The sequence below is a fragment of the Vibrio sp. 1CM7H genome (assembly GCF_023161645.1).
Taxonomy (GTDB): Bacteria; Pseudomonadota; Gammaproteobacteria; order Enterobacterales; family Vibrionaceae; genus Vibrio; species Vibrio diabolicus.
On the sequence record NZ_JALNTV010000004.1, the window covers coordinates 230687 to 285427 of the forward strand.

General features: G+C 46.0%; 66 protein-coding genes and 1 riboswitch (2 of these 67 only partly in view). Of the genes, 47 read left to right on the forward strand and 19 right to left on the reverse strand.

Features of this window, described 5'->3' with window-relative positions; all coding sequences use genetic code 11:
* The 3 genes from ftsN to priA form a co-directional block, all read right to left on the reverse strand.
* A protein-coding gene (ftsN, locus tag MSG33_RS16735; protein ID WP_047009018.1) for a cell division protein FtsN crosses the window boundary here: on the reverse strand, positions 1-106 show its 5' portion. It extends 443 nt beyond the left edge of the window; 106 of the gene's 549 nt are visible here — the first part of the coding sequence; the start codon lies at positions 104-106; the stop codon falls past the left edge of the window.
* 215 nt (positions 107-321) lie between these two features.
* Positions 322-1350, reverse strand: coding sequence for a DNA-binding transcriptional regulator CytR (cytR, locus tag MSG33_RS16740; protein WP_254901949.1), 1029 nt, complete (start codon positions 1348-1350; stop codon positions 322-324).
* Positions 1351-1654: 304 nt separating this feature from the next.
* A complete protein-coding gene (priA, locus tag MSG33_RS16745) occupies positions 1655-3856 on the reverse strand; it encodes a primosomal protein N' (RefSeq protein ID WP_152812848.1) in 2202 nt (733 codons plus the stop codon).
* 295 nt (positions 3857-4151) lie between these two features.
* Here priA and rpmE point away from each other — a divergent pair, with 295 nt between their 5' ends.
* The 29 genes from rpmE (at position 4152) to rplQ (ending at position 18488) form a co-directional block, all read left to right on the forward strand.
* Entirely contained in the window at positions 4152-4373 is a 222-nt protein-coding gene (gene rpmE, locus MSG33_RS16750; RefSeq protein WP_005379546.1) for a 50S ribosomal protein L31, read from the forward strand.
* A gap of 455 nt (positions 4374-4828) precedes the next feature.
* Positions 4829-5140 carry a 30S ribosomal protein S10 gene (gene rpsJ, locus MSG33_RS16755; RefSeq protein WP_004410492.1) on the forward strand — a complete coding sequence of 104 codons (312 nt, stop codon included), beginning with the start codon at positions 4829-4831 and terminating at the stop codon, positions 5138-5140.
* Positions 5141-5154: 14 nt separating this feature from the next.
* Positions 5155-5784 carry a 50S ribosomal protein L3 gene (gene rplC, locus MSG33_RS16760; protein ID WP_005379555.1) on the forward strand — a complete coding sequence of 210 codons (630 nt, stop codon included), beginning with the start codon at positions 5155-5157 and terminating at the stop codon, positions 5782-5784.
* Positions 5785-5801: 17 nt separating this feature from the next.
* The gene (rplD, locus tag MSG33_RS16765; protein WP_005379556.1) at positions 5802-6404 is read left to right on the forward strand and encodes a 50S ribosomal protein L4; all 603 of its coding nucleotides are present in this window, start codon (positions 5802-5804) and stop codon (positions 6402-6404) included.
* Positions 6401-6703 (forward strand): 50S ribosomal protein L23, encoded by a 303-nt coding sequence (rplW, locus tag MSG33_RS16770; protein WP_004398471.1) that lies wholly within the window; start codon positions 6401-6403, stop codon positions 6701-6703. The genes rplD and rplW overlap by 4 nt, the downstream gene beginning before the upstream one ends.
* 15 nt (positions 6704-6718) lie before the next feature.
* On the forward strand, positions 6719-7543 hold the full coding sequence (gene rplB, locus MSG33_RS16775) for a 50S ribosomal protein L2 (RefSeq protein ID WP_005383168.1): 825 nt from the start codon (positions 6719-6721) through the stop codon (positions 7541-7543).
* Positions 7544-7564: 21 nt separating this feature from the next.
* Positions 7565-7843, forward strand: a complete 279-nt coding sequence (gene rpsS / locus MSG33_RS16780) for a 30S ribosomal protein S19 (protein WP_004394525.1) — start codon at positions 7565-7567, stop codon at positions 7841-7843.
* 10 nt (positions 7844-7853) lie between these two features.
* On the forward strand, positions 7854-8186 hold the full coding sequence (gene rplV, locus MSG33_RS16785) for a 50S ribosomal protein L22 (RefSeq protein ID WP_005383164.1): 333 nt from the start codon (positions 7854-7856) through the stop codon (positions 8184-8186).
* 18 nt (positions 8187-8204) lie between these two features.
* Positions 8205-8903 carry a 30S ribosomal protein S3 gene (gene rpsC / locus MSG33_RS16790; RefSeq protein WP_005383161.1) on the forward strand — a complete coding sequence of 233 codons (699 nt, stop codon included), beginning with the start codon at positions 8205-8207 and terminating at the stop codon, positions 8901-8903.
* Between the two features lie 11 nt (positions 8904-8914).
* Complete coding sequence (rplP, locus tag MSG33_RS16795) at positions 8915-9325, forward strand: 50S ribosomal protein L16 (RefSeq protein WP_005379577.1); 411 nt, start codon at positions 8915-8917, stop codon at positions 9323-9325.
* Positions 9325-9516: a 50S ribosomal protein L29 gene (gene rpmC / locus MSG33_RS16800; protein ID WP_005379576.1), complete on the forward strand. Its 192-nt coding sequence runs from the start codon at positions 9325-9327 to the stop codon at positions 9514-9516. The genes rplP and rpmC overlap by 1 nt, the downstream gene beginning before the upstream one ends.
* Complete coding sequence (rpsQ, locus tag MSG33_RS16805; RefSeq protein WP_005379575.1) at positions 9516-9770, forward strand: 30S ribosomal protein S17; 255 nt, start codon at positions 9516-9518, stop codon at positions 9768-9770. The genes rpmC and rpsQ overlap by 1 nt, the downstream gene beginning before the upstream one ends.
* Positions 9771-9932: 162 nt before the next feature.
* Positions 9933-10304 (forward strand): 50S ribosomal protein L14, encoded by a 372-nt coding sequence (gene rplN, locus MSG33_RS16810; protein ID WP_004410450.1) that lies wholly within the window; start codon positions 9933-9935, stop codon positions 10302-10304.
* 13 nt (positions 10305-10317) lie between these two features.
* Positions 10318-10635 carry a 50S ribosomal protein L24 gene (gene rplX / locus MSG33_RS16815; RefSeq protein WP_005379574.1) on the forward strand — a complete coding sequence of 106 codons (318 nt, stop codon included), beginning with the start codon at positions 10318-10320 and terminating at the stop codon, positions 10633-10635.
* 23 nt (positions 10636-10658) lie between these two features.
* Positions 10659-11198, forward strand: a complete 540-nt coding sequence (gene rplE, locus MSG33_RS16820) for a 50S ribosomal protein L5 (protein WP_005379573.1) — start codon at positions 10659-10661, stop codon at positions 11196-11198.
* A gap of 17 nt (positions 11199-11215) precedes the next feature.
* Positions 11216-11521, forward strand: a complete 306-nt coding sequence (rpsN, locus tag MSG33_RS16825) for a 30S ribosomal protein S14 (protein WP_012841173.1) — start codon at positions 11216-11218, stop codon at positions 11519-11521.
* Between the two features lie 29 nt (positions 11522-11550).
* The gene (rpsH, locus tag MSG33_RS16830) at positions 11551-11943 is read left to right on the forward strand and encodes a 30S ribosomal protein S8 (protein WP_005379572.1); all 393 of its coding nucleotides are present in this window, start codon (positions 11551-11553) and stop codon (positions 11941-11943) included.
* Positions 11944-11956: 13 nt separating this feature from the next.
* Positions 11957-12490 carry a 50S ribosomal protein L6 gene (gene rplF / locus MSG33_RS16835; protein ID WP_005392377.1) on the forward strand — a complete coding sequence of 178 codons (534 nt, stop codon included), beginning with the start codon at positions 11957-11959 and terminating at the stop codon, positions 12488-12490.
* A gap of 9 nt (positions 12491-12499) precedes the next feature.
* Entirely contained in the window at positions 12500-12853 is a 354-nt protein-coding gene (gene rplR / locus MSG33_RS16840) for a 50S ribosomal protein L18 (RefSeq protein ID WP_005379568.1), read from the forward strand.
* Between the two features lie 14 nt (positions 12854-12867).
* On the forward strand, positions 12868-13371 hold the full coding sequence (gene rpsE, locus MSG33_RS16845) for a 30S ribosomal protein S5 (protein ID WP_004745894.1): 504 nt from the start codon (positions 12868-12870) through the stop codon (positions 13369-13371).
* 7 nt (positions 13372-13378) lie between these two features.
* Positions 13379-13555: a 50S ribosomal protein L30 gene (gene rpmD, locus MSG33_RS16850; protein WP_005379565.1), complete on the forward strand. Its 177-nt coding sequence runs from the start codon at positions 13379-13381 to the stop codon at positions 13553-13555.
* A gap of 5 nt (positions 13556-13560) precedes the next feature.
* Positions 13561-13995: a 50S ribosomal protein L15 gene (gene rplO, locus MSG33_RS16855; protein WP_005383155.1), complete on the forward strand. Its 435-nt coding sequence runs from the start codon at positions 13561-13563 to the stop codon at positions 13993-13995.
* Positions 13996-14015: 20 nt separating this feature from the next.
* Positions 14016-15350: a preprotein translocase subunit SecY gene (gene secY, locus MSG33_RS16860; protein WP_005379562.1), complete on the forward strand. Its 1335-nt coding sequence runs from the start codon at positions 14016-14018 to the stop codon at positions 15348-15350.
* A gap of 38 nt (positions 15351-15388) precedes the next feature.
* Positions 15389-15502 (forward strand): 50S ribosomal protein L36, encoded by a 114-nt coding sequence (rpmJ, locus tag MSG33_RS16865; RefSeq protein ID WP_000868186.1) that lies wholly within the window; start codon positions 15389-15391, stop codon positions 15500-15502.
* 149 nt (positions 15503-15651) lie between these two features.
* Entirely contained in the window at positions 15652-16008 is a 357-nt protein-coding gene (gene rpsM, locus MSG33_RS16870) for a 30S ribosomal protein S13 (protein ID WP_005383154.1), read from the forward strand.
* A gap of 18 nt (positions 16009-16026) precedes the next feature.
* Positions 16027-16416 (forward strand): 30S ribosomal protein S11, encoded by a 390-nt coding sequence (rpsK, locus tag MSG33_RS16875; protein ID WP_001118870.1) that lies wholly within the window; start codon positions 16027-16029, stop codon positions 16414-16416.
* 27 nt (positions 16417-16443) lie between these two features.
* Positions 16444-17064 carry a 30S ribosomal protein S4 gene (gene rpsD, locus MSG33_RS16880; protein ID WP_005383146.1) on the forward strand — a complete coding sequence of 207 codons (621 nt, stop codon included), beginning with the start codon at positions 16444-16446 and terminating at the stop codon, positions 17062-17064.
* Between the two features lie 24 nt (positions 17065-17088).
* Positions 17089-18081, forward strand: coding sequence for a DNA-directed RNA polymerase subunit alpha (gene rpoA / locus MSG33_RS16885; RefSeq protein ID WP_005383143.1), 993 nt, complete (start codon positions 17089-17091; stop codon positions 18079-18081).
* Positions 18082-18107: 26 nt separating this feature from the next.
* On the forward strand, positions 18108-18488 hold the full coding sequence (rplQ, locus tag MSG33_RS16890; protein WP_005383141.1) for a 50S ribosomal protein L17: 381 nt from the start codon (positions 18108-18110) through the stop codon (positions 18486-18488).
* Between the two features lie 135 nt (positions 18489-18623).
* Here rplQ and MSG33_RS16895 read toward each other — a convergent pair whose 3' ends face one another.
* Together MSG33_RS16895 and MSG33_RS16900 are read right to left on the reverse strand one after the other, a co-directional pair.
* The gene (locus tag MSG33_RS16895) at positions 18624-19103 is read right to left on the reverse strand and encodes a DUF2780 domain-containing protein (protein ID WP_012841172.1); all 480 of its coding nucleotides are present in this window, start codon (positions 19101-19103) and stop codon (positions 18624-18626) included.
* 154 nt (positions 19104-19257) lie between these two features.
* A complete protein-coding gene (locus MSG33_RS16900) occupies positions 19258-19878 on the reverse strand; it encodes an FKBP-type peptidyl-prolyl cis-trans isomerase (RefSeq protein WP_005392370.1) in 621 nt (206 codons plus the stop codon).
* A 232-nt stretch (positions 19879-20110) separates the two neighbouring features.
* Here MSG33_RS16900 and MSG33_RS16905 point away from each other — a divergent pair, with 232 nt between their 5' ends.
* Positions 20111-20707: a LysM-like peptidoglycan-binding domain-containing protein gene (locus tag MSG33_RS16905; protein WP_248381507.1), complete on the forward strand. Its 597-nt coding sequence runs from the start codon at positions 20111-20113 to the stop codon at positions 20705-20707.
* A gap of 81 nt (positions 20708-20788) precedes the next feature.
* Here the strand turns inward: MSG33_RS16905 and MSG33_RS16910 are convergent, their stop codons facing one another.
* Entirely contained in the window at positions 20789-21250 is a 462-nt protein-coding gene (locus tag MSG33_RS16910) for a GNAT family N-acetyltransferase (RefSeq protein WP_248381584.1), read from the reverse strand.
* A 142-nt stretch (positions 21251-21392) separates the two neighbouring features.
* Here MSG33_RS16910 and dbpA point away from each other — a divergent pair, with 142 nt between their 5' ends.
* Positions 21393-22772 (forward strand): ATP-dependent RNA helicase DbpA, encoded by a 1380-nt coding sequence (dbpA, locus tag MSG33_RS16915; RefSeq protein WP_226421507.1) that lies wholly within the window; start codon positions 21393-21395, stop codon positions 22770-22772.
* Positions 22773-22826: 54 nt separating this feature from the next.
* Here dbpA and MSG33_RS16920 read toward each other — a convergent pair whose 3' ends face one another.
* Both MSG33_RS16920 and cpdB read right to left on the reverse strand, forming a co-directional pair.
* Positions 22827-23405, reverse strand: a complete 579-nt coding sequence (locus MSG33_RS16920) for a Crp/Fnr family transcriptional regulator (RefSeq protein WP_248381509.1) — start codon at positions 23403-23405, stop codon at positions 22827-22829.
* 97 nt (positions 23406-23502) lie between these two features.
* Positions 23503-25464, reverse strand: a complete 1962-nt coding sequence (gene cpdB, locus MSG33_RS16925) for a 2',3'-cyclic-nucleotide 2'-phosphodiesterase (RefSeq protein WP_248381511.1) — start codon at positions 25462-25464, stop codon at positions 23503-23505.
* A 275-nt stretch (positions 25465-25739) separates the two neighbouring features.
* On the opposite strand from cpdB, the gene cobA reads away from it, so the two are divergent.
* From cobA to cysC, 5 genes are all read left to right on the forward strand, one after another.
* Positions 25740-26615, forward strand: a complete 876-nt coding sequence (gene cobA, locus MSG33_RS16930; protein WP_031780800.1) for a uroporphyrinogen-III C-methyltransferase — start codon at positions 25740-25742, stop codon at positions 26613-26615.
* Between the two features lie 59 nt (positions 26616-26674).
* The gene (gene cysD, locus MSG33_RS16935) at positions 26675-27583 is read left to right on the forward strand and encodes a sulfate adenylyltransferase subunit CysD (protein ID WP_005379592.1); all 909 of its coding nucleotides are present in this window, start codon (positions 26675-26677) and stop codon (positions 27581-27583) included.
* An 18-nt stretch (positions 27584-27601) separates the two neighbouring features.
* Positions 27602-29032 (forward strand): sulfate adenylyltransferase subunit CysN, encoded by a 1431-nt coding sequence (gene cysN, locus MSG33_RS16940; protein WP_046874053.1) that lies wholly within the window; start codon positions 27602-27604, stop codon positions 29030-29032.
* A gap of 252 nt (positions 29033-29284) precedes the next feature.
* Positions 29285-31009 (forward strand): SLC13 family permease, encoded by a 1725-nt coding sequence (locus MSG33_RS16945; protein WP_005392351.1) that lies wholly within the window; start codon positions 29285-29287, stop codon positions 31007-31009.
* A 24-nt stretch (positions 31010-31033) separates the two neighbouring features.
* Positions 31034-31651, forward strand: coding sequence for an adenylyl-sulfate kinase (gene cysC, locus MSG33_RS16950; RefSeq protein WP_248381513.1), 618 nt, complete (start codon positions 31034-31036; stop codon positions 31649-31651).
* An 89-nt stretch (positions 31652-31740) separates the two neighbouring features.
* Here cysC and MSG33_RS16955 read toward each other — a convergent pair whose 3' ends face one another.
* From MSG33_RS16955 to MSG33_RS16985, 7 genes are all read right to left on the reverse strand, one after another.
* Positions 31741-32646 carry a TIGR03899 family protein gene (locus MSG33_RS16955; protein ID WP_114323091.1) on the reverse strand — a complete coding sequence of 302 codons (906 nt, stop codon included), beginning with the start codon at positions 32644-32646 and terminating at the stop codon, positions 31741-31743.
* Between the two features lie 322 nt (positions 32647-32968).
* Complete coding sequence (locus tag MSG33_RS16960) at positions 32969-33463, reverse strand: DUF3299 domain-containing protein (RefSeq protein WP_012841166.1); 495 nt, start codon at positions 33461-33463, stop codon at positions 32969-32971.
* A gap of 4 nt (positions 33464-33467) precedes the next feature.
* Positions 33468-34727 carry an ABC transporter permease gene (locus MSG33_RS16965; protein ID WP_047009029.1) on the reverse strand — a complete coding sequence of 420 codons (1260 nt, stop codon included), beginning with the start codon at positions 34725-34727 and terminating at the stop codon, positions 33468-33470.
* Positions 34724-35452, reverse strand: a complete 729-nt coding sequence (locus MSG33_RS16970; RefSeq protein WP_114323093.1) for an ABC transporter ATP-binding protein — start codon at positions 35450-35452, stop codon at positions 34724-34726. The genes MSG33_RS16965 and MSG33_RS16970 overlap by 4 nt, the downstream gene beginning before the upstream one ends.
* A gap of 52 nt (positions 35453-35504) precedes the next feature.
* Positions 35505-36170, reverse strand: a complete 666-nt coding sequence (locus MSG33_RS16975; RefSeq protein WP_248381515.1) for a DUF2796 domain-containing protein — start codon at positions 36168-36170, stop codon at positions 35505-35507.
* A 134-nt stretch (positions 36171-36304) separates the two neighbouring features.
* Positions 36305-36604, reverse strand: coding sequence for a DUF2607 family protein (locus MSG33_RS16980; RefSeq protein ID WP_005392338.1), 300 nt, complete (start codon positions 36602-36604; stop codon positions 36305-36307).
* Positions 36605-36840: 236 nt separating this feature from the next.
* Entirely contained in the window at positions 36841-37392 is a 552-nt protein-coding gene (locus tag MSG33_RS16985) for a YtfJ family protein (protein ID WP_248381517.1), read from the reverse strand.
* A 214-nt stretch (positions 37393-37606) separates the two neighbouring features.
* Between MSG33_RS16985 and MSG33_RS16990 the strand changes: the two genes are divergently transcribed.
* Positions 37607-37807 (forward strand): DUF1107 domain-containing protein, encoded by a 201-nt coding sequence (locus MSG33_RS16990; RefSeq protein WP_012841164.1) that lies wholly within the window; start codon positions 37607-37609, stop codon positions 37805-37807.
* An 86-nt stretch (positions 37808-37893) separates the two neighbouring features.
* Here MSG33_RS16990 and msrA read toward each other — a convergent pair whose 3' ends face one another.
* Positions 37894-38532 (reverse strand): peptide-methionine (S)-S-oxide reductase MsrA, encoded by a 639-nt coding sequence (msrA, locus tag MSG33_RS16995; RefSeq protein ID WP_248381519.1) that lies wholly within the window; start codon positions 38530-38532, stop codon positions 37894-37896.
* A 167-nt stretch (positions 38533-38699) separates the two neighbouring features.
* Here msrA and MSG33_RS17000 point away from each other — a divergent pair, with 167 nt between their 5' ends.
* Genes MSG33_RS17000 through MSG33_RS17015 form a run of 4 tightly spaced genes read left to right on the forward strand, consistent with a single transcriptional unit; the run spans position 38700 to position 44978 of the window.
* Positions 38700-40412, forward strand: coding sequence for an autotransporter assembly complex family protein (locus tag MSG33_RS17000; protein ID WP_046874047.1), 1713 nt, complete (start codon positions 38700-38702; stop codon positions 40410-40412).
* Complete coding sequence (locus tag MSG33_RS17005) at positions 40409-44173, forward strand: translocation/assembly module TamB domain-containing protein (protein WP_248381521.1); 3765 nt, start codon at positions 40409-40411, stop codon at positions 44171-44173. The genes MSG33_RS17000 and MSG33_RS17005 overlap by 4 nt, the downstream gene beginning before the upstream one ends.
* A 45-nt stretch (positions 44174-44218) precedes the next feature.
* Positions 44219-44566 (forward strand): gamma-glutamylcyclotransferase, encoded by a 348-nt coding sequence (locus MSG33_RS17010; RefSeq protein WP_012841162.1) that lies wholly within the window; start codon positions 44219-44221, stop codon positions 44564-44566.
* A gap of 49 nt (positions 44567-44615) precedes the next feature.
* The gene (locus MSG33_RS17015; protein WP_248381523.1) at positions 44616-44978 is read left to right on the forward strand and encodes a DUF2799 domain-containing protein; all 363 of its coding nucleotides are present in this window, start codon (positions 44616-44618) and stop codon (positions 44976-44978) included.
* 77 nt (positions 44979-45055) lie between these two features.
* Here MSG33_RS17015 and ppa read toward each other — a convergent pair whose 3' ends face one another.
* Both ppa and fbp read right to left on the reverse strand, forming a co-directional pair.
* Complete coding sequence (gene ppa / locus MSG33_RS17020) at positions 45056-45586, reverse strand: inorganic diphosphatase (RefSeq protein ID WP_012841160.1); 531 nt, start codon at positions 45584-45586, stop codon at positions 45056-45058.
* A gap of 127 nt (positions 45587-45713) precedes the next feature.
* On the reverse strand, positions 45714-46730 hold the full coding sequence (gene fbp, locus MSG33_RS17025; RefSeq protein ID WP_005392321.1) for a class 1 fructose-bisphosphatase: 1017 nt from the start codon (positions 46728-46730) through the stop codon (positions 45714-45716).
* A gap of 312 nt (positions 46731-47042) precedes the next feature.
* Here fbp and mpl point away from each other — a divergent pair, with 312 nt between their 5' ends.
* The 5 genes from mpl (at position 47043) to thiQ (ending at position 52611) form a co-directional block, all read left to right on the forward strand.
* Positions 47043-48401: a UDP-N-acetylmuramate:L-alanyl-gamma-D-glutamyl-meso-diaminopimelate ligase gene (mpl, locus tag MSG33_RS17030; RefSeq protein WP_248381525.1), complete on the forward strand. Its 1359-nt coding sequence runs from the start codon at positions 47043-47045 to the stop codon at positions 48399-48401.
* A gap of 4 nt (positions 48402-48405) precedes the next feature.
* Positions 48406-49041, forward strand: coding sequence for a flavin prenyltransferase UbiX (locus MSG33_RS17035; protein WP_248381526.1), 636 nt, complete (start codon positions 48406-48408; stop codon positions 49039-49041).
* Between the two features lie 37 nt (positions 49042-49078).
* A riboswitch (TPP riboswitch) is annotated at positions 49079-49215 on the forward strand.
* A gap of 71 nt (positions 49216-49286) precedes the next feature.
* Positions 49287-50279, forward strand: a complete 993-nt coding sequence (thiB, locus tag MSG33_RS17040) for a thiamine ABC transporter substrate binding subunit (protein WP_006742963.1) — start codon at positions 49287-49289, stop codon at positions 50277-50279.
* A gap of 41 nt (positions 50280-50320) precedes the next feature.
* A complete protein-coding gene (gene thiP, locus MSG33_RS17045) occupies positions 50321-51907 on the forward strand; it encodes a thiamine/thiamine pyrophosphate ABC transporter permease ThiP (protein WP_282451126.1) in 1587 nt (528 codons plus the stop codon).
* The gene (thiQ, locus tag MSG33_RS17050; protein WP_109168747.1) at positions 51907-52611 is read left to right on the forward strand and encodes a thiamine ABC transporter ATP-binding protein; all 705 of its coding nucleotides are present in this window, start codon (positions 51907-51909) and stop codon (positions 52609-52611) included. Before thiP ends, thiQ begins: the two co-directional genes overlap by 1 nt.
* 18 nt (positions 52612-52629) lie before the next feature.
* On the opposite strand, the gene MSG33_RS17055 is transcribed toward thiQ, so the two are convergent.
* Positions 52630-53577: a LysR family transcriptional regulator gene (locus MSG33_RS17055; protein WP_248381528.1), complete on the reverse strand. Its 948-nt coding sequence runs from the start codon at positions 53575-53577 to the stop codon at positions 52630-52632.
* A 92-nt stretch (positions 53578-53669) separates the two neighbouring features.
* On the opposite strand from MSG33_RS17055, the gene MSG33_RS17060 reads away from it, so the two are divergent.
* Positions 53670-54741 carry the 5' portion of an alkene reductase gene (locus MSG33_RS17060; protein ID WP_248381530.1) on the forward strand. 5 nt of this gene lie beyond the right edge of the window, so only the first 1072 of its 1077 coding nucleotides appear in the window; the start codon lies at positions 53670-53672; its stop codon lies off the right edge, out of view.

Here is a 54741-nt window from a genome sequence, read left to right on the forward strand (position 1 = left end):
CAGCGAGCAGGCCACTACGCCAAGGCTTTTTTCTTCTCGGCGGCTGTTTTTTTGTCGACTTTTTTGGGGCACCTCGCCCCCGTCTTACATAATCTCTATTTGCCACGGTTATTTCTGGTCATCAAGGATTCTTGCAAATATGTTAATCCAGAACGAGTTGAGAAAACACCCTATTGATAGAATCTTGATAGCTAAAGCGCGACAACGTCGGAGTGTGTTTCCGTTCGCGCTTATATTTGTGCGGGATAAACAAAAAGCAGATGGGGTAAATAAAAAGCGGCGCCTTAGCACCGCTTTGGGTATGGATACTTAATTTTTAGGTTAAGGGCGTTGTGGTGGCGCTGCACTTCCGCGAATGACGAGGTTAGTTTCAAGTAGGCGCGAGCCTGAATGCACGTCGTGTCCTTTTAACATCTCAAGCATCATTAGCATCGCTTGTCGACCAATCTCATAGCGAGGCTGAGAGATGGTGGTCAACGGTGGATCGCAGTACTGAGCGAAGTTAATGTCATCAAAGCCCACAACGGAGAGATCTTGCGGTACTCGTAAGCCAAGCTTTTTCGCTTCTTGAATTGCGCCGATGGCCATTGTGTCACAGTGACAGAAAATAGCTGTTGGTGGCTCAGGTAATTCGAGCAGTTTACGAACGGCTTTTGCTCCGCCATCAAAAGAGAACTCAGTAATGACACTATATTGAGGGTCTTTATTGATGCCTGCACGGCGCAAGGCTTGTTGATAACCTTGCTGGCGGAACTGACACAATATTGCCGTATCTGGACCCGAGATTTGCGCGATGCGTTTATGACCTAGCTGGGTTAGGTAATTCACCGCTTCAAATGCTGAGGTCAGGTTATCAATGTGTACTGTTGGAAGTTCTAACTCTGGCGCAAATTCACACGCCATCACCATCGGAGGTAAGTTCTTTTGTTCTGGCTTACTGACATCGAACGGTAGATCTGTGCCAAGCAGTAGCATTCCATCCGCCTGCTTAGTAAATACGAGGTTAACGAAAGAACTTTCGCGTTTCTTCTGTTGTCCGCTATCGCCCAGCAGGACTAGATAGCCATGTTCCATGGCAGCATCTTCAATACCGCGAATAATTTCAGAAAAATAAGGATCACAGATGTCGGGAACGATAGTAACAATGGTTTTTGATTCGTTTCTACGTAAGTTACGCGCTAATGAGTTTGGAGAATAACCCGCTTCAAGTACGGCATCTTCTACTCTTTTTCTCGTTGAAGAAGATACTTTTTCTGGGTTCATTAATGCTCGAGATACCGTAGCCGTAGACACTCCCGCAAGCTGGGCAACATCCTTCATTGTCGCCATAGTTTTTAACCTCTCGTTTATTTTTTTGCCAAGGTGACGTTATTCCGGTTTGAAATCATAGTAATCACGCTGAGTTAGAGCAGCGTTTGCTCTTCGCTCAGTTCGTGTTAACAAGTGGAAAAATGGATTCTTCACTGCGACATCAATTTGTGGGAATAGTCATTGTTTTAATCTAAGCCTGTGCGAACAAGTCACTTTAGACTTTTCTAATTTGGATAGTCTATTCATTTCTAAAGTGAAAGTTACGGTCTGTTTAACAAAAATTGCAATCCCGTCGTGATGCTCGTCACATTAAATGGTAATTCATTACATAGTTAAACGTTTGCTAGCTGAGATCTTGTGGTTCTATGTCTAAATTCCAGCGAACTTTCTTGGCATTTGGCAACAACTCAATAGCAGGTTTGGCACTGGTTAATAACTTTTGCATCAATGAACGATGCTGGGTTTGAAGTAACAGCTGCCAGCGGTATTTACCAGCCCGCTTGGCCAGAGGTGAAGGAGTGGGGCCTAACACCATGCAGGAATCATCGAACAGAGGGTGTGATTCTAACGTAAAGCGAACCTGACGCAGGAAGTCTTCAACTACCTCACTTTGGTTTGCTTCTGCTTTAAACAGAGTCAAGAAACTATAAGGCGGAAGCTGAGCCAGTTTGCGTTCTTCCAGAGCTGTCATAGCAAAGTGACGATAGTCTTTTTGAAGTAGGGCTTGCAGCAAGCTGTGCTCAGGATGGTGAGTTTGCAGGATCACTTCGCCAGGTTTACTTGCTCGGCCAGCACGACCTGCGACCTGAATAAACAGCTGAGCTAATCGCTCCGAAGCGCGAAAGTCACTACTATACAAAGAGCCATCAACATCCAAAAGAGCTACGAGCGTTACATTTGGAAAGTGGTGCCCCTTAGCCAGCATTTGAGTGCCTATCAGTATTTGGTATTCACCTTTACGAATCGACTCAAGGGCATCTTCCAAGCTACCTTTGCGACGTGTGCTATCTCTGTCGATGCGAATGGCTTTGTATTCTGGAAACAACTGAGCCAATTGTTGTTCGAGCTGTTCCGTTCCTACGCCGACGGTAACCAGTTGAGTTGAACCACACCCCTGACACTGATGAATGACAGGTTGTTGTGAACCACAGTGATGGCAGCGTATTTCGTTGCTGTAATGGTGGAACGTATAGTACGCATCACAGCGTTTACATTCTGCAATCCAACCACATTCATGGCACATCAAAGCGGGCGAGAAACCTCGGCGGTTAAGAAACAACATAACCTGATTGCCCATTTTTAAGTGTTTGCGCATTTCGGCAATCAGTTGGGCGGATAAGCCACTTTCTAAATACTGACCTTTTACATCTAACACTTTATTGGTGGTTGGCACGGCAGAGCCAGCTCGTTGGGTGAGTGTTAAATGGTGATATTTACCAGACAGTGCATTATGTAGGGTTTCTAACGCTGGCGTCGCTGAGCCAAGGACAATCGGCACTTGCTCTTTATGGGCGCGCATGACAGCAACATCACGAGCGTGGTAACGCAAGCTGTCTTGTTGCTTATAAGAGGAGTCATGCTCTTCATCAACGATAATAATCCCCAAATCAGCAAAAGGTGTCAGTAGGGCTGAGCGCGTACCAATGATGATCCCCGCGGCTTTATCGCGAGCCGATAACCAGGCGTTCAAACGCTCTGTTTCATTCAAACCGGAATGAATCACATCTACCGGGACATTAAATCGATGTTTAAAGCGGTTGATGGTTTGGGGCGTTAGACCGATCTCAGGTACTAAAACTAATGCCTGTTTCCCTTGCTCTAGGACGGGCTTGATAAGGTTTAAGTAAACTTCTGTTTTACCAGAGCCAGTTACCCCCTCTAATAAATAGCAAGCAAAGCCTGTTTGGCTATTTACGCTGGCAATAGCGAGTGCTTGTTCATGGTTAAGCTTTGGTTTCTCTACCGTGCACTCTACATTTTGACTCCATTTCGTAATAACCGGCTTTTTCTCGATACGCTCGACCCAACCTTTTTCTTCGAGATTTTTTAAGATGGTCGAGTTTACTTCTTGATCCAAGAGTTCTTGATGCGAGATTGGGCCGTTGACCATCATTTGGAGTGCACGCTGTTGTTTTACGGCACGCCCAAGCCCTTGCATGAGCTTATTTCTTCCTGCTTCTGTCAGTTGCCATTCTTGTAGCGTTGCAAAGTCGGCCGGTTTGCCTTTCCTCAGCGCGGCAGGCATTGCATTGTGTAGAGTGTCACCTAGAGGGTACTGATAGAACTGGCTGCACCAATTTAGCAGAGAATAAAGCGTCTCTGGCCATATCGGTTGGGAGTCTAATACCGCTTTGATTGGCTTAAGCTGCTCTTTAGGAAAGTCGGAGTGGTTCACCATTGCGGTGACGATGCCGACTAAGGTTTGGCGTCCAAAAGGTACGGAAACGCGTCCACCAATGATCGGAAACAGGTGCCCCGGAATGGCGTAATCAAATTGTTTGTCGAGCGGAACGGGTAATGCCACTCTAGCAATGGTTGGACGCATAAATTCTTAGCTATTAAAAAGAGGGAAAGGAAATGAGAGTCTATTAAAATCGGTATGGAAATTCGAGTAAAGCTATGTGATTCAGCGTGAATCGTGCCTCTATGATTAGTCTGGCTAAAAAAGTGGCGAAAAAGTTGCCAAATATGTTGATCCGAGCAATGTGATTCTTTACTATATCGCGCCTTGAGATATGGCTTCGGCAATTAGTTGATGCGGTATCCCATTTTATTATTAATTGCGTGTGGTGTGCGGCTTAGATTCGTATAGCGACACGGCCTACTATTGAGGTTATCCCATGAAAGCTGGTATCCACCCAGAATACAAAGCAGTAAAAGCGACTTGTTCTTGCGGCAACTCTTTTGAGTTCAACTCTACTCTAGGTAAAGAGTCTATCCACCTAGACGTATGTGACAAGTGTCACCCATTCTACACTGGTAAGCAACGTATCGTTGATACAGGCGGCCGTGTTGATCGCTTCAACAAGCGTTTCGGTGCACTATCAAGCGGTAAGAAATAATAGCAGCCGCTATTACGATTACAGTTTAGAAAAGGACGCTTCGGCGTCCTTTTTGTTTAATGGCTACCAAGCGAAGAGGAATGTATGGGGTTTGGAATATTCCCGATTATTTTTCACTCAGCGCTTGCAACCTAAAGTGTGATCTGTATAATGCAGCGCACTGGTTAAGCCAGTTGTGAACCAATGAGCAGTGAGGAGCGAGCAAATCTAAGGATTTGTGAGGTAATGTATACTCAGCTTATGTTCGCGGTTAATACAATTAGCTATCTTTTCTTCGGAAAAACTATCCTCAAAGGTGACTTTGGCATATAGGGATAGTTAATCGAAAATTAACTGACAATGCGTCCTAATCTTGGATGCTACGGTTTCACATAAATCAATCGGCATTCTCTCGTCTTGACGAGTTTGAGTGGCGATATTGTTTGTGTAATTTATTAAATTTGGAGCTCTGTCTCATGCAGAACCAACGTATCCGTATCCGCCTAAAAGCTTTCGATTACAAACTAATCGATGCTTCTACAGCGGAAATCGTTGAAACAGCTAAGCGCACTGGCGCACAGGTTCGTGGTCCAATCCCACTGCCAACTCGTAAAGAGCGTTTCACAGTTCTTATCTCTCCACACGTTAACAAGAAAGCACGTGACCAGTACGAAATCCGTACTCACAAGCGTCTAATCGACATCGTTGAGCCAACAGACAAGACTGTTGATGCTCTAATGCGTCTAGACCTTGCTGCGGGCGTTGACGTTCAAATTAGCCTAGGTTAAGGGAGATTAGAAGTATGATTGGTCTAATCGGTCGTAAAGTGGGCATGACCCGCGTATTTACTGAAGAAGGCGTTTCTATCCCAGTAACTGTTGTTGAGGTTGAAGCTAACCGTGTTTCTCAAGTGAAAACTCTTGAAACTGACGGCTACGCAGCAATCCAGGTTACAGCTGGTTCTAAGAAAGCTAACCGCGTAAACAAAGCTGAAGCAGGTCACTTTGCTAAAGCTGGCGTTGAAGCTGGTCGCGGTCTTTGGGAATTCCGTTTAGAAAACGGCGAAGAGTTCGAAGTTGGTTCAGAACTAACTGTTGAACTATTCAACGAAACTAAGAAAGTAGACGTTACTGGTACATCTAAGGGTAAAGGTTTCCAAGGCGCTGTTAAGCGTTGGAACTTCCGTACTCAAGATATGACTCACGGTAACTCATTGTCTCACCGTGCTCCTGGTTCTATCGGTCAATGTCAGACTCCAGGTCGCGTATTTAAAGGCAAGAAAATGGCAGGTCACATGGGTGCTGAGCGTGTAACGACTCAAAACCTAGAGATCGTACGTGTTGACGCTGAGCGCAACCTGCTTCTTATTAAAGGTGCAGTCCCAGGCGCAACTGGCGGCAACGTGATCGTTAAACCAGCTGTTAAAGCATAACGTCTCAGGAGTAAGTAATGGAACTAATGGTTAAAGGTGCCGATGCACTAACTGTTTCCGAAACTACTTTCGGACGTGAGTTTAACGAAGCTCTTGTACACCAAGTAGTTGTTGCGTACGCAGCAGGTGCTCGTCAAGGTACTCGTGCTCAAAAAACACGTTCAGAAGTTTCTGGCGGTGGCGCTAAGCCATGGCGTCAAAAAGGTACTGGCCGTGCGCGTGCTGGTACAATCCGTAGCCCAATCTGGCGTACAGGTGGTGTTACTTTTGCTGCGAAACCACAAGATCACAGCCAAAAAGTAAACAAAAAAATGTACCGTGGTGCTATGAAGAGCATTCTTTCTGAGCTTGTTCGTCAAGAGCGTCTAATCGTTGTTGATAACTTCTCAGTTGAAGCACCAAAGACTAAAGAGCTAGTTGCTAAGCTTAAAGAGCTTGAGCTAACTGACGCTCTAATCGTGACTAGCGAAGTAGATGAGAATCTATTCCTAGCTGCTCGTAACCTATACAAAGTTGACGCACGTGATGTTGCTGGTATCGATCCAGTATCTCTAATCGCGTTTGACAAAGTTGTAATGACTGCAGAAGCAGTTAAGCAAGTAGAGGAAATGCTAGCATGATCACTGAAGAGCGTATCCTAAAAGTTCTACGTGCACCGCACATCTCTGAAAAAGCAACTATGGCAGCTGAGAAAGCGAACACTATCGTTTTCAAAGTAGCTAAAGATGCGACTAAAAAAGAGATCAAAGCAGCTGTAGAAAAGCTATTTGAAGTTGAAGTTAAGTCTGTAAATACTCTTATCACTAAGGGTAAGACCAAACGTCAAGGTCTACGCCAAGGTCGCCGCAGCGACGTTAAGAAAGCGTACGTTACTTTGAAAGAAGGTCAAGATCTTGACTTCGTTGGCGGCGCGGAATAACAGGAGTAGTTAAAAATGGCTATTGTTAAATGTAAGCCGACTTCCCCTGGTCGTCGTCACGTTGTTAAAGTTGTTAACGCTGACCTACACAAGGGCAAGCCATACGCACCTCTTCTAGAGAAAAACTCTAAGAACGGTGGTCGTAACAACAAGGGTCGTATCACAGTACGTCACATCGGCGGTGGTCACAAGCACCACTACCGTGTAGTTGACTTCAAACGTACTAAAGATGGTATTCCAGCGACAGTTGAGCGTCTTGAATACGATCCAAACCGTAGCGCAAACATTGCTCTAGTTCTTTACAAAGACGGTGAGCGTCGCTACATCCTAGCACCTAAAGGTGTTGTAGCTGGTGATGTTATTCAGTCTGGTGTTGATGCACCAATCAAAGCTGGTAACACTCTACCAATGCGTAATATCCCAGTAGGTTCAACAGTACATAACGTTGAACTTAAGCCTGGTAAAGGTGGTCAGCTAGCTCGTTCGGCTGGTGCTTACGCTCAAATCGTTGCTCGCGACGGTGCGTACGTAACTATCCGTCTACGTTCTGGCGAGATGCGCAAAGTTCTTTCTGAAGGCCGTGCAACAATCGGTGAAGTTGGTAACTCTGAGCACATGCTACGTGAACTTGGTAAAGCAGGTGCATCACGTCATCGCGGTATCCGTCCAACGGTTCGTGGTGTTGTAATGAACCCGATTGACCACCCACACGGTGGTGGTGAAGGCCGTACTTCTGGTGGTCGTCACCCAGTATCTCCTTGGGGTATGCCTACTAAAGGCTTCAAGACTCGTAAGAACAAACGCACTGACAAGTACATCGTACGTCGTCGTAACAAGTAATCTATATAAAGAGGAATCGCCATGCCACGTTCTCTCAAGAAAGGTCCTTTTATTGACCTACACTTGCTGAAGAAGGTAGAGAAAGCGGTGGAAAGCGGAGACAAAAAGCCTATTAAGACTTGGTCCCGTCGTTCAATGATCATCCCTACGATGATCGGTTTGACCATCGCTGTCCATAATGGTCGTCAGCACGTACCAGTATTTGTAACTGATGAAATGATCGGTCACAAACTGGGTGAATTCGCACCAACACGTACTTACCGCGGTCACGCTGCGGATAAGAAAGCTAAGAAGCGCTAAGGAGTAAATAATGGAAGCAATTGCTAAACATAACTTTGCTCGCATTTCGCCTCAGAAAGCTCGCTTAGTTGCGGATCTAATCCGTGGTAAATCTGTTGACCAAGCTCTAGAAATCCTAACGTTCAGCAACAAAAAAGCTGCTGCACTAGTTAAGAAAGTTCTAGAGTCTGCTATCGCTAACGCGGAGCACAACGAAGGTGCAGATATTGACGATCTGAATGTCGCAAAAATCTTTGTAGATGAAGGCCCAACCATGAAGCGTATTATGCCTCGTGCTAAAGGTCGTGCGGATCGTATCTTGAAGCGTTCAAGCCACATCACTGTTGTTGTAGCAGATCGCTAGAGACTAGGAGAGTAAGCAATGGGTCAAAAAGTACATCCAAATGGTATTCGTCTAGGCATCGTTAAGCCTTGGAATGCTACATGGTTTGCTAACACCAAAGATTTCGCTGACAACCTAGACGGCGACTTCAAGGTACGTCAGTTCCTTACAAGTGAACTGAAAAAAGCGTCTCTATCACGTATCGTTATCGAGCGTCCTGCTAAGAGCATCCGTGTGACTATTCACACTGCTCGTCCAGGCGTTGTTATCGGTAAGAAAGGTGAAGACGTTGAGAAGCTACGCGCAGCTGTAGCTAAAATTGCAGGTGTACCAGCGCAAATTAACATCGCTGAAGTACGTAAGCCTGAACTAGATGCGCAACTTGTTGGTGACAGCATCGCGTCTCAGCTAGAGCGTCGTGTTATGTTCCGTCGTGCTATGAAGCGCGCAGTACAAAACGCTATGCGCCTAGGCGCTAAAGGTATCAAAGTGGAAGTAAGCGGTCGTCTAGGCGGCGCTGAAATCGCACGTTCAGAGTGGTACCGTGAAGGCCGTGTGCCTCTACACACTCTACGTGCTGACATTGATTACGCAACTTCTTCGGCTCACACTCAATACGGTGTGATCGGCATTAAAACTTGGATCTTCAAAGGTGAAATCCTAGGTGGTATGCCAGCAGCTAACGCTGTAGAGCCTAAAGGCGACAAGCCTAAGAAGCAGCGTAAAGGCCGTAAGTAAGGAGTCGACAGATGCTACAACCTAAACGTACTAAGTTCCGTAAGGTTCAGACTGGTCGTAACCGTGGTCTAGCTAAAGGTACTGATGTAAGCTTCGGCGAATTCGGTCTTAAAGCTGTTGGCCGTGGTCGTCTAACTGCTCGTCAAATCGAAGCGGCACGTCGTGCAATGACACGTCACGTTAAGCGTCAAGGTAAAATCTGGATCCGTGTGTTCCCAGACAAACCAATCACAGAAAAACCACTTGAAGTTCGTCAAGGTAAGGGTAAAGGTAACGTTGAGTACTGGGTAGCCCAAATCCAACCTGGTAAGGTTATGTACGAAATGGGTGGTGTACCTGAAGAATTGGCACGTGAAGCGTTCCGTCTTGCGGCACGTAAACTGCCTTTCAAAACTACATTTGTAACTAAGCAGGTGATGTGATGAAAGCACAAGATCTACGCGAGAAAAGCGTTGAAGAGCTTAACGCTGAGCTAATGAATTTGCTACGTGAACAGTTCAACTTGCGCATGCAAGCTGCGACTGGTCAACTACAGCAAACTCATACTCTGAAAGCTGTACGCCGTGATATCGCACGTGTGAAAACTGTTTTGACTGAGAAGGCAGGCGCATAATGAGCGAAGTAAAACGTACTCAACAAGGTCGTGTTGTTAGCGATAAGATGGACAAGTCTATCACTGTTGCTATCGAACGTTTCGTAAAACACCCAATCTACGGTAAATACGTAAAACGTACGACTAAAGTACACGCACATGACGAGAACAACGAGTGTGGCCTAGGCGACACAGTTGAAATCGCAGAGTGTCGTCCACTGTCTAAGACTAAGTCTTGGACTTTGGTAAAAGTTCTAGAAAAGGCGAAGATTTAATCTCGTTAATTCTATGAAACTAAAGCGGCTCCAAAATATTTTTGGAGCCGTTTATTTTTTGACTACCCAATCACAAAAAAGGGTGGTACAATTCGCGTCCCTTTTAAAGAGGCAGCCCGACCCGTGATGGGTCTAGTTATTAATATTTAGCGGAGCACTAACATGATCCAAATGCAAAGTATGCTGGACGCAGCTGATAACTCAGGCGCACGCAGCGTAATGTGTATTAAGGTTCTGGGTGGCTCTCACCGCCGTTATGCACATATCGGTGACGTCATCAAAGTTACTGTGAAGGAAGCAATCCCTCGCGGTAAAGTTAAAAAAGGTGATGTTCTGAAGGCGGTGGTAGTGCGCACCCGTAAAGGCGTACGTCGTCCTGACGGTTCTGTCATTCGCTTCGACCGAAATGCTTGCGTATTGCTAAACGACAATACTGAGCAACCAATCGGTACACGTATCTTTGGTCCTGTGACACGCGAACTTCGTGGCGATAAGTTCATGAAGATCGTTTCACTGGCTCCAGAAGTTCTGTAAGGAGCACGTAGAAATGGCAGCTAAAATCCGTCGTAATGACGAAGTAATCGTTCTTGCTGGTAAAGACAAAGGCAAGAAAGGTAAAGTAACTAAGGTTCTAGCAACTGGTAAAGTTATCGTTGAAGGTATCAACCTAGTTAAGAAGCATCAGAAACCTGTTCCAGCTATGGGTATCCAAGGCGGTATCGTAGAGCAAGAAGCAGCAATCGACGTTTCTAACGTGGCGATTTTCAACGCAGCTACTGGTAAAGCTGACCGTATCGGTTTCCGTTTTGAAGACGGCAAAAAAGTTCGTTTCTTCAAGTCTAACGGCGAAACCGTTTCTAACTAATAGAAGTAATTTGGAGTTCTACTATGGCGAAACTGCATGATTACTACAAGTCGTCTGTAGTCGCTGAACTGACCAAACAGTTCGGTTACACAAGCGTCATGCAAGTCCCTAGAATCGAGAAAATCACCCTAAACATGGGTGTTGGTGAAGCAATCAACGATAAGAAACTGCTAGAAAATGCAGCGTCTGATATGGCAACGATCTCTGGTCAAAAGCCACTTATCACAAAAGCGCGCAAATCTGTTGCAGGTTTCAAAATCCGTGAAGGCTACCCTATCGGTTGTAAAGTAACCTTGCGTGGCGAACGTATGTGGGATTTTCTTGAGCGTTTAATTAACATCGCTCTTCCACGTGTACGTGACTTCCGTGGTGTTAGCGCTAAGTCTTTTGACGGTCGCGGTAACTACAGCATGGGCGTTCGCGAGCAAATCATCTTCCCGGAAATCGACTTTGATAAAGTTGATCGTGTACGCGGTTTAGACATCACTATTACGACGTCTGCTGGTACTGATGAGGAAGGCCGTGCTCTGCTGGCTGCCTTTAACTTCCCATTCCGTAAGTAAGGTGAAGGGTTACTGTTATGGCTAAACAATCAATGAAAGCACGTGAAGCTAAACGTGCACAGCTAGTAGCTAAGTTCGCTGAAAAGCGTGCAGCGCTAAAAGCTATCATCAGCGATGTAAACGCATCTGAAGAAGATCGTTGGAACGCGGTTCTTACACTGCAATCTCTTCCACGTGATTCAAGTGCATCACGTCAGCGCAACCGTTGCAACCAAACTGGTCGTCCACACGGTTACCTACGTAAGTTCGGTCTAAGCCGTATTAAGGTTCGTGAAGCTTGCATGAAAGGCGAGATTCCGGGTCTTCGTAAGGCTAGCTGGTAATTGCCACTTAATCATTTGGAGTAAATCATATGAGCATGCAAGATCCGATTTCGGATATGCTGACCCGCGTTCGTAACGGTCAGGCAGCAAACAAAGTTGCTGTAAAAATGCCTTCTTCAAAGCTTAAAGTTGCAATTGCTGCACTACTAAAAGCTGAAGGTTACATCGTTGACTTCGCTGTTGAAGGCGAAGCAAAACCTGAGCTAGAAGTTACACTTAAGTACTTCCAAGCTAAACCAGTAATCGAGCAACTTAAACGTGTTTCTCGTCCAGGTCTACGTGTTTACAAGAAGAAAGATGAACTTCCTTCTGTAATGGGTGGTCTTGGTATTGCTATCGTTTCAACTTCCAAGGGTCTTATGTCAGACCGCGCTGCACGTAAAGCAGGTCTTGGTGGTGAAATCATCGCTTACGTAGCTTAATAAGGAGTAGACTATGTCTCGTGTTGCAAAAGCACCTGTCGCTATTCCAGCTGGCGTAGAGGTGAAACTAAACGGCCAAGAAATCACTGTAAAAGGTGCGAAAGGCGAACTAACTCGCGTTCTTAACGATGCAGTTGTAATCGCTCAGGAAGAAAATAACCTGACTTTCGGTCCTAAAGAAGGTGTTGCTAACGCATGGGCTCAAGCAGGTACTGCTCGCGCTCTAGTTAACAACATGGTTGTTGGTGTTACTGAAGGCTTTACTAAGAAGCTAACTCTTAAAGGTGTAGGTTACCGTGCTGCTATCAAAGGCAACGCTGTAGGTCTAACACTAGGCTTCTCACACCCAGTTGAGCACGAGTTGCCAGCGGGTATTAAAGCTGAATGTCCAAGCCAAACTGAAATCGTGATCACTGGTGCTGACAAGCAACTAGTTGGTCAAGTTGCGGCTGACATTCGTTCTTACCGTGAGCCTGAGCCATACAAAGGCAAAGGTGTTCGTTACGCAGATGAAAATGTGCGTACTAAAGAAGCTAAGAAGAAGTAAGGTAACACTATGGATAAGAAAGCATCTCGCATCCGTCGTGCTACACGTGCACGTCGTAAGATTGCAGAACTGGGTGCGACTCGCCTAGTTGTACACCGTACTCCTCGTCACGTGTACGCACAGGTTATCGCGGCTAACGGCTCTGAGGTTATCGCAGCAGCTTCTACTGTAGAAAAAGCGATCCGTGAGCAAGTGAAATACACTGGTAACGTTGATGCAGCTAAAGCAGTGGGTAAAGCTATTGCTGAGCGCGCTCTTGAGAAGGGCGTAACTGCAGTTGCATTTGATCGTTCTGGTTTCCAATACCACGGTCGAGTAGCGGCGCTAGCAGAATCTGCTCGCGAAGCTGGTCTGAAATTCTAAGGTAGGGTTGGAAGATGGCTAAAGAACAACAAGTTCAAGCGAATGATTTGCAAGAAAAGCTAATCGCAGTTAACCGCGTATCTAAGACGGTTAAAGGCGGTCGAATCATGAGCTTCACTGCACTAACAGTAGTTGGTGACGGTAATGGTCGTGTAGGTTTCGGTTACGGCAAAGCTCGTGAAGTACCTGCAGCGATTCAAAAAGCAATGGAAAAAGCGCGTCGTAACATGACTACGATCGCTCTAAACGAAGGCACTCTTCACCACCCAGTGAAAGGTCGCCATTCGGGCTCTAAAGTTTACATGCAGCCTGCTGCAGAAGGTACTGGTGTTATCGCAGGTGGTGCGATGCGTGCAGTACTAGAAGTTGCTGGTGTACACAACGTACTATCTAAAGCGTACGGTTCTACGAACCCTATCAACATCGTTCGTGCAACGATCGATGCACTAGGTAGCATGAAGTCACCAGAAATGGTTGCTGCTAAACGTGGTCTAACTGTTGAATCTATTTCGGAGTAAGAACACCATGGCAACTATTAAAGTAACTCAAACTAAAAGCTCAATTGGTCGTCTGCCAAAGCACAAAGCTACTTTGCGCGGTCTAGGTCTTCGTAAAATCAACCACACAGTAGAACTTGAAGATACTCCGTGTATTCGCGGTATGATCAACAAGGTTTACTACATGGTTAAAGTTGAGGAGTAATCAGAATGCGTTTGAATACTCTAGCACCGGCTGCTGGCGCGAAAACTTCTGCGAAGCGAGTAGGTCGTGGTATCGGTTCAGGCCTAGGTAAAACTGGTGGCCGTGGTCACAAAGGTCAAAAATCACGTTCTGGCGGCAGTGTTCGTCCAGGTTTCGAAGGCGGTCAGATGCCTCTGAAACAACGTCTACCAAAATTCGGTTTCACTTCTCGTAAGAGCCTAGTGTCTGCTGAAGTTCGTCTAGCTGAGCTAGCGAAAGTTTCTGGTGACGTAGTTGATCTAAACAGTCTTAAAGCTGCTAACATCATCACTAAGAACATCGAATTTGTAAAAGTTGTTCTTTCTGGTGAAATCAACAAAGCAGTGACTGTGAAAGGTCTACGTGTGACTAAAGGCGCTAAAGCTGCAATCGAAGCTGCAGGCGGTAAAATCGAGGAATAATCTCGAGGAACGAGGTACAGATGGCTAAGAAACCAGGACAAGATTTTCGTAGTGCTCAGAGCGGCTTAAGTGAACTAAAGTCGCGCTTGTTATTCGTAATTGGTGCACTTTTAGTATTCCGAGCCGGCTCCTTTGTGCCGATTCCTGGTATTGACGCTGCTGTACTTGCCGATTTGTTCGAACAGCAAAAAGGTACCATCGTTGAAATGTTTAACATGTTCTCCGGTGGTGCTCTTGAGCGTGCATCTATATTAGCATTGGGCATCATGCCGTATATTTCGGCATCTATTGTTGTCCAATTGCTAACTGTAGTTCATCCAGCGTTAGCTGAACTCAAAAAAGAGGGTGAAGCAGGCCGTCGTAAGATCAGCCAATACACACGCTACGGCACGCTTGTACTTGCAACCTTCCAAGCTATAGGTATTGCAACTGGCCTACCAAACATGGTCGACAATCTGGTTGTTATCAACCAAACCATGTTTACGCTAATTGCTACCGTAAGTTTAGTAACCGGTACCATGTTCTTAATGTGGTTAGGTGAACAAATTACAGAGCGAGGAATTGGTAACGGTATTTCGATACTGATTTTTGCAGGTATTGTTGCTGGATTGCCTTCTGCAATCGGTCAAACAATCGAGCAAGCGCGTCAAGGTGAATTGCATGTACTTCTTCTGTTGCTAATCGCGGTATTAGCTTTTGCAGTCATTTACTTCGTTGTTTTCATGGAACGTGGTCAACGCCGAATCGTCGTTAACTACGCGAAGCGTCAACAAGGTCGTAAAGTATTTGCTGCGCAAAGCTCGCATCTGCCTCTTAAAATTAACATGGCAGGTGTAATTCCAGCGATTTTTGCATCAAGCATTATCTTGTTCCCAGGAACATTGGCTCAGTGGTTTGGTCAAAACGGCGAGAGCAGCGCGTTCGGTTGGTTAACTGACGTGTCTTTGGCTCTTAGCCCAGGTCAACCGTTGTATGTAATGCTTTATGCAGCAGCAATTATCTTCTTCTGTTTTTTCTACACGGCGTTGGTTTTCAACCCGCGTGAAACAGCAGATAACTTGAAGAAGTCTGGTGCATTCGTACCCGGTATCCGCCCAGGTGAGCAGACAGCGAAGTACATTGATAAAGTAATGACACGTTTAACCCTTGCTGGTGCACTGTACATTACCTTTATCTGTCTGATTCCCGAGTTCATGATGGTCGCGTGGAACGTACGTTTCTACTTCGGCGGTACATCGCTACTAATCGTAGTTGTTGTAATTATGGACTTTATGGCACAGGTACAGACTCATCTGATGTCTCAACAGTATGATTCTGTGTTGAAGAAAGCGAATCTGAAAGGCTACGGCCGTTAATCCGGCGGTAGACTCAGTTTCATTTACGGAGTTTAGCAATGAAAGTTCGTGCTTCCGTTAAAAAAATCTGCCGTAACTGTAAAGTAATCAAGCGTAACGGTGTCGTTCGCGTGATTTGCAGTGAGCCAAAGCACAAACAGCGCCAAGGCTAATTAGCAGAAATTTTTACTTGAAAATGAAGGTTGGGTCGAGTATATTCCTCGGCCTACCTTTTGCGTGCAAAAGAAGTAGTATTCCGCAGCGTATCCATAACGGGCTTTGCTGCGGCTAATTCTTTTATAGAAACACTTAGGAGTGAATAATGGCCCGTATAGCAGGCATTAACATTCCTGATCAGAAACATGCAGTAATCGCTCTAACAGCGATCTACGGCATCGGTAAAACTCGCTCTCAAGCTATCCTAGCTGAAGTGGGTATTGCTGAAAATGTTAAGATCAGTGAACTAACTGAAGAGCAGATCGATCAACTGCGTGATGGTGTAGCTAAGTACACTGTAGAAGGTGATCTACGTCGTGAAGTATCTATGAACATCAAGCGTCTTATGGACCTTGGCTGTTACCGTGGTCTTCGTCATCGTCGCAGTCTACCACTACGTGGACAGCGTACTAAAACCAACGCTCGCACCCGTAAGGGTCCGCGTAAGCCGATCAAGAAATAATCGGGAAGGTAGAGTACAATGGCTAAACAACCAACTCGCGCTCGTAAGCGCGTACGCAAGCAAGTTGCAGATGGCGTTGCGCACATCCATGCTTCTTTCAATAACACAATCGTAACCATTACTGACCGTCAAGGTAACGCTCTTGCATGGGCTACTGCAGGTGGTTCTGGTTTCCGTGGTTCTCGTAAGTCTACTCCGTTCGCTGCACAGGTTGCTGCTGAGCGTTGTGCTGAAATGGCTAAAGAATACGGCCTAAAGAACTTGGAAGTTATGGTTAAGGGTCCTGGTCCAGGTCGCGAATCTACTGTTCGTGCACTAAACGCCGCTGGTTTCCGCATCACAAACATCGTTGATGCTACACCAATCCCTCATAACGGTTGTCGTCCACCTAAGAAACGTCGCGTATAACGTTTCTAGGACAATTGGAGAAGAATCATGGCAAGATATTTGGGTCCTAAGCTGAAGCTTAGCCGTCGTGAAGGCACTGACTTATTCCTTAAGTCTGGTGTTCGCGCGATCGATACCAAGTGTAAAATTGATAACGCACCAGGTGTACACGGCGCTCGTCGCGGTCGTCTATCTGAGTATGGCGTTCAGCTTCGTGAGAAGCAAAAAGTACGTCGTATGTACGGCGTTCTAGAAAAACAATTCCGTAACTACTACAAAGAAGCTGCTCGCCTAAAAGGCAACACTGGTGAAAACCTACTTCAGCTTCTTGAAGGTCGTCTTGATAACGTAGTTTACCGCATGGGCTTTGGTGCAACTCGCGCAGAAGCACGTCAGCTAGTTAGCCACAAAGCTATCCTAGTAAACGGTAAAGTTGTAAACGTTCCTTCTTTCAAAGTAGCGGCTAATGACGTTGTTTCTATTCGCGAGAAAGCTAAACAGCAAGCTCGTATTAAAGCTGCTCTAGAAGTTGCTGAACAACGTGAAAAACCAACTTGGATTGAAGTAGATGGTGGCAAGATGGAAGGTACATTCAAGCGTATGCCTGAGCGTTCTGATCTATCAGCTGACATCAACGAACAATTGATCGTCGAGCTTTACTCTAAGTAAGGTTTAAACTAAAGAGAGGACACAATGCAGGGTTCTGTAACAGAATTTCTTAAGCCACGTCTAGTTGACATCGAACAAATCAGCTCGACTCACGCAAAAGTAACTCTTGAGCCATTAGAGCGTGGCTTTGGTCATACTCTGGGTAATGCACTTCGCCGCATTCTTCTATCTTCTATGCCTGGTTGTGCAGTGACAGAAGTAGAAATCGAAGGCGTACTTCACGAGTACAGCACTAAAGAAGGTGTACAAGAAGATATTCTTGAAATCCTTCTAAACCTTAAAGGTTTGGCAGTGCGTGTTGCTGAAGGCAAAGATGAAGTGTTCATTACTTTGAACAAATCAGGCTCGGGCCCTGTGGTTGCAGGTGACATCACCCATGATGGTGATGTAGAGATCGCTAACCCTGAACACGTTATTTGTCACCTAACGGATGACAACGCTGAAATCGCAATGCGTATTAAAGTAGAACGTGGTCGTGGTTATGTTCCAGCTTCTGCGCGTATCCATAACGAAGAAGACGAGCGTCCAATCGGTCGCCTACTAGTAGATGCTACTTACAGCCCAGTAGACAAAATTGCCTACGCTGTAGAAGCAGCTCGTGTAGAACAGCGCACTGATCTAGACAAGCTTGTTATCGATATGGAAACAAACGGTACTCTAGAACCTGAGGAAGCAATCCGTCGTGCAGCTACAATCCTAGCTGAACAATTGGATGCATTCGTAGATCTTCGTGATGTACGAGTTCCTGAGGAGAAAGAAGAGAAGCCAGAATTCGATCCGATCCTACTGCGTCCTGTAGACGATCTTGAACTAACAGTTCGCTCTGCTAACTGTCTGAAAGCAGAAGCGATTCACTACATCGGTGATCTAGTACAACGTACTGAGGTTGAGCTACTTAAAACGCCTAACCTTGGTAAAAAATCTCTTACTGAGATTAAAGACGTACTTGCGTCACGTGGTCTGTCTCTGGGCATGCGCCTAGAAAACTGGCCACCTGCATCAATCGCTGAAGATTAATCGATACTAGTTAGAAGGATTAGGTCATGCGCCATCGTAAGAGTGGTCGTCAACTCAACCGCAACAGCTCACATCGCAAAGCGATGTTCAGCAACATGGCTAGCTCTCTAGTACGTCATGAAGTTATCAAGACTACTTTGCCAAAAGCAAAAGAGCTACGTCGCGTAGTTGAGCCTTTGATTACACTAGCTAAGACTGACAGTGTTGCTAACCGTCGTCTAGCATTTGCACGTACTCGTGACAACGAAGTAGTTGCAAAACTATTTAACGAACTAGGTCCACGTTTTGCTGCTCGTCAGGGCGGTTACACTCGTATCCTAAAAGCTGGCTTCCGTGCTGGTGATAAAGCTCCAATGGCTTACATTGAGCTTGTAGATCGCCCAGCTGCTGAAGAAGCTGCTGAGTAATCAGTTCGTAAGAACGAGAAAGCCGAGCGTTAGCTCGGCTTTTTTGTATCTGCGATTCAGTAAATCTTTATATCCAGCCTGCATTTATTTTACTCCATGTAGACTGGCAATTTAAAAAGTGATTATCACTTGCGCTTATTTACTAGTATTCCACAACCCGCCCAATGAACTTAGAAGTCCCTCGCTAGCGCCTTGCTTGTTCAAGTAATCCAAGATTACTGGAGCAAACTGACTGATCATAGAGGGATCTAAACCCAACGTATCGAATGCACTTTTTACTGCACTGATATTCTCAATATTCCCCAGTAAGCTTTGTGCTCCTTGCAAGTTTGAAAGCCCAGGAATCAAAGACTGTAATTCACTGCTATTTTCTTGTGAAAGCTGGCTTTGAGCCAAAGCGAGTAGTGCGCCACTACCTCCAGCCGCTTGTTCTGTAGATACAGGTAATTGGCTAGTTAGCATGTCTGTTAATGGAGATGATTCAGTGTTCAGGCTACTACCTACCATATCCATTAGGCCACTTTCTTTACTTTTTTGCGTGACGGAATCTAAGAATGCGTGTGCACTACCAATGTTCATTGATAAGAGTGCCAGAGTCAGGAGTGTTTTACGCATAGTACCTCCGAAGGTTGAGCGTTTTTAACGTGATTTTATTGTTTTAAAGGCTATCAGAATGAAAGGTTTAGAGGTGAGAAAGTCTATTCAGTTTAGACAAAAAAAACGGCGCTAATGCGCCGTTTTATTAAATCATAATTGAAAATGGTTTCAATTAAAGAATATCTAGTAGTTCTACTTCGAAAACTAGTGCTGCGAATGGAGGGATAGCTGCACCAGCGCCACGCTCACCGTACGCAAGGTCTTGTGGTACGTATAGTTTCCACTTAGAACCAACAGGCATTAGTTGTAGTGCTTCTACCCAGCCTTTGATTACGCCTGTAACAGGGAATTCAGCTGGTTGACCGCGAGATACAGAGCTATCGAATACAGTACCGTCAGTTAGCTCACCGTGGTAGTGAACGCGAACTGAGCTTTCTGCTGTTGGAACTGCACCAGTACCTTCAGAAATGATTTCGTACTGAAGGCCAGAGTCTAGAACATTAACTTCAGGGCGTAGTGCGTTGTCTTTTAGGAACGCTTCGCCTTCTGCTGCTGCAATTTTCGCTGCTTCTTGGCGAGCGGTTTCTGCACGAGTGTGAAGTTCTTGTAGTGCTTTGTTGATTTCATCAATTTCGATTGATGGCATGTCACCAGTTAGTGCTGTTGCAATACCCGCTGCGATAGCATCAACGCTAAGACCTTCAAGACCAGAACCTGCAAGTTGCTGACCCATTTGCAGACCAATGCCGTAGCTTGCTTTTTGTTCTGCAGTTTCAAATTTAATTTCAGACATGAATGTCGCTCTTGTTAGGAGTGATAAAGGCAACAGGATATCAGTTTCGAGCTTAGGTTTAAATGATTGCGACTGAATGCTTAATTGAGGCGGCCAGGGTGTGACTTATCTCTTACTCCAAGTGAAATTTCTGCTAATTTAATCCAAATTCCATTTTAGTTTAGTGAAAAACATATACTCTCCGCGTCGGTATTTTTATACTGGCAGTAGAAGTATTAAGGGACTCATTAAAATGAATCGTCGCAGAAAGAAAAAGCAGCAAGTCGACTATGTCGAATTGGTTAAACAAAAATTCGCTGCTATCGACTGGAAGCAGCCTTTCAACAAAGAGCAATGGTTGGAGCGTATACAGCCTGTTAAGCAGTTTTGGCTGCGCCTACCGAAATTCCATCAACGAGCTTTGATGGTTTTAGTTCCATTGATTCTGGTACTCCTTGTTATTCCTTTGCCGAATAAAACAGAACAATCAGTTGAGCAAGCTGAGGTCGATCATCAGCGCGTAGCGATTCAGCTGAATGCACAGAGTTTAAGCCAGCAAAGAACCTCTCAGAATTCTGGGCCGAAATCCGAAGACTGGAAAGAGTACATGGTTAAAAATGGCGACACGTTAGCGCAGGTTTTCAGAAGTAATCAGCTCTCGATGGCGGATCTTAGCGCTCTAGTAAAAATCGAAGGCAGTGATAAGCCGCTGAGCCAAATTAAACAAGGACAATTGATTCGCTTTAAGCTTAGCGATAAAGGCGAGTTGGATATGCTGCAACTAGAAAAAAGCGGCCGGTCCGTCATGTTTTTCCGCTTATCGGATGGGACCTTTGGGCGCAACAAGTAGATGCTTCAAATGAACTAAAGACGCGAAGGTATCGCGTCTTTTTAGTTTATCTATAAATTAGTTAAACTAGCAATGAACGCGTTATATCGCTACGGCTTCTTTTCGCATATCCACATGAGGAATACCATCCTCTAGGTAGCGATCAGAAATAACTTTGAATCCATGACTCGCATAAAACTGGATGAGATGCTCTTGAGCTCCTATATCAATCGTCTGTCCTGGCCACAATATTTCACACTGTGTTAATGCCTCTTTCAGCAACTTATGTCCCAGACCATCACCACGCACAGTTTGTTTGGTGACGACTCGACCAATGCTCACATTGTCATACGTCGTGCCAGCGGGTAGCAATCGTGCGCAAGCAACAAGTTCATCACCGTGGTAACCTATTAGATGATAAACACCTTCCAGTGTGTCTTTGCCATCCAGTTCAGGATAAGGGCAGGTTTGTTCAACGACGAATACATCCACACGTAATTTCATCATTGTATACAATTGTGTGGTTGTCAGTTGAGCAAAGGGCAAAGTAATCCAAGTGAGCATGTTGTCATCCGTCATGAGAGTAGAGTGACTGACTTTACTTTGTTTTGTACTCATACTCATTAACAAAGGTTAATTATCACTGGTTTTCCCACCAAATCTGGTGATAATGTGCCCTCTTTTCATCTCACCTGAGGATATTCCCGTGAGCAAACAAACTTTTGATCAAGTCGGGCTAAACCCAGCGTTACTCGCCACACTTGATTCCCTGAACTACACCCACATGACGCCAATTCAAGCTTTGAGTTTGCCTGCAATCCTAAAACATCGTGATGTCATCGGGCAGGGTAAAACGGGCTCAGGTAAAACCGCTGCATTTGGTTTGGGTGTTTTATCGAACCTTAACGTCAAACGCTTTCGTGTCCAGTCATTAGTATTGTGTCCAACTCGTGAGCTGGCGGATCAAGTCGCGAAGGAAATTCGTACTTTAGGTCGTGGCATTCATAATATTAAAGTGCTTACTCTCTGCGGTGGGATGCCAATGGGGCCACAAATTGGTTCGCTGGAGCATGGAGCGCATATCCTAGTCGGCACACCTGGCCGTATTTTGGATCACCTTGAGAAAGGCCGCATTAACCTTAGCGAGCTGAATACCTTGGTGCTAGATGAAGCTGATCGCATGCTGGACATGGGTTTCCAAGACGCATTAGATGCGATTATTGATGCAGCGCCAAAGCAGCGTCAAACTCTACTTTTCAGTGCTACTTTCCCAGAGAAAATTGAGCAAATTGCGCAGCGTATTATGCAGACGCCTGAAGTCATTAAGGTGGAATCGACTCATGATACCTCAAGCATTGCTCAGCATTTCTACAAAGTTGAAGGTTCGGAAGCGCGTGATGAAGCGTTGGCGAACTTGCTACTGACTCACCAACCAGAGTCCGCTGTGGTTTTTTGCAATACCAAAAAAGAAGTGCAAAGTGTCGCAGATGAGTTGCATCGCAAAGGATTCAGCGTTATCGATATCCATGGGGACTTAGAACAGCGTGAACGCGATCAAGCATTGGTGCAGTTTGCTAACAAGAGTGTTTCTATCCTTGTCGCAACAGACGTCGCGGCGCGTGGTTTGGACGTAGATAACCTTGATGCAGTCTTTAACTTTGAGCTATCGCGCGATCCTGAGGTTCATGTACACCGTATCGGTCGTACAGGCCGTGCAGGTAGTAAAGGTTTGGCGTTCAGCTTCTTTGGAGAGAAAGACGGTTTGCGTGTAGCTCGTATTGAAGAATACCTGGACATGGACGTGGTACCAGCAACATTGCCTGCCAAATCAAATCAGCAGCCATACCAAGCGAAGATGGTGACGATTAACATTGATGGCGGTAAGAAACAGAAAGTACGACCGGGTGATATCTTAGGGTGTCTGACGGGGAAAAATGGTATCCCAGGCTCTCAAGTTGGCAAGATTCACCTATTCCCTGTGCGCGCTTATGTTGCCGTCGAAAAGTCTGTGGCTAAAAAGGCTCTACAGACCATTAGTAACGGCAAGATGAAAGGGCGCCAGTTCCGGGCGCGAATTCTTAAATAGCTCAAATAGCAGAGAAAAAGCTCTTCGTTTGAAGAGCTTTTTTCTTTTTTGAGTTTATTTGAGAGTGTGACCTTTGGTTAAACGTGCTTTGATTCGACTCAAACTGATTGGCGTAATGCCCAGGTAGGCCGCAATTTGACTATCGGTAATACGTTGCTCTAAATCTGGGTAATGAGCGCAAAATAATTGATATCGTTCCTCTGGCGAGTAGAGCAACATAAAGCGTTCTTTATTCTCTTTATTAACCAGTTGGTTTTCGAGTAGCTTTAAGTAAATGGCGTGCTTTTCTGCTCGCCAGTGATGCAGCGTTTCAATTGGTAAGCAAAATAGCTGACAAGCGCTCAGCGTTTCCAATAAGTAAGGCGAAGGTTGGTTCTTAATTATGCTCTCAAAGCCGATAACCCAGTCTTTCTCCCAATAAAACTCTTTACTGAACTCTTTGCCCTGCTCAGTGAGATAGCTTGCATGGCATAACCCTTCAATAATGAAGTAAAGGTGCGAGCTAAACTCTCCTTGGTGGTTAAGAATGTGGCGCGTAGGCAGTTCGAGTAACTCACCATTTTCGATAAGTTGGTTTGCTTCTGTGTCTAAGAAGCCATGATTGACTAAGTCTGAAAAAAGATCGCTGTGCATGTGATAACTCAGAAACGGTTTTCTTTATTCTAACGGGTTTTATTGATAACAAAAAAGCGGCTCATGAGAGCCGCTTAGCGTTGTTGTCAAATCAGCCTTACTTATTCAGATCGATTTGGTAAATCGCGAAACCAATGTCGTCAGTCGCGACACGTTTCATTGGGTATTGACCTTTATCTTTAATGAATTGCGCCGCTTTATCGCTAGGAGATGTTTCGAAGCGAATATCTAGCTTTTTATCGGATTTAATCGGTGCGAAAGACCAGTTGTTGTCAGCGCTTGGTGTCACTTCACCTTTTTCTTCACTCACGCGAGAAATATAAGCGGCGACGACAGAGCGGTTTTCATCTGGTGCGTCAAACGCAATAAAGTCTGGGCCCGTACCAGGGAAGGTATTGCTATAAGCACGGTAGTTATTGGTTGCGATGATGAAGTCCTGCTTCGAATCAACAGGCTTACCATTGAATGTCAGATTCACAATACGCTGAGAATCTGGATTAATCACTTTGCAACTCGCATCGTATTTGGGCGGTTGGGTGATATCGATCTGGTAGTTCACCCCATCAATGACATCGAAGTTGTACGTACGGAAATTATCCCAATCAATCAAAGATTGCGGTTCAGGATTGTTGATGTCGATGTGGTTGAATTGACCCGCGCTGCACTCTAGCCATTCGCGAACCTCTTTACCTTTCACTTTCATCGCGACCAAGGTGTTGGGATATAAATAAAGATCGGCAGCATTACGGAAGGTGAGCTGACCGGATTCGACTTCTGTAAAGTTATTCGGATCGTTCTTACGCCCCCCGACTTTAAATGGTGCTGCGGCACTCAATACTGGAATGTCAGCGAGATCTGGGTCGCCTTGAATAAAGCGTTCCACGTAATCTTTCTGAGCAAGGTTAACGATCTGAATGGTTGGGTCGTCCTGCACTAATGCCAAGAAGCTGTACATGACATCATTTGCTTTGCCGATTGGTTGGTTTACAAATTCACGAGTGCCTTTGTGATCCTCTTCTAACGCTTTCACAATACCCTCATCGGCTTTAGCTAATGACTTCTTATTTACTTTATCGAAGATAGGGCGTGCTTCTGCTTGGCCTTCAACTACTTGCCATCTGCCGTCTTCCTCTTTCAGCATCAAATCCATCACACCTACATGACTTCCCCAGCGACCAGGCATCACTGACGTCACACCATTGATGGTCCCTTTCTCGGTATCAACACCAGGTAGGTTTGCAAAGTCTTTCCCAGGGAAGACGGCGTGAGAGTGGCCAAAAGCAATCGCATCAATACCTTCAACTTCTGTGAGGTAGTAAACTGAGTTTTCAGCGCCTAGCTTATATGGGTCAGTAGAAATGCCCGAGTGTGGAATCGCCACAATCACGTCTGCGCCTTCTTTCTTCATTTGAGGAATCAGTTTCTCTGCTGTTTCCTTAATGTCTTTAGCAAAGACTTTGCCTTCTAAGTTCTTCTTGTCCCATACCATAATTTGTGGTGGTACAAAGCCGATATAACCCACTTTTATTTGATGCGCTTCGCCGTTTGTGTCTTTAAAGGTGTGGGTTTTGATCAGGTAAGGCTTGAAGTAATGCTTACCGGTTTTTTTATCAAATACGTTTGCGTTGATGTAAGGGAAGTTAGCGCCCGCCAACGTCTTTTGTAGAAAGTCTAGGCCATAGTTGAACTCATGATTGCCAATGTTGCCCACATCGTAGTCTAGTTGGTTCATCGCCTTGTAGACTGGGTGCACATCGCCAGCGTTAATCCCTTTCGCAGCCATGTAATCACCCATTGGGCTGCCCTGAATTAAGTCGCCGTTATCAACTAATACCGTGTTTTCTGCCTCGGACTTAGCCTGTTTCACTATGGTCGCAGCGCGACTTAAACCAATTTGCTGTGATGGTTGGTCTTTGTAGTAATCGTAATCCATCACGTTGGTGTGAATGTCGGTGGTTTCGATAATACGAAGCTTGATGGTATCGGCCATCGCAGGGCCCGCAAGCGTTAGCATGCCACTTAACACTGCGAGGGAAATAGGGTGAACTGCCACTTTCATTTGGTGCTCCAATTCAATGGGAAGGGGGAATCGTACCGCGTAATGTATCAAACGCTGGTGCAACTTAATGATAAAGATACAGAAAACTGTGAACAGAAATCAGTTTACTGAACCTTATTCATATTAACCGCCGACTTTTTCACGCTTTTGAATGAGACCAAACAAAAACTTCTTAGCAGATTTTTGAATAAAAAATGAAATTTTAGAATTTCAGGTAATATAAACGCCCCGCCATAATGCTTGCATAACGATATCAATGGACGATGAGCAAGCAAATGGCAACGAACGATTCAGTCACTTCTTTTCCTAAACCAAAGCCCCGGTTAGTTTCTGACAACCCAGTAGCTGGTGTTACTCGTTTTGCAAAGCAATCGCTACAGCCTGGTGAAGTCGCCTTAGTGGGGGCGGGGCCGGGTGATCCTGAACTTTTGACAGTGAAAGCACTGAACTGTTTGCAGCAAGCCGATGTGGTTTTGTACGACTACTTGGTGTCTGAAGAAATCATGGCATTGATCCCTAGCGATACGATTTTAGTGTGCGTTGGGAAGCGAGCTGGGCATCACAGTGTGCCGCAGGAGAAGACGAATCAGCTTTTGGTGGATTTTGCCAAGCAGGGCTACAAAGTAGTGCGCATTAAAGGTGGGGATCCGTTTGTATTCGGTCGTGGTGGTGAAGAGTTAGAAGTGCTTGCTGATGCTGGCGTTCGTTTTCAAGTTGTCCCTGGCATTACCGCAGCAGCTGGCGCAACCGCTTATGCTGGTATTCCACTGACTCATCGTGATTATGCGCAATCGGCCATCTTTGTGACTGGCCACTTGAAAGAAGAAAGTGATGAGATGGATTGGTCCACGTTGGCGCGTGGGAATCAGACTTTAGTGATCTACATGGGGCTGATGAAATCACACTATATTCAGAATCAACTCATTAAGCATGGTCGTTCAGCGTCGACTCCGATTGCCATTATTGAGCGTGGCACGCAGATTCAACAAAAAGTATTTACGGGAGAACTATCCCAACTCTCTGATTTATCGAAGGAAGCACAATCGCCATCTTTGATTGTTGTCGGAGAGGTAGTGCGACTGTCTCAAAAGTTAGACTGGTTTTTGTCTAGTACTGAATTCAACAAAAGTGCTATTGCCAACTCCATATAATTTCAGACCAAAGATTAGAGACGTAATGCGCCTTCAAGCTTAAAAAGGAAATACAAAACATGGACCAACAACGTTTAACTCACCTTAAACAACTCGAAGCGGAGAGTATCCATATTATCCGCGAAGTTGCGGCTGAGTTTGATAACCCAGTCATGATGTATTCGATTGGTAAAGACTCATCAGTGATGCTGCACCTAGCGCGTAAAGCGTTTTACCCGGGCAAAATTCCATTCCCACTTTTGCATGTCGATACCGACTGGAAATTCCGCGAGATGATTGAGTTTCGCGATCGCACCGCTGCCAAATACGGCTTTGAGCTTTTGGTACATAAGAACCCAGAAGGTCTAGCCATGGGCTGCAGTCCGTTTGTTCATGGTTCTTCTAAGCACACTGACATCATGAAGACTCAAGGCTTAAAACAAGCGCTGAACAAGTACGGTTTTGATGCGGCCTTTGGTGGTGCGCGCCGCGACGAAGAGAAATCACGCGCAAAAGAGCGCGTGTATTCATTCCGCGATAAGAACCATACATGGGACCCTAAAAACCAGCGTCCTGAGCTGTGGAAGACGTACAACGGTCAGGTCAATAAAGGGGAGAGCATTCGTGTATTCCCACTTTCGAACTGGACTGAGCTTGATATCTGGCAATACATCTATTTAGAAAACATCGAGATCGTGCCGCTTTACCTCGCGGACAAACGCCCAGTTGTTGAACGCGATGGCATGCTGATCATGGTTGATGATGATCGTATGGAGCTTCAACCGGGTGAAGTGATCGAAGAGAAGAGTGTGCGTTTCCGTACTCTTGGTTGTTATCCATTAACTGGGGCTATCGAGTCTGAAGCGAACACTTTGACCGGCATTATCGAAGAGATGCTGGTGGCAACGTCGAGTGAACGCCAAGGTCGAGCGATCGACCACGATCAGTCAGGATCGATGGAGCTAAAGAAACGTCAAGGTTACTTCTAAAGGATCTAAGGAAAGATAATGAACAGTGCAGTTGAAGCTCAATTAGCCGAGCTTGGTATCGAAGGCTATTTAACACAACACCAGTACAAGTCGTTACTTAGATTCTTGACTTGTGGCTCGGTAGATGACGGTAAAAGTACACTAATCGGTCGCTTACTCCATGACTCAAAACAAATTTATGAAGATCAGCTAGCGGCAGTGCACTCAGACAGCCAACGTGTGGGCACCACGGGTGAAAAGCCTGACCTTGCGTTGTTGGTCGATGGCTTACAAGCTGAGCGCGAGCAGGGGATCACAATTGATGTAGCTTACCGCTATTTCTCGACGCAGAAACGTAAGTTCATCATCGCCGATACTCCTGGGCACGAGCAGTACACGCGCAATATGGCAACAGGCGCATCGACGTGTGACTTAGCGGTGATCTTAGTTGATGCACGTAAAGGCATTCTTGATCAAACTCGTCGTCACTCTTTTATTTCCAACCTACTGGGTTTGAAACACTTTGTTGTGGCGATCAACAAGATGGATTTAGTGGATTACTCTCAAGAGCGCTTTGAAGAAATCCGCGATGAGTATCTTAAGTTTTCTGAGAACCTGACCGGGGATATTGATATTCAAATCATCCCGATTTCGGCGCTTGAAGGTGACAATGTGGTGGATAAAGGGCAAAACCTAAGCTGGTTTAAAGGCCCGTCATTGCTTGAACTTCTTGAAACGGTCGATGTGGATCAAGAAAAAGGTGCGGGTGAGTTCCGCTTCCCTGTGCAATACGTTAACCGTCCTAACCTCGATTTCCGTGGTTTTGCGGGGACGATTTCTTCAGGTTCGATCAAAGTCGGTGATGCCATCAAAGCATTGCCATCGGGGAAAACGTCAACCGTGGCACGCATTGTTACGTTTGATGGTGATATTGAGGAAGCTCGTGCTGGGTTGGCGGTCACTCTGACGCTAAGCGATGAGATCGATATTAGCCGTGGCGATTTGATTGTCCTAGACAATGCTCAAGTGGAAACCACAAACCACTTGCTTGCCGATGTGGTATGGATGACAGAGCAACCTCTGCAACCGGGCCGTGACTACGACATCAAAATCGCGGGTAAGAAAACTGTGGGCCATGTTGAAGCGATTCGTCACCAATATGATATCAACAACCTATCGACTCATAGTGCGGCAGAGCTGCCATTGAATGGTATTGGCTTGTGTGAATGGTCTCTCAATGAGTCAGTTGCGCTGGACAATTACCAAGATTGTGCTGATACCGGCGGCTTCATCATTATCGATCGTCTGACGAACGTGACGGTCGGTGCAGGCATGGTCAAAGAAAGCCTCGCGGTGGTTGAGCGCGATTTGACGGACATCTCTGCGTTTGAAGTTGAGCTGAATGCACTTGTGCGTAAACACTTCCCACACTGGGAAGCAAAAGACGTCAGCCAATTGCTGAAAAAGTAATTGGCGCGCCCGAGCACAATAAGCTCTGATTCTATCTGTTGTTGTGCTTGGGGCGTCGCTGCCTAACTGAGTTGCGAAATGCAGTTAGGTTATTCTCCTAATACCAGAATGCTTCGGTAAAGCCCAAGAAAACCGAGCATTCTGATGTTCTTTTCGCTTGCGCTGATTTTGGTCTGTTTACTCGTTTGTCTGGTGTCTCACGGATAAATGAGCCGTTGTTGTGCCCTTTGGGCGATTTGGTAAGGAAAGGCTATGTGGGAACAAGGGTTTGTATTAGCGATTTTGCTTGGCATTATCACTTGTTTGCTTGTCACAAAAATTAAGCCTAGTTATGTCTTTGCGGGTGCCGCTTTTATTGCATTTATGGCGGGAATGATGGATTCAGCCACGATCGCATCCAACTTTACCAACTCTTCGTTATTGACTCTGGTTCTATTGATTCTTGCATCGTGTGCTTTAGAAAAAACGTTACTAATCAGTTGGGTGAGCCGTAGTATTTCTGAAGGCCAGTTAGGTAGTGTGATCGCTAAGCTCGGTGTATCAACGGCCTTGCTCTCTTCATTCACGAATAATACCGCTGTGGTTGTCTCATTGATTGGGGCGATTAAGCGTAATCAGCAGCATGCGCCTTCGAAATTACTCATCCCGCTGTCTTACGCGGCCATTTTTGGTGGCACATTAACTTTGATAGGTACGTCGACTAACTTAATCATCAACAGCTTTGTTGAAGATGCCGGTTTGCCGAGCCTGAGCTTTTTTACACCCACGATGATTGGCTTGGCGGTTTTGGTGGGAGGAATGCTGATTCTTATCCCGCTCAGTTACTTACTGCCTAACTATGATGATCAAAGCCAAGAAGATTTACCGTACTTTCTTGAGTCTCGCGTAGAGCCTGGTTCACCGTTAGTTGGGCGCACGGTCAGCGAGAATAATTTACGTGCGCTGCGCAAACTGTTTCTTGCGGAGGTTGTACGAGATGGCGTGACGGTTTCCTCTGTAGGACCGGATTTTGTACTCAATGCGAAAGACCGTTTGTTGTTTTGTGGTGATGTTGAGAGCGTCGCGACCCTGCAAGAAATTCCGGGCCTCAAGCTTTTTGGTCAGCAGCACTTGAATGGGCAAAATTTTATTGAAGTTGTGGTGAGCTCATCCGCGACGTTTTGCTATAAAACACTTAAAGAGAGCCGATTCCGTGACCGCTTTGATGCCGTTGTTGTCGCTATTCGTCGTGGCCATGAGCGCCTAGAGGGCGGTTTGGGTAGCATTACCTTAGCGCCAGGTGACACGTTAGTTCTGGTTCCGGGGAAGCGTTTTGAATCGGAGCGCCGAGCTCATCGTAAAGAGTTTGTTTTAGTGCATGATTTGGACTCTAGCGCTCGGCTTGATACGAATAAATCCTCCATCGTACTACTGGGCTTTGCTGCCGTAATTGGGTGTGCGTTATTAGAGCTAGTACCAATTATTAAAGGCCTTGCCGCGTATCTTATCGCACTTATCGCGTTTGGCATTGTACAGATTTCAGAACTGCGCCGCCGTTTCCCAATTGATATCGTTGTGATTGTCGGCTCTGCTTTGTCCATCGCTCAATTGATGATCTCTTCCGGCTTGTCAGAGAGAATGGGAGCGATGTTTATTGAAGCGTTCAATGGCTGGGGCGTGTTTGGAGCCTTGGTCGCAACTTACATCATGACATTGGTACTCACTGAATTGGTGACGAATAATGCCGCGGCTGCGCTTTCTTTTCCTATTGGCTATAGCATGGCGGTCGGTTATGGCGTTGATCCGATGCCATTCATTATGGCGGTCTTGTTTGGCGCCAGTGCGAGCTTTATTTCTCCCTACGGTTATCAAACCAACTTGCTGGTGTACAGCGTAGGAAATTACAAATTGACCGACTATGTGAGAATTGGTGTGCCGATTTCGATTGTGTACTCTGTATTAGTACTTACTTTGATTCCGGTCTTCTTCCCGTTTTAATTCCGATATTTACAAGGATACGTTATGACTGCCGAAACGACGGTAAAAGATGAAAACATTGTTTGGCACCAGCATTCGGTCGATAAACAGTTTCGTGCTGAATTAAAGAAGCAAAAACCTGCTGTATTGTGGTTTACCGGCTTATCTGGAGCGGGTAAATCAACCGTAGCAGGGGCGTTGGAAAATCGCCTTGCAGCATTGGGTTACCACACCTATTTATTGGATGGTGACAATGTGCGACATGGCTTGTGTAGCGATTTGGGCTTTTCTGAACAGGATCGCCGCGAGAACATTCGTCGTATTGGTGAACTGGCTAAACTGATGGCGGATGCAGGCTTAATTGTGTTGTCGGCGTTCATTTCACCGCATCGTGCAGAGCGACAACTAGTGCGCGACTTATTGCCAAAAGGTGAGTTTATCGAAGTGTTCGTCAATGCATCTCTAGAAGTCTGCGAAGGTCGCGATCCTAAAGGTTTGTACCGCAAAGCACGTGCGGGAGAAATTCCTAACTTTACTGGTATTGATTCTGAATATCAAGCACCGAAGAATCCGGAAGTCGATTTACCAGCGGGCGAAAAAAGCGTCGATGAGCTGGTGGACTTGTGCTTGGAAGCACTTAAGTCGCGTGCAGTGATCCGATAAATAAGCATTTGGAACATTGGTGACCTCAAGCTTTTTAAGCGGTTTAAGAAGCATTTAGATCATGGGTGGTCAAATGCTTCTCGAACTGCCTACACGGTATGATGAACCGTACTTTTAGCGTCACTATGGACACTAAATCTATGATTTAAAAGCGCAAGCATTTGGTCGTAGTAGTCGGCATGTGGTTTGTTACCGAGCAAGGTACAGAGTTCATTGCCTGTTGGCGTGAAGCGGTAATATAAAAGGCGGACGCCTTTGCTGTTCACGTTCAGCGACAAGTTTTTACCTTGGTAGGTGAGGACCAATGGCGTCTCGATACCAATTTCGCCAGATTCAAGCTCGGTACTATGCAGTAACCCTAGTTCAATCAACAGCAACAAACTTGAATAGGGCAGCTGAAAACTTCCCATGTTTAAGCTGTTGGCGATGTCTCGTTTGCCGAAGCTAAATATTCCTCCTTGCGCTTTATAACCAATTAACAGCTTGCGACTGTGATCCCCTCCAAAACTGCACGCCAGAGAGGCGGCTCTTTGCAGAGTTTGCGCTTCTTTTGGTGACATATCTTTGAGGACTTTGAGCGCTTTCATAGACGTCGAGCCTGGGTTTGTCACTTCACGCTTCATCACTTGAGCCCATAACTTTTGCATCGCGCTGTTATGGATGTCTTGAGCCATTTCAAAAAAACGATACAACCAGTCTTGGTCGGGCTCTCCGGCAGTTTCATCTCGGCATGAACTGTGTGCTAGCTTTAAAATCTGCTCTAGGTTTTTTTGTCGCTGTTCTTGGCGTCTCTGTTCACGCAGTTGGGCTCTTTCAAGCGCGGATTTGGCTGGTGGATCGGTTTGCAGTAAGGCATCAAGACCGTGTATTTGGGCAATGGTTTTTACCTTGCTGGCACTGTCTTTGATGTAGCCCTGCTTCTTTTCTTGTTGCGTATTTTTTTGTGCGTTTGACTGATGTTCGATGACAACAGGTTGCTTTGTCGGTTCTGCCATTAATTTTCCTACCAAGAACTGCGCTGTTCGCTTGTTTAAATTTACACCTTATCTAACCAGGCGACCAGATAGGAGTTCTCAGTTTTTGAACGAATAGGGCTATCCAAAATGATAATGAGTTGTTAAAATTGTTACCGTTATTTTGGAGGGACAATGAAGTTCTCAGAAGCAGGTAAATTAAAAAAGCACCTGTCGATAGCGTTTCTTTTGGTTATTTATGTTGGCGTATTAGCGTATTTGTCTCGTTATATCGTGTAACACAGAACTAAAAAAGGCGCCGATGTGACGCCTTAGGTGTACCGATGCATGTCAACGACTTAAACTACATATCGTCGTAGGCTTCTATTTTCGATCCCTCAATAACGTAAGCCGTTTCAGCCAGCTCGTGGCTTATCGTCTCGGTTTTCAACTCCCCAACCACATATATGACATCCCACAGTTCTTGAACGGGTGCGCCTTTGGGAAACTTCACGTAAATGATTTGGTTTGGTGGAGGTGGTGGAACGTGGATACAAGCTCCAAAGTATGGCACCAACAAAAACTCGGTGACGGTATTCGCGTCACCTTCAAGCGGGATGACAAAGCCCGGGATTTTAACTTGGCTTCCATTTAGCTCAGGTCGAACGTTACCAATTTTAGACTGTTGCGCTGCGCCGCCACTGTGATCAGAAGCTGGCATGCCCACGCTGTCGAACAGTTTGCGTTCTTTCTCAGGTACTAGATCTATCCAGTCGAGCGTTAATGGCTCCTCGCTTGCGAGTACTGGTGCTATAAATGAGACGATCAGCAAGCAACTTGCGAGTATTTTTCTCCACATTTTATTAAATCCTTATTGTCATTCCGTCACTTAGTGACTGTCGGTAGGCGCGAAAAGCCGGGATGAAACCAATTACAATTCCAGCGCATTGTACGAAACCTAATAGCATCCATTCATAGGGCGATAAGAGGCTTAAAGTCAGATGTATTCCATAATGCTGTTGAATGATGGGTTGCACGATGGCGAGAATGGCATACAGCCCTGCCACTCCGGTCACAATTCCGGCAGCAGTAAGTAGACTGGCTTCGCTGATCAACAATGAGAAAACATGACGAGGTCTTGCTCCCATAGCGCGCAAAATCGCCATTTCACGGCGGCGCTCCTGCAAGCTGGTTAATAAGCTGCTTAGCATGCCGAGTAATCCTGCAATCACCACAAAGCCAGACACTGCCATTAAGGCTTGCTCGGCAACAGACATCATTCCCCACAGTTCATGCAACGCAACCCCGGGCATAATCGCGCTAAGCGGTTCTTTGGGATAAGTGTTGATTTGCCTTTGTAGGGCGAAAGTCTGAATACGAGATTTCAAACCGACCAGCATCGCGGTAATTTGCTTGGGCTGAAAGTCTCTGTTTTTGAGGTCTTGTGCTTTGGGTGTTGGGCCTAAACGTGCACCGCTTTCCCATCCGACGTGGATGGCTTCGATGGCTTCTAGCGATACATGGACGGTTTTGTCGACTGGCGTGCCAGTGGGCGCAAGAATACCGACAACTTTGAATGGCAGGTTGTCATGTCGGCTAAAGCCTACATCACTAATGCCGTGGGCAATGATGATTTCACTACCGACGTGATACCCCAGCTGTTTTGCGACATCAGAACCGAGCACGGTTTCAAATAAGCCATTGAATTCTCGGCCTTCTGAAAAGGTTAGTGATTGCTTACTTCCGAATTTATAGTGTTCAAAATAGCTGTGGTTGGTTCCCATGACTCGGAATCCTTTGTGCGAGTCGCCAAGTGAGATTGGAATCGCCCAATCTACTGCTCGATGATTGGCAAACTCTTGGTAGCTCTTCCAGTCAATGTTGTTGGTGGCATTGCCAATGCGAAATACAGAGTAGAGCAGCAAGTTCACTTGTCCAGAACGGCCACCAATGATGAGGTCGGTGCCTGAAATTGTATTGGCGAAGCTATCTTTTGCCTGAGTACGAATGCGCTCTACTCCTAAAAGGAGTACGACAGAAATCGCGACTGTCATGATGGTTAATATTGCCGTCGCCTTACGATTGATTAAGCTCTTCCACGCGAGCTTTGCAACAGCGCTCATGATGCGGCTCCTAGGTCAGATGCTTGGTTAATATCTGGTAAGTTAAGTGTGCGGTCAAATAAGGGCTCAAGCGTTGGATCGTGACTGACGAAGATCAGCGTAGCGTTGGCTTGATTCGTTTGCTCCATCAGGAGTTCAATAAACGCTTTACGGTTATCGTGGTCTAGAGCGGAGGTTGGCTCGTCAGCAATCACTAACCCCGGATACCCAATGAGTGCTCGTGCAGCCGCAACACGTTGTTGTTGGCCAATGCTCAGTTCCGATACAGGACGCGTATGAAGCTCGCTGGGTAGGTGGAGTCTTTCAAGCAGAGCTTGAGCTTGCTCTTCTAACGTTTGAGATGGCACTCTTGAATGAGCGCGGCCACGTCGTGTTTGACTGAATTGGCAAGGCAGTAGTACGTTTTCAAGTACGTTTAAATAAGGTAATAAATTGAACTGCTGAAAGATATAGCCAATGTGATCGGCGCGAAATTTGTCTCTTTGACTTGCACTTAAACTAACAAGGTCAGTATTCAGTACGGATAGAGAGCCTGATGTTAACGTGTTGATGCCAGTTAGTAGGGCAAGCAGCGTAGATTTACCGCAGCCACTGGGACCTTTGATAAATACGTGCTCACCTTGGGCAATATGTAACTGTGGAATATGAATGGTTGCGTGTGTTGAACCGGGCCAGACAAACTGGGCATTATTTAGCTCAACAACGTTTGACATGATTTCAGTCATACTAAATCACCAAAGCATTGGCGTGTAAGTGTGTACTTACACGCCACTCGTGTTATTTGATTACGATTTGGGAGTTATCTTTGCTCAGTTTGATGGCTGATTGCATGGTGTCAGTGAATATATTGACGTTGATTGACTCAGTCGTTGGAAATTGATTAAACCAGTCGGTTTGAATGTGACTGAGTTGGTTAACTTGGTCACAGCTGAAGCGATATTGCACCGAAAACTCACCATGTCCGCCATTTTCATGCTCCTCATGGTGAGCATCGTGACCGTCATGGTGCTCATGTTCATCATGATGTTCATTGTGGTGATCATGGTGTTCGTGCCCTTCATGATTGTGATTTGCATGGTCATCATGGCCGTGCTCGCTATGATCATGGTCTTCATGAGGGGTGCTGAGGTTATGGTTTACGTAAGCTTCTTCAATATCACAATTGGCTTGCGCGTTAATCGCAAACAGTGTGTTGCTGTCTTCTAGGGTGGCAATGGCTTGTTTAAGTGCTTGCTCTTGTTGTTCATTTTCTGGAGCATGCTCGAAACCGACCACATCGGCACCGGGAGCAGTAATCTCCACTAACAGATCCTTTCCATCTTGGGCGATATTAAATTCGACGTGACCATGCACATGAGCACCGTGCTGGCGGTATTCGTCCGCATTTGCTGCTGTCGATAAAGAGAGACCAATGACAAGCGCTAAAACATGTTTCGATGACATTTTGTGTTTCCTAATTTTGCTGGCACTAACCCGAGCAATACCGGATCAGATTTGTATTTACTAAGGTGCGATTCGCTGACACGTGAGGTGCAGGAATACGCACAAATTATGTTGAGTGTGGAATAGTTTGGAAATTAAGCAAAATAAGGCGGGGCACGAGCTGCACCACGAATGTCTTCACTATTAACAAGGCGCTGAAAGACATCATGGTATTGGATGCGCGTAAATGTTGGCGTCGATAGGGTCGGTTGAGCTTTGGCTATGCCGTGCTGAACCCCAGAAAATAGCTGGCAATGATGGTGTGTGTGGTGTTCGGGAGTCAGATCAACTTGATGAAGGATTACCGCAAAGTTCCAAGCGATCAGCAACGCGACACTGAAAAATAAAACAGTGCGATGCCAATGCTTCCGTATCTTTTGCTGGTGGTGGTACATCTGAGCTCCTCTTACCGACTGTTATAATATAACACCCATAATGAGTAAAAGTTCACTCTTTTGTTGGCTAGTGGGAAAATTTACGTCAACACATGCGATGTCGCCGAATCTGAGACAGTCTCCTTGGTGGAATCACTGAGCGTTCAACTAGGGGCAACAGAAATCTCAAGCTTTAAGTTTGGTCGCATGGCTCCTTATACTGCGTACCACGGATATTAAGGAGCCAAGCAACGAGACTAGATGTTCTGTTTAATTAGCTCGATCACCTTTGCAATTTCATCTTGCTCAAGTGCGCCTTCTTTTACAAACAGCACTTTGCCTGTTTTGTCTTGAACAATAATGGCAGAGCTTTCTTCTTTAAGATCCCAAGTGCTGGCGACTACGCCGTTTTCATCCAGAACCATAGATGACCAAGGAAACTCTTTTTTGCTGTCTTGGGCTGAAGATTTCACGAACGAACCTGTCCCCCAGATTGCATCATCTTGGTTAATGATTGTAGTTGTTTGATAGCTTTCTTGCGGGAATTGCGCGGCGGTTATTGCTGACATCAAAGGAGCGTTCATTTCTTTTGAACTGCTACGACCTGCGATTGCTTGAATAACACGAACCTTACCCTGCATATGCTGGGTTGCCCATGGTTGGTATGCCACGCCCTCACCTTGCAAAACAATCTCGCCATAAGCCGCGACCTTGGCAGAAGGAACGGTCTCACCGACAGATAGGTTGTGTGCAAACGCAAAGCTTGTCGTTATAGCCAATAGTAGAGGTAGGAGAGTCTTAGTTTTCATATTGTTATATTCCGTACGAGTTGGAAGTTTTCCAGTATATATCCAGATCTAGGAAATTTGTAGAACTGTTGATAACATTTATTTAACGTATGGGGTGGTGTAATATTGCGTTATATTTATAATTTGCTAAAATGAACCTCGTCGCAGATTGCGCATCAAGATTGCAGAGGATAAATAAGCAATCCGTGTTTTCTCAAAGGAATTGAGGTGAGTTATGCTACGTGAGTTTGCTGTATACCGACCATTACAAGTGGCACGTTTCGTTAAAACGTTGTTCAAAGGTCAATTCTTTATTGCTGGGGTTGGATGTTTTCAGTTCGACAATGGCAAAGTTTTGCTCCCTGACGTCAACGATCAGAAAAGACTCACCATCTTTAAAGAAGTCAACCAAGTGATTGCTTCGTTGTCTGTTTAAGAGCCCGTTGGCTTGAATTTAGTTTTCGATTTCAAAAAAGAGCGACCTATTCGGTCGCTCTTTTTGGTTTCAGTTAGTCCTAGGAACTAACTTTGTAAGCTGGGTGGAAAGCAAACACCTGTGCCACCGATACCGCAGTAACCGTCAGGGTTTTTAGCCAGATATTGCTGGTGGTAAGTTTCGGCAAAATAATACGGGCCCGCTGGCTGTATCTCAGTGGTGATGTTCGCGCGTAGTTCCTCTTGCAGTGCTTGTTGATACAAGAGCTTCGATTTTTCTGCGCTCTCTTGCTGCATCGCGGAATAAGTGTAAATAGCCGAACGGTATTGTGTGCCCAAATCGTTACCTTGACGCATCCCCTGGGTTGGGTCATGTTTCTCCCAAAAAACGGCCAGTAGTTTTTCTAAGGAAATCACGCGTTCATCGAAGACGACTCGTACTACCTCTGTATGGCCTGTTTTACCCGTACACACCTCTTCATAAGTAGGATTGGGTGTATATCCACCGGCGTAGCCAACCGAAGTGGAGATAACCCCATCCAGTTGCCAAAATACGCGCTCAGCACCCCAAAAGCAGCCCATTCCCAGCAGAATTTGTTGTTGATGCGGCTCCAATGGTGCCTTTAAGTTAGATTTATTTACAAAATGATGATCTTCAACCTGCATCGGTTGATCTCTACCTGGCAAGGCATCTTCTATACTGATCAATGTTTGTTTGTTGAGCATGGTATTTGTCCTTCAATACGTGTCTTAAATTTGCGAACTTTTTCATTTCGTCTGTATCTGATGCTGTGATGACATAGACCGCGTTAAACCTATTAATATTACAGACTTAGACTTTAATTGGCGTTATCATTATTTACGTTTACTTAACCTCATTCAGCCAAAAAAGCATGATAAAAAAAGCTCTCCTCACCATTGTTGGCCTGTTTGCCTTTTCTCATGGTGCCTATGCCGATGTTTCTTTGACTTTAAAAGGCATCGATGGCGCTTTAGAAGAGAATGTCAGTGCGTACCTGTCGTCCATTCCAGCGAAGGACTACTCCACTTCTCTGCGCTTTCAAGCGAGATTAGATCAAAGTATCACTGAAGCTCTCAATGCGCTTGGGTATTATCATGCAAAAATTTCATACTCTATTCCGGAAGGGAATGATGAGTTGATCGTCAGCATCAAGCCGGGTTTACCTGTGAAAGTGAAAGTCATGGATGTGGTGATCACAGGTGAAGCAAAAGACGATGAAGAGTTCGCCAAACTTATTGAACGTTCACCGCTTAAAGTCGGCAAAGTATTGAATCAAGGTGAATACGATAGCCTGAAATCGGGTATTCGTAACTTGGCGTTGCAGCGTGGTTATTTCAATGGTGATTACAAGCTCAGCAAACTTGAAGTGATTCCTGACTTCAATGAAGCGAATGTGCGTTTGCATTATGACAGTGGTATTCGTTATCACTTTGGTCCGATTAACATTACTGGCAGTCAGATTTGGGAAAACCGTGTTGAATCAATGCGACCTTTTGAAATTGGTGAACCTTACTTGGTTTCGCAAGTGGGGGAGTACAACCAAAATCTGTCTAATACCGATTGGTTTTCATCGGTTTTTGTGGAGCCTGATTTAAGTAAATTGGATGAGGGACGCGAATTGCCAATTAAGGTCTCGCTCGCGCCAGCGTCAAAAAACCAAATAGAAACCGGTCTTGGTTACTCGACCGATACTGGTGTGCGTGGCACGTTAAAATGGAAAAAACCATGGGTTAGTTCACGTGGCCACAGCTTTAATACGGCGTTATCACTATCAAAGCCAGAACAGACGATCACGGCAGGCTACAAAATCCCGCTTGATGATGTATTGCGTGAATACTACCAACTGCAATTTGGTTTAAAGCACCTTGATAACCGAGATACGGAGAGTTTGGAATCCAACCTGGCAGTTGAGCGACATTGGCTAACCGATGGCGGCTGGCATAAAACCATTTATGTTCGTCACTTGTATGAAAACTTCTCTCAAGGTCTGCAAGATGATGGGGTGCAATTTGTGTTACCCGGAGCCACTTTTTCACGAACTCGTGTCCGTGGTGGCAACATGCCAATGTGGGGGGATAAGCAAAGTGTAACGATCGAATATGGTGATCCTGCTTTGCTGTCAGAAACGCGAGTATTGCGCCTATTAGGGCGATCATCTTGGATCCGCGGGATCGGTGATAATCATCGTGGTTTGTTCCGCTTAGAAGGTGGTGCGAACATCACTGACGAATTTGAAAAGCTTTCACCTTCCCTGCGTTTCTTCGCTGGTGGTGATAACAACATTCGTGGTTATGGATATGAGTCTATTTCACCTGTGGATGAAAGTGGCGCCTTGACGGGTGGTAAATACATCGTCAGCAGCACATTAGAGTATCAATATCGCGTGTATGGAAACTGGTGGGCAGCCACCTTCTACGATATTGGTGATGCATTTAACGAAACACCTGAATGGAAATCGGGTGCTGGTGTGGGTATCCGTTGGGCGTCTCCGGTTGGACCGGTTAGCTTTGATTTTGCGTGGGGACTGGATGAAAAACCAGAAAGAGAGTTCCGCATCCACTTCTCATTGGGGCCTGAGTTATGATCAAAATGATGTTTAAGTGGACCAAATGGCTGTCGCTAAGTTTGATTGGTCTATTGCTGTTGCTCATCATTTTTGTTGCGACAGTGCTATTTACTCACCCTGGTCTTAAGCTCGCGTTGTGGGGAGCAGAAAAGGCTTTACCGCAACTACAGATAGAGAAAGTTCAGGGTTCATTATTTCCTCGTTTTGAGCTACAGAACGTCAGTTTTGTCGACGAATCTTTGAACATCGACGCAAAAGTCGATCGTTTAGCGTTAGCGGTTAACTTCCGTTGTTTCTTTGATCCTAAAGTCTGTGTCGATGAGCTAACCCTGCAAGGTGTTAACTTTCAGATGCCAGAGCTCCCTCCGGCAGGCGAAGAGCCAGAGGAGACACCGCCATTACGTACAGTCAGTACACCAGTCCCTATTTTTGTTAATAAGGTCAGTTTTGATGACATTAACTTAAACATTTTGGGCAACCAAATTGACTGGCAAGATTTCTCTACCGGGCTTTCTATGCAAGGCGACCGTTTAGTGATTGCGCCGACGGCATTAAAAGACATCAATGTTGCACTGGCTCTAAGTGAAGCTGAACCTGAAGCCGCCACCGACGAGCCGAAAGACGCTGACGCTCCGCCGCAAGATATTGTGTTACCTGAGGTGTGGATTCCACTCACTGTGGAAGCAAGACGCCTCGATATTCATAACTTCAAGCTTGCAGGTGAGAAGCCGGTGATCGTTCACCACCTTGGTGCTGTAGCGAAAGCGGGGGGCGACCGTGTTGATGTGAAAACATTAGAGCTCGATATGCCTGAAGTGGAAGGTAAGTTAAGCACGCAAGTAACGCTTTCTGCCGACTATCCTCTCAAAGCTCAGCTCGATGCGCTGGTGAAGCAAGCGGATGCGAAGGGACAAAAGCTGTCGCTGTCAGCTGCTGGTTCGGTGGGAGATCTTTCTCTCACTGCGACCTTATCTGAACTAGTCGAAGCGGAGATCAAAGGTGAACTTCAGCCCCTGAAAGCGCAGTTACCCTTTGATGTTGCAATCAAAAATGTGCAAGCGCAATGGCCGTTAATCGGTCAAAGTGATTATCAAGTATCGGTACCAAGTTTATCTGCAAAAGGTTCCCTGGACGGATACACCGTGGCACTAGAAACACAAGCTTCGGGTAAAGATATTCCTGCTGTAGATGTTGTACTAAACGGCAAAGGCACATTAGAGCAAATCGATCTTGAAAGCCTGGTAGTCAAAACATTGGGCGGTGAGCTATCCGGTCAGGTGATGGCGAATTGGGCTGCGCCAATCAACTGGCAAGCTGACCTTAATTTGCAACATATTCAACCAGGGCTTCAATGGGAAGAAGCGGAAGGCGATATCAGTGGTAGCCTCTCGACTTCAGGTTCTTTAACAGAACAAGGCGGTTGGCAAGTCAGTTTACCTAAGTTAGATATCGATGGCATTTTGCGCGGTTATCCGCTGAATGTGGAAGGCCAACTGGAAGCGTCTGATAAGAATGGCAAAGGTGAAGACATTCAGCTTACTACGCAAGGTTTAGCGCTTTCTCATGGCCCTAACCAATTGAGTGCCAAGGGTAAGATTGATAAGCAGATATTAATGGATGTTGAGGTTAACTTCCCCGATTTTGCGAAAAGTGTTCCGGATCTAGCGGGTAAGATGCAAGGCAACGTGGCGCTGCGTGGTAGCTTGAAAGAGCCTGACATCAAATTAGACCTAGCGCTAAATCAAGTGAACTGGCAGCAGCAAGCGAACGTTGAAAACATAACCTTGAAGGGGGATGTGACGCCTCTGCCAGCACCGAAAGCGAACTTAAGCCTCATTGCGAACAACATTACCTACGACGACATTAAAGTTGATAGTGCAGACCTTGAAGTCTCTGGGGATGAAAAAATGCACCAACTGACGCTAGATGTGGTGTCTGACATTGTATCAACCAGCTTAGAAATTGAAGGCTCATTCATACAGAAGCCGCAAATGATCTGGGATGGTGCATTGCGTCGTCTTACTTTGAGCACGCCGCAGGGACCTTGGGCGTTGCAGAAATCGACGGCGGTTAAAGTCAACATTGATAAACAAATCGCTGATGTTCAAGCACATTGTTGGCTGCAAGCCAATTCGAGTGTTTGTTTGACCGAAGATATTAGTGTTGGTCAAAGTGGCGAAGCCAAGTTAGCCGTGAGCGACTTTGACTTTGAACAAATCAAGCAGTTCCTGCCGCCAGAGACGAAATTACAAGGGTCGGTCAACGCGCAAGCAACAGCAAAATGGGCACCAGAGATGAAACCGGAAGTCACGGTGAACGTTGATATGCCTAAAGGTCAAGTAGAGCAAGCATTAGAGCAGCCGATAACTCTTGGTTGGGAAAGCTTTAGCTTTAAAGCGGCGCTGGCAAAAGACAAGTTAGATGCTGAGTGGTTATTTGATGTGAGAGACAACGGTGACTTATCTGGTCAGGTTTCTTTGGTCGATGTAACGTCTGAGCAGCCTGAGATTGACGGTAAGGTCTCGCTATCGACATTCCATCTGGATTTCTTAGCGCCGTTGATAGGTGAGTACAGCCTATTCAAAGCGAACATGAATACTGATTTGGCGATATCTGGTGATGTTATGCACCCTAAAGTCAACGGTCAGTTCTTGATTGATCAAATGAAGCTACAAGGTGAAGTCACGCCGATAGACATTAACTCCGGTCAGGTCGTGATCAACTTTAAAGGTCACCAAGCGGATCTTGATGCGGGTATCATTACGCCAGATGGTGAGTTGGAAGTGACCGGTGAGGCCGATTGGCAGGATCTACAAAATTGGCATACCAAAGCGCGCGTATTTGCGAAAGAGCTTCAGGTGGATCTTCCACCAATGGTAAAAATCAAAGTTGAGCCGGACATGACCATTGATGTCACACCACAGCTTGCTAAGGTCGAAGGTAATATTAATCTGCCTTGGGGACGAGTTGTGGTTGAAGAGCTGCCACCAAGTGCGGTTGGTGTTTCAAGCGACACCGTGATTTTGGACCAGAACTTACAGCCTGTGAGTGATATCGAGCCAATGCCATTTGATGTTGAAACGGATATCAACATTAAGATCGGTGATGATTTCCAACTGGCCGCCTTTGGCTTGAAAGGTGGTCTGAAAGGTAACCTCAATGTGACACAGAAAGATAAAGGTCCGTTCATCGTTGGTGAGGTTAATATCGTCGACGGTTCTTACCGCTCTTTTGGTCAGGATTTGGTGATTGAAGAAGGTAAGATCTTAATGAATGGTCCGGCAGATCAGCCGTACGTTTCTATTAAGGCGATTCGAAATCCAGATAATACCCAAGATGACGTGATTGCTGGTGTGCGTGTAACGGGACCAGCATCAGATCCAAATGTGGAGATATTCTCTGAGCCAGCGATGCCTCAAGCGAATGCGCTCTCTTACCTACTTCGCGGTCAAGACATTGATGGCGAAGCGGGAGGCAATGCTATGACGACCACGTTGATCGGCCTAAGTTTGGCAAAGAGTGGACGCGTGGTTGGTGAAATCGGTGAAGCCTTTGGGGTTCAAGATTTACAATTGGATACGGCGGGTTCGGGCGATGATTCTCAAGTGACCGTCAGTGGTTACATTCTGCCGGGATTACAGGTGAAATACGGCGTCGGCATCTTTAACTCACTAGGCGAGTTCACCGTGCGTTATCGATTGATGCAAGATCTGTATTTAGAGGCGGTTTCTGGTGTAGATAGTGCGGTTGACCTACTCTATCAATTTGAGTTCGATTAGAGCTTGTTCGTCTGCGTACATAAAGTTCATGACTAAGGAGTGGTTATGCAGCATTTAGTTTTTGTATATGGGACCTTGCGTAAAGGAGAGTGTAATCATCACTTTCTGAGCTCGGCCCAGTTTCTTGGTCAGCATGAAACGGATGCTCAGTTCGCACTGTATGACTTAGGTCCTTATCCTGCGTTGTCTGTTGGGCAGCGCTCGATACAAGGTGAAGTGTATCTGATTGATGATGAAACCTTATCCGAGCTAGATAAGTTGGAAGATGTGCCAGTAGAGTATCGTCGAGAGAGTATCGTCACGCCGTTTGGCCAAGCTTGGATCTACTTGTATCAAGATACTGAACAACTGACCGAAGAAATCGCTTCCGGAGATTGGTGTCAAAAGGTGTGAGCTATACTGACATTATCAATAGCGACGAGCTGGTCACTAAGGAGTCATGATGAAGGTATTCGTAATTGGATCAATGGCGTTGGTTCTTGCCGCATGCGCGCAAACAACCCTGCCGACCTCGAGTAATGCTACCGACTGGCAAGCGTTTGGTAAGCAGTCTGCCTTAGATGGATTAAGAGTTTTATCTGAAGATCGTATCGCTGCACTGGATGGTACTAATGATGCTACGCCTGAACTGATCATTGCCTATCAAACGGGTTATCAGCAAGGGAAGCAAGAGTATTGTGAACAAAGCGCGTATATGCTTGGTGTTATCGGGCGTCCGTATTTTGGTATTTGTGATGACCTAGACCCTTTCTTTCAGCATGACTATGACGCTGGCCGAATGTCATCTGCAGGCGCACCTATCTAGTTGACTTACACAAGATGAAAAGCAAAAGAGCAGCCCTAAAGCTGCTCTTTTTAATTTTGTATCAGCAGCAGTGATGCTTATTTTTTCTGAGCGCGCTCGTAAGATTCTAGGATTTCAGCTTTAGCGGCAGCAACATCTGCCCAACCATCCACTTTGACCCATTTACCTGCTTCAAGCTCTTTGTAACGCTCAAAGAATTGCGTGATCTGCGCTTTCAGTAGTTCTGGGATATCGTCCACATCTTGGATGTGATCGTACTCTTTCGAGATTTTGGTGTGTGGAACCGCAAACACTTTTGCGTCTTCACCTGACTCATCCGTCATCTTCAAAACGCCAACAGGACGGCAGCGAATCACTGAACCTGGCATAAGTGGGTATGGTGTTGGTACCAGTACGTCAACTGGGTCGCCATCAAGAGACAGCGTATTGTTCACGTAGCCATAGTTACATGGGTAGAACATCGGTGCAGACATGAAACGGTCAACAAATACCGCACCAGAGTCTTTATCTACTTCGTACTTGATTGGATCTGCATTTGCAGGAATTTCGATCACGACATAGATATCTTCAGGCAGTGACTTGCCTGCTGGCACATGGTTTAAGCTCATTAGAATATTCCTTTTCATTAACGATGAGTCACACTGAAGCGGCTTCATCTGATGATAAATTCGCGTTTCACTTTAGCGACAAAAACGCGGCAGGTAAACACCTGCCGCGTTGGACAAAGGTCTGAAATTATTCTTCGTCGCGGTGCAGTTCAAGGAACTCTTCAACTTTGCGAACCATGTTCTTAGAACCCACAAAGAAAGGCACACGTTGGTGCAATTCGGTTGGTTTGATATCCATGATGCGATTGACGCCGTCTGATGCAATACCGCCCGCTTGCTCAATTAAGAACGCCATTGGGTTACATTCATAAAGTAGACGCAGTTTGCCCTGAGGATGGCTTTGCGTACTAGGGTAAAGGTAGATACCACCTTTCAGTAAGTTGCGGTGGAAATCAGCAACCAATGAGCCAATGTAGCGAGAAGTGTATGGACGACCGTCTTCTGGCACATTCTCTTGGCAGTACTTGATGTACTTCTTCACCCCTTGAGGGAAGCGAATGTAGTTACCTTCGTTGATCGAATAAATCTTGCCTTCTTCTGGAATCATCATGTTTTCATGAGAAAGGCAGAAGCTGCCGATAGATGGGTCGTAAGTAAAGCCGTTTACGCCGTTACCCGTGGTGTAAACCAACATGGTTGATGAACCGTAAATCACGTAACCAGCGGCAACTTGCTTATGACCAGGCTGAAGGAAATCTTCTTCTGTCGCTGGTGTGCCAATAGGTGAAACACGGCGATAAATAGAGAAGATAGTACCGACAGAGACGTTCACATCGATGTTAGAAGAACCATCAAGTGGGTCCATCAGTACCACATATTTGGCGTTTTGGTTGAGCTCTTTGTTGAAAGCAACCGCTTCGTCTTCTTCCTCACTGGCAACGCCACACACTTGGTCACGAGCTTCAAGCGCGGCTTTGAACTTATCGTTCGCGTAAACATCGAGCTTTTGCTGGTCTTCACCTTGGACATTTTCCGTGCCCACAGCACCAGTGATATCACCGAGACCCGCTGCGTTGATTTCGCGGTTAACGATTTTTGCAGCTAAACGAATGGAGGCTAAAAGGGATGATAGATCACCGCTAGCGTGGGGGAAATCCGCTTGTTTTTCGACAATGAACTCGCCTAGGGTGCGCAGTCCTGACATGGTTAATCCTTACATTTTCATTTCATTGGGGGTAGTGCGCAAGTGAGCATCTCTTTATGGATGTTAAACGATTGCGCTGGATGTAAGTTTAAGTCGCAGATCTTTTTAATGGTAATGAAGTAACTGTTTGAGATCTCAATTTATTTGTAGACTTGTTTGAGGGATTCATCAGTAAGCAAGAGGTTGTACAGTCTGTGTTCAACCTTGTCATATTTGTGAAAGGGACTGCAAGAAGAAGGCTAAAGTCTCTCGCTTTTCTGGTTGTGATCGCGATAATGAAAGCATTAAAGAACGCATTACAAGGTTTAGTTTATGCACATTCATATCTTGGGTATCTGTGGCACATTTATGGGCGGCGCTGCGATTTTAGCGCGCCAATTAGGGCATAAAGTCACTGGTTCTGATGCCAACGTTTACCCACCGATGAGCACGTTGCTTGAGTCTCAAGGTATTGAAATTATTGAAGGCTTCGACCCGTCTCAACTCGACCCTCAACCAGACCTTGTGGTGATTGGTAATGCCATGAGCCGTGGTAACCCATGTGTTGAACATGTGCTCAATACCAACATGCGCTACACCTCTGGTCCGCAGTGGCTCAACGAGTTTTTGCTGCACGATCGCTGGGTATTGGCGGTATCGGGTACACACGGTAAAACGACTACGTCGAGCATGCTGGCTTGGATACTCGAAGACTGCGGTTATCAACCTGGTTTCCTAGTTGGTGGAGTACTTGGTAACTTTGGAGTCTCTGCTCGTTTGGGTGAAAGCATGTTTTTTGTCGTTGAAGCGGACGAATATGACAGTGCTTTTTTCGATAAGCGTTCTAAGTTTGTGCATTACCATCCTCGAACCTTAATCATGAACAACCTTGAGTTCGATCATGCTGATATCTTCGATGATCTAGAAGCGATCAAGCGCCAATTCCATCATTTAGTGCGAACGGTTCCCGGCAATGGCTTAATCTTAGCTCCGAAGCAAGACCAAGCTTTGGCGGATGTATTAGAGCGTGGTTGCTGGACAGAAAAGCAGTTTTCAGGTGTTGATGGCGACTGGCAAGCGCACAAGTTAGTGCTTGATGGCTCAAAGTTTGAAGTTGCTCTGCAAGGCGAGAAGGTCGGTACCGTCGAATGGGATTTGGTGGGCGATCATAACGTTGATAATGCGTTAATGGCGATTGCCGCGGCGCGACACGTTGGCGTAACGCCGGAGCTTGCGTGTCAGGCTCTGGGCCGTTTCATTAACACCAAGCGCCGTCTTGAGTTAAAAGGTGAAGAGCAAGGTGTGACGGTTTACGATGATTTTGCGCATCACCCAACGGCAATTGAACTCACCGTCGGTGGTTTGCGTAACAAGGTAGGCGAAAAACGCATTCTTGCCGTGTTGGAACCTCGTTCTGCCACTATGAAGCGCGGCGTGCACAAAAACACACTCGCGGATTCGCTACACATTGCAGATGAAGTGTTCTTATTCCAACCAGACAATATCGAATGGTCGGTGCAAGATATCGCGGAACAATGTCAGCAACCTGCTTTTGTTGACGCTGACATCGATAACTTTGTAGCGAAAATCGTTGAACGTGCGCAGCCAGGTGACCAAATCCTCGTGATGAGTAATGGTGGCTTTGGCGGTATTCACGGCAAGATCCTCGAGCAACTTAAACAAAAAGCCTGATTTTATGCAAAACAAACAGCAGCAAGCAGAAAGAGCCATCACTTTAGCGTTAACTGGAGCATCTGGTGCGCCTTATGGTTTGCGACTTTTAGAATGTTTGGTCGCGGCGGATTATCATGTCTACGTTCTGATCTCTTCGGCGGCTCGTGTCGTGATGGCAACCGAACACAACCTTAAGCTGCCAAGTGGGCCAGAAGCCGCAAAGCAAGCGTTGGTAGAGCACCTGAACTGCAATCCCGATAACATCACCGTTTGCGGTAAAGATGACTGGTTCTCACCGGTAGCATCTGGCTCTGCGGCACCAAAGCAAATGGTGGTTTGCCCATGTTCTGCGGGAAGCGTTGCGGCCATAGCACACGGTATGTCGGACAACTTGATCGAACGGGCCGCTGACGTGGTGATGAAAGAGCGTGGGCAGTTGTTGCTCGTCGTTCGCGAAACGCCATTTTCAACGCTGCATCTGGAGAACATGCACAAGCTATCGCAAATGGGCGTCACCATCATGCCAGCGGCTCCGGGGTTCTACCATCAGCCAAAGAGCATTGAAGACTTAGTGGATTTTATGGTGGCGAGAATTCTCGACCACTTAGGTATTGAGCAAGGTCTAGTGCCTCGTTGGGGTTATGACCAGCGTTCGTGAGCTGATTGTGTAACCACTCAAATACCTTTACAATCCATCCAACTCATCGGGGAGCAAACCCATTTAGCATTGAGTCAATCAATGCATTTGGGCGCTGAGACCTAAGTTCTTAACTAGGGACCCGTATTACCTGAACCAGATAATGCTGGCGTAGGAATTGAGTCTGGATATTGGAAGTCCTTAATAGCCGCCTCAACCCTGTGCCGCTCAACTTATTTCTCTGAAATACTCATGGAGAGCGAGCAGTGAAAACCACTTCAAGTCTGATTGCCTTAGCTGCAATTACTTCAACTTCAGCGTTTGCTGCTGAAAACCCATTAACTATTTATACCTACGATTCTTTTGCCGCAGATTGGGGGCCGGGTCCTAAAATCGAGCAAGCTTTTGAAGCAAAATGTGGCTGTGACGTTAACTTCGTGGCGTTGGACGATGGTGTGTCGATCCTGAATCGTCTTCGTCTTGAAGGCGGTAATAGCAAAGCCGACATCGTGTTAGGTTTGGATAACAACCTGATGGCAGAAGCGAAGAAAACCGGTCTGCTTACCGAGCACAATGTGGATACGGCCAACACAGTGTTACCAAATGGTTGGAGCGACACGACGTTTGTACCGTACGATTACGGCTACTTCGCGTTTGTGTACAACACAGAGAAACTGGCTAATCCGCCGAAAAGCATGAAAGAGCTGGTGGAAACGCGCGACGATTTGAAAGTGATTTATCAAGATCCGCGTACGTCAACGCCGGGCCAAGGCTTGATGCTGTGGATGAAATCCATCTATGGCGACGATGTGACGCAAGCGTGGCAGAAGCTAGCGAGCAAAACCGTAACGGTCACGAAAGGTTGGTCAGAAGCGTATTCCATGTTCCTTAACGGCGAGTCGGACTTAGTGCTTTCTTACACTACGTCACCTGCGTACCACTTAATTGCGGAAAACGATTCAAAGTTTGCGACGGCGAATTTTGCTGAAGGTCACTACATGCAAGTTGAAGTCGCCGCTAAAGTGAAAGGGGCAAAAAATTCAGAACTTGCTGATCAATTTATGAATTTCATTTTAAGTGATGAGTTCCAGTCAGCGATGCCAACGGGTAACTGGATGTACCCTGTTACTGACGTTGAGTTACCTAAAGGTTTTGAAACCTTGAGCGTTCCAAACAAGTCGTTGAGCTTTAGTGCTGATGAAGTGGCAAAAATGCGTAAGTCTTGGATTCGTGAATGGCAAAGCGCACTGACGTTTTAGCTGACGTTCCACCCCTCATCTGAATGAGATAGGTTTTACCTTTGAATTCTGTTCCAAAAATAGGTTTAGGGGTCGCGATGATCATCGCGACCTTTGTTGTTTCTGCCCTAGGTGCTTTGATTGTTCAAGCCCCTTCACTTGATGTGTCAGTGGTATGGGACGACCCGTATTATCAACATGTCACCAAGTTCAGCTTCTACCAAGCTTTTCTTTCCACATTGCTCAGTGTTGGCTTTGCCATTCCAGTTGCGCACGCGCTTTCACGTCGCCAATTTTGGGGTAAGTCATTACTGCTTAAGCTGTTTGCATCGACGCTAGTTTTGCCTGTTTTGGTTGGTGTTTTCGGGCTGTTAGCGATTTATGGCAACAGCGGTTTGTTAGCGCAGTGGCTACAGAGTTTCGATAGCAAACTGCCATTTTCTATTTACGGTTTGAACGGCATTTTACTCGCCCATGTGTTCTTTAATTTACCTTACGCGGCGCGCTTGCTGTTGCAAGCATTAGAATCTATTCCTGCCGAGCAACATAAGCTGTGTGCGCATTTAGGTATGAACCATTGGAATAAGTTTCGTTGGGTGGAATGGCCGCGTTTAAGGCAGCAACTTCCCCACGTTTGTGGCTTGGTATTTATGTTGTGCTTCACCAGTTTTGCCACTGTAATGGCGTTGGGGGGCGGGCCAAAATCCACCACCATTGAATTGGCAATTTACCAAGCGATTAAGTTTGATTTTGATTTACAAGCAGGGGCGTTATTGGCACTGTGGCAGATGCTGTTATGTGGACTGCTTGCGATTGGAGTGCAGAAGTTAACAAAGCCTGTTTCTATCAGTGCTGGCAGCACATCGGTACAGCAATATTTAACGAAGGATCATGGGTGGTCAAAAGCTTGGGATAGCTTTTGGATCATAGGTGCTTTTTTACTGGTGATACCACCGTTATTGATGGTGTTACTGAGTGGCATCAACCAACAAGTTTGGACGGTGTTAACCGATGAACGTTTTTGGTCTGCGTTATCTAACTCACTCAAAGTTGCAGGGTTAGCCAGTGCGCTTGCGGTCGCTGCGGGCGTGTCCATTTTGTTGACTAGCCGTCGTTGGCGGTTGCAGTACAAAAATACGCGAGCCGATCAGATTGAGCTAATCGGCACCATTATTTTGGTGACGCCAGGTTTGGTGATTAGCACCGGTTTATTCTTGCTGTTGCGATCATTTACCGATGTTTTTAGCTTGGCGTTTTTTGTCGTGATTTTGGTGAACGGTTTGATGGCTTTGCCTTACGTGATCAAAACGCTGGCACAGCCAATGCTGCACATCGAGCAGCAATACCAGTATGTGTGTGCCAGCTTAGGCATGCGTGGCTGGCAACGCTTTAAAGTGGTGGAGTGGCAGGCGCTGCGCAAGCCATTCGCACATGCGTTTGCGATCAGCTTTATGTTTGCGATAGGCGATTTAAGTGCTATCGCGTTGTTTGGCGGGCAAGAGTTCCGCACTTTGCCTCTGTATTTGTTCCAGTTACTTGGCAGCTATCAGATGGAAGCGGCTGCGGTGGTATCGGTGACCTTGTTGTTGTTGAGTGTGGGCTGTTTTGCCTTGATTGAGAAAGTATTGAAAACGAAGGAGAGAGCGTAATGTTAGTGTTGGATGATGTGCAGTACACCTACCAACGTGAGCTGTTTCGTTTTGACTTAACGATTGAGCAAGGTCAGATAGTGTCGCTGATGGGACCAAGTGGGGCTGGAAAATCGACTTTGCTGGCGTTGGTGGCTGGGTTTATCCATCCTGACCAAGGTGACATTCGGGTTGATGGTGAGTCTATTGTGCGTAAAGAGCCTTATCAGCGTCCTTTCTCCATGCTGTTCCAAGAGCATAACTTGTTTTCTCACTTGTCGGTGCGTGACAACATTGGCTTAGGTTTACACCCAGGGCTGAAGCTCACTGTAGACCAAAAGCGTCAGGTTGAACAAGCGGCGCAGCAAGTTGGCGTTGCAGAGTACCTCGACCGTTTGCCTGAGCACCTTTCTGGAGGGCAGCGTCAACGTGTTGCCTTGGCGCGTTGTTTTGTTCAGCCTCATCCTATGTGGCTGTTGGATGAGCCTTTCTCGGCGCTTGATCCGGTTTTACGTGAAGAGATGCTGAGTTTGGTAAAAAAACTGGTGGCAGAGCGGGGAATAACCGTATTGATGGTCACGCACCATTTAAGCGATGCCAAAGCCATTGCCAGCCACTTTGTGTTTGTGGCTGATGGCAAAGTGGAAGCGGCGGATAGTATGTCTGCATTGAGTGAGCAGCATGCTAGTGAGAAGCTTGCGGCATTTATCCGAGCCGCACGCTAATGCTCAATGGTGGCTGGGTTATGCTTCTCCGCAACACAAACCATGTCGAGGACCAAATTCAAATTGAGATCTTAGGCTCATGATATGGTCAATCATCGCTTGTACTCGTCGCGTTCGGTTTGCGCCAGGACGATAGACTAAATAAATGGGCATTGGTACCGTGTGCCATTGAGGTAAGACTCTGACTAAGGAGCCATTTTCTAGCTCTTGCGTCATGTTTTGCATAGGTAAGTTAGCGATGCCTAGTCCTTTGAGTGCGCCTTTTAATACCGCTTCTACGGTGGTGCTAGAGAAGTTACTGCTTACCGAGACGTTGACGGTGCTGTCCTGCGAAATCAACGTCCAAGGGCCTATCTCTGAAACATACTGATATCTCAAACAGTTGTGTGTTGTCAGATCTTCTGGCGTTTTAGGTACGCCACACTCAGCTAAATACTCAGGACTGGCGGCCAATACTCGGGTGGTGTAGCCCAATTTTTTAGCAATCAGTCGATCATCGACGATCTGGCCGACTCGAATTGCCATATCAAAACCGTGTGAAAACAGATCAACAAAATCGTTCGATGCTTCTAACGCAATTTGTACTTTTGGGCATTGTTTTAAAAATGGTAAAAAGATGTGCTCAGCCATATACGCGTCCAAGGCTGGTGGCGCAGCAATGCGAAGCCGACCTTGGATCTGCTGTTCCATTTCCTGAACGTCTTGACCAATCGAGTGAAATTCCTCAACTAAGCTTGCAGCACGCTCTAAAACCATTTGACCAGCTTCGGTAATCACCAACTTTCGGGTCGTGCGCTCTAGGAGCTTGGCTTCAAAGTGTTGTTCGAGTTTGGTTATGGCTTTACTAACAGTAGATTTTGGTAGGTTTAACTCCAGCGCGCACTTGGTTAAGCTCAGTAGTCGACAGCTTGTGACAAAGATAGAGAGCGTCCTAAAGTCAATTGTTTCTAAATTTCGAACAATCACTTTCAATTATCCATATTGTTTCAATATTGATCTGATTATAGTCTGGCTCTTCATCCTTAGCCATCAAGTTATTGTCATTTGAGGTAAACAACATGTCCAACTCTGTAGACTTATTTTCTCCTATCGAACTCGGTCAATTAGCATTAAATAACCGTGCCATTATGGCCCCTTTAACGCGCGCTCGTGCCAGCGCAGATCATATCCCGAATGACCTTATGGTTGAGTACTATGCTCAACGCGCGAGTGCTGGACTTATCATTGCTGAATGCACCATGGTGATGGAAGGAACGTCTGCTTTTATGGCAGAACCGGGCATTTATAACGAAGAACAAATTGCAGCTTGGAAAAAGGTAACGGATGCGGTTCATGAAAGAGGCGGTAAGATCGTATTGCAAATTTGGCATGCGGGACGCGCTTGTCATCCTGAACTGAATGACGGGAAAACGCCTGTTGCAGCGAGCGCACTAGCCATTCGTGATGAGTTAGTTCATACCCCTTCAGGTAAGCAAGCATATACGGTACCACGAGCACTCGAAGTGGATGAGATAGCTTCCATTGTGGCAGCGTTTAAGCAAGGTGCGAAAAACGCTAAGAGAGCAGGCTTTGATGGTGTGGAGATACATGGCGCCAATGGTTATCTTATCGATAACTTTCTTCGTGATGGATCGAATTTACGTACTGATGAATACGGTGGCTCAGTCGAAAATCGTGCCCGTTTTTTACTTGAGATAGTTAAAGAAGTGGTCGAGGTATGGGGACCTGGAAGAGTAGGGCTGCGCACATCACCATTAAATGGATTTAATGACATGAAAGACAGCGATCCGGTTGGCTTGGTTCGTTACTTAGCTAAGCAACTTAATGCTTTCGATCTTGCTTATTGGCACGTGATGCGTGCGGATCTAAAGGGCGTACAAAAAGCAGATGTTCTCAAGCCAGCACGCGAAAACTATCAAGGTTACCTAATGGCCAACGTGGGCTACAGTGCACAAGAAGCGACAACGGCAATTGCAGAAAATCAAGTTGATGTGGTCGCATTTGGCGTTCCATTTATCGCCAACCCTGATTTAGTTGAGCGATTTAAGAAAAATGCACCTCTTAATGAGGCAAAACCTGAGCACTTTTATTTAGGTGGAGCAGAAGGTTATACCGATTACCCAGTAATGG

What these genes read in the sequence shown, in the direction of transcription:
- rpmD (WP_005379565.1), top strand. Translation starts at nt 13,379, where the DNA reads ATGGCAACTATTAAAGTAACTCAAACTAAAAGCTCAATTGGTCGTCTG.
- rplE (WP_005379573.1), top strand. Translation starts at nt 10,659, where the DNA reads ATGGCGAAACTGCATGATTACTACAAGTCGTCTGTAGTCGCTGAACTG.
- mpl (WP_248381525.1), top strand. Translation starts at nt 47,043, where the DNA reads ATGCACATTCATATCTTGGGTATCTGTGGCACATTTATGGGCGGCGCT.
- rplW (WP_004398471.1), top strand. Translation starts at nt 6,401, where the DNA reads ATGATCACTGAAGAGCGTATCCTAAAAGTTCTACGTGCACCGCACATC.
- rplN (WP_004410450.1), top strand. Translation starts at nt 9,933, where the DNA reads ATGATCCAAATGCAAAGTATGCTGGACGCAGCTGATAACTCAGGCGCA.
- MSG33_RS16960 (WP_012841166.1), bottom strand. Translation starts at nt 33,463, where the DNA reads ATGTGGAGAAAAATACTCGCAAGTTGCTTGCTGATCGTCTCATTTATA.
- rpmE (WP_005379546.1), top strand. Translation starts at nt 4,152, where the DNA reads ATGAAAGCTGGTATCCACCCAGAATACAAAGCAGTAAAAGCGACTTGT.
- MSG33_RS16955 (WP_114323091.1), bottom strand. Translation starts at nt 32,646, where the DNA reads ATGGCAGAACCGACAAAGCAACCTGTTGTCATCGAACATCAGTCAAAC.
- secY (WP_005379562.1), top strand. Translation starts at nt 14,016, where the DNA reads ATGGCTAAGAAACCAGGACAAGATTTTCGTAGTGCTCAGAGCGGCTTA.
- rplX (WP_005379574.1), top strand. Translation starts at nt 10,318, where the DNA reads ATGGCAGCTAAAATCCGTCGTAATGACGAAGTAATCGTTCTTGCTGGT.
- rpsE (WP_004745894.1), top strand. Translation starts at nt 12,868, where the DNA reads ATGGCTAAAGAACAACAAGTTCAAGCGAATGATTTGCAAGAAAAGCTA.
- MSG33_RS16965 (WP_047009029.1), bottom strand. Translation starts at nt 34,727, where the DNA reads ATGAGCGCTGTTGCAAAGCTCGCGTGGAAGAGCTTAATCAATCGTAAG.
- ppa (WP_012841160.1), bottom strand. Translation starts at nt 45,586, where the DNA reads ATGAGCTTAAACCATGTGCCAGCAGGCAAGTCACTGCCTGAAGATATC.
- rpsJ (WP_004410492.1), top strand. Translation starts at nt 4,829, where the DNA reads ATGCAGAACCAACGTATCCGTATCCGCCTAAAAGCTTTCGATTACAAA.
- MSG33_RS16920 (WP_248381509.1), bottom strand. Translation starts at nt 23,405, where the DNA reads ATGCACAGCGATCTTTTTTCAGACTTAGTCAATCATGGCTTCTTAGAC.
- rpsQ (WP_005379575.1), top strand. Translation starts at nt 9,516, where the DNA reads ATGAGCGAAGTAAAACGTACTCAACAAGGTCGTGTTGTTAGCGATAAG.
- MSG33_RS16945 (WP_005392351.1), top strand. Translation starts at nt 29,285, where the DNA reads ATGTGGGAACAAGGGTTTGTATTAGCGATTTTGCTTGGCATTATCACT.
- rpsK (WP_001118870.1), top strand. Translation starts at nt 16,027, where the DNA reads ATGGCTAAACAACCAACTCGCGCTCGTAAGCGCGTACGCAAGCAAGTT.
- MSG33_RS17005 (WP_248381521.1), top strand. Translation starts at nt 40,409, where the DNA reads ATGATCAAAATGATGTTTAAGTGGACCAAATGGCTGTCGCTAAGTTTG.
- rplO (WP_005383155.1), top strand. Translation starts at nt 13,561, where the DNA reads ATGCGTTTGAATACTCTAGCACCGGCTGCTGGCGCGAAAACTTCTGCG.
- cpdB (WP_248381511.1), bottom strand. Translation starts at nt 25,464, where the DNA reads ATGAAAGTGGCAGTTCACCCTATTTCCCTCGCAGTGTTAAGTGGCATG.
- fbp (WP_005392321.1), bottom strand. Translation starts at nt 46,730, where the DNA reads ATGTCAGGACTGCGCACCCTAGGCGAGTTCATTGTCGAAAAACAAGCG.
- rpsC (WP_005383161.1), top strand. Translation starts at nt 8,205, where the DNA reads ATGGGTCAAAAAGTACATCCAAATGGTATTCGTCTAGGCATCGTTAAG.
- msrA (WP_248381519.1), bottom strand. Translation starts at nt 38,532, where the DNA reads ATGCTCAACAAACAAACATTGATCAGTATAGAAGATGCCTTGCCAGGT.
- MSG33_RS17015 (WP_248381523.1), top strand. Translation starts at nt 44,616, where the DNA reads ATGAAGGTATTCGTAATTGGATCAATGGCGTTGGTTCTTGCCGCATGC.
- rplF (WP_005392377.1), top strand. Translation starts at nt 11,957, where the DNA reads ATGTCTCGTGTTGCAAAAGCACCTGTCGCTATTCCAGCTGGCGTAGAG.
- MSG33_RS16895 (WP_012841172.1), bottom strand. Translation starts at nt 19,103, where the DNA reads ATGCGTAAAACACTCCTGACTCTGGCACTCTTATCAATGAACATTGGT.
- rplD (WP_005379556.1), top strand. Translation starts at nt 5,802, where the DNA reads ATGGAACTAATGGTTAAAGGTGCCGATGCACTAACTGTTTCCGAAACT.
- rpsM (WP_005383154.1), top strand. Translation starts at nt 15,652, where the DNA reads ATGGCCCGTATAGCAGGCATTAACATTCCTGATCAGAAACATGCAGTA.
- rpoA (WP_005383143.1), top strand. Translation starts at nt 17,089, where the DNA reads ATGCAGGGTTCTGTAACAGAATTTCTTAAGCCACGTCTAGTTGACATC.
- rplQ (WP_005383141.1), top strand. Translation starts at nt 18,108, where the DNA reads ATGCGCCATCGTAAGAGTGGTCGTCAACTCAACCGCAACAGCTCACAT.
- MSG33_RS16980 (WP_005392338.1), bottom strand. Translation starts at nt 36,604, where the DNA reads ATGTACCACCACCAGCAAAAGATACGGAAGCATTGGCATCGCACTGTT.
- priA (WP_152812848.1), bottom strand. Translation starts at nt 3,856, where the DNA reads ATGCGTCCAACCATTGCTAGAGTGGCATTACCCGTTCCGCTCGACAAA.
- rplR (WP_005379568.1), top strand. Translation starts at nt 12,500, where the DNA reads ATGGATAAGAAAGCATCTCGCATCCGTCGTGCTACACGTGCACGTCGT.
- MSG33_RS16900 (WP_005392370.1), bottom strand. Translation starts at nt 19,878, where the DNA reads ATGTCTGAAATTAAATTTGAAACTGCAGAACAAAAAGCAAGCTACGGC.
- rpsS (WP_004394525.1), top strand. Translation starts at nt 7,565, where the DNA reads ATGCCACGTTCTCTCAAGAAAGGTCCTTTTATTGACCTACACTTGCTG.
- MSG33_RS16975 (WP_248381515.1), bottom strand. Translation starts at nt 36,170, where the DNA reads ATGTCATCGAAACATGTTTTAGCGCTTGTCATTGGTCTCTCTTTATCG.
- thiQ (WP_109168747.1), top strand. Translation starts at nt 51,907, where the DNA reads ATGTTAGTGTTGGATGATGTGCAGTACACCTACCAACGTGAGCTGTTT.
- rplP (WP_005379577.1), top strand. Translation starts at nt 8,915, where the DNA reads ATGCTACAACCTAAACGTACTAAGTTCCGTAAGGTTCAGACTGGTCGT.
- rpmC (WP_005379576.1), top strand. Translation starts at nt 9,325, where the DNA reads ATGAAAGCACAAGATCTACGCGAGAAAAGCGTTGAAGAGCTTAACGCT.
- MSG33_RS16910 (WP_248381584.1), bottom strand. Translation starts at nt 21,250, where the DNA reads ATGCTCACTTGGATTACTTTGCCCTTTGCTCAACTGACAACCACACAA.
- MSG33_RS17035 (WP_248381526.1), top strand. Translation starts at nt 48,406, where the DNA reads ATGCAAAACAAACAGCAGCAAGCAGAAAGAGCCATCACTTTAGCGTTA.
- MSG33_RS16905 (WP_248381507.1), top strand. Translation starts at nt 20,111, where the DNA reads ATGAATCGTCGCAGAAAGAAAAAGCAGCAAGTCGACTATGTCGAATTG.
- MSG33_RS17010 (WP_012841162.1), top strand. Translation starts at nt 44,219, where the DNA reads ATGCAGCATTTAGTTTTTGTATATGGGACCTTGCGTAAAGGAGAGTGT.
- MSG33_RS16990 (WP_012841164.1), top strand. Translation starts at nt 37,607, where the DNA reads ATGCTACGTGAGTTTGCTGTATACCGACCATTACAAGTGGCACGTTTC.
- MSG33_RS17000 (WP_046874047.1), top strand. Translation starts at nt 38,700, where the DNA reads ATGATAAAAAAAGCTCTCCTCACCATTGTTGGCCTGTTTGCCTTTTCT.
- rpsH (WP_005379572.1), top strand. Translation starts at nt 11,551, where the DNA reads ATGAGCATGCAAGATCCGATTTCGGATATGCTGACCCGCGTTCGTAAC.
- rplV (WP_005383164.1), top strand. Translation starts at nt 7,854, where the DNA reads ATGGAAGCAATTGCTAAACATAACTTTGCTCGCATTTCGCCTCAGAAA.
- cysN (WP_046874053.1), top strand. Translation starts at nt 27,602, where the DNA reads ATGAACAGTGCAGTTGAAGCTCAATTAGCCGAGCTTGGTATCGAAGGC.
- rpmJ (WP_000868186.1), top strand. Translation starts at nt 15,389, where the DNA reads ATGAAAGTTCGTGCTTCCGTTAAAAAAATCTGCCGTAACTGTAAAGTA.
- rplB (WP_005383168.1), top strand. Translation starts at nt 6,719, where the DNA reads ATGGCTATTGTTAAATGTAAGCCGACTTCCCCTGGTCGTCGTCACGTT.
- MSG33_RS16985 (WP_248381517.1), bottom strand. Translation starts at nt 37,392, where the DNA reads ATGAAAACTAAGACTCTCCTACCTCTACTATTGGCTATAACGACAAGC.
- MSG33_RS16970 (WP_114323093.1), bottom strand. Translation starts at nt 35,452, where the DNA reads ATGACTGAAATCATGTCAAACGTTGTTGAGCTAAATAATGCCCAGTTT.
- cysC (WP_248381513.1), top strand. Translation starts at nt 31,034, where the DNA reads ATGACTGCCGAAACGACGGTAAAAGATGAAAACATTGTTTGGCACCAG.
- cysD (WP_005379592.1), top strand. Translation starts at nt 26,675, where the DNA reads ATGGACCAACAACGTTTAACTCACCTTAAACAACTCGAAGCGGAGAGT.
- cobA (WP_031780800.1), top strand. Translation starts at nt 25,740, where the DNA reads ATGGCAACGAACGATTCAGTCACTTCTTTTCCTAAACCAAAGCCCCGG.
- rpsD (WP_005383146.1), top strand. Translation starts at nt 16,444, where the DNA reads ATGGCAAGATATTTGGGTCCTAAGCTGAAGCTTAGCCGTCGTGAAGGC.
- rpsN (WP_012841173.1), top strand. Translation starts at nt 11,216, where the DNA reads ATGGCTAAACAATCAATGAAAGCACGTGAAGCTAAACGTGCACAGCTA.
- rplC (WP_005379555.1), top strand. Translation starts at nt 5,155, where the DNA reads ATGATTGGTCTAATCGGTCGTAAAGTGGGCATGACCCGCGTATTTACT.